General features: G+C 40.6%; 56 protein-coding genes and 1 pseudogene (1 of these 57 only partly in view). 22 read left to right on the plus strand and 35 right to left on the minus strand.

The window, feature by feature from the left end:
• Positions 1–955: autotransporter outer membrane beta-barrel domain-containing protein (locus DD649_RS13565; RefSeq protein WP_294107743.1), on the plus strand; the 955-nt coding region annotated here is incomplete at its 5' end.
• A 699-nt stretch (positions 956–1,654) separates the two neighbouring features.
• On the opposite strand, the gene fliE is transcribed toward DD649_RS13565, so the two are convergent.
• Positions 1,655–1,966, minus strand: coding sequence for a flagellar hook-basal body complex protein FliE (fliE, locus tag DD649_RS13570; RefSeq protein WP_336430847.1), 312 nt, complete (start codon positions 1,964–1,966; stop codon positions 1,655–1,657).
• 241 nt (positions 1,967–2,207) lie between these two features.
• Between fliE and fliF the strand changes: the two genes are divergently transcribed.
• The 14 genes and pseudogenes from fliF to DD649_RS13640 form a co-directional block, all read left to right on the plus strand.
• Positions 2,208–3,893: a flagellar basal-body MS-ring/collar protein FliF gene (gene fliF, locus DD649_RS13575; protein WP_336430848.1), complete on the plus strand. Its 1,686-nt coding sequence runs from the start codon at positions 2,208–2,210 to the stop codon at positions 3,891–3,893.
• Positions 3,890–4,882 carry a flagellar motor switch protein FliG gene (gene fliG / locus DD649_RS13580; protein WP_294107748.1) on the plus strand — a complete coding sequence of 331 codons (993 nt, stop codon included), beginning with the start codon at positions 3,890–3,892 and terminating at the stop codon, positions 4,880–4,882. Before fliF ends, fliG begins: the two co-directional genes overlap by 4 nt.
• Positions 4,875–5,606 carry a flagellar assembly protein FliH gene (gene fliH / locus DD649_RS13585; protein ID WP_336430849.1) on the plus strand — a complete coding sequence of 244 codons (732 nt, stop codon included), beginning with the start codon at positions 4,875–4,877 and terminating at the stop codon, positions 5,604–5,606. The genes fliG and fliH overlap by 8 nt, the downstream gene beginning before the upstream one ends.
• Entirely contained in the window at positions 5,603–6,967 is a 1,365-nt protein-coding gene (gene fliI, locus DD649_RS13590; RefSeq protein ID WP_294107752.1) for a flagellar protein export ATPase FliI, read from the plus strand. Before fliH ends, fliI begins: the two co-directional genes overlap by 4 nt.
• Before the next feature lie 11 nt (positions 6,968–6,978).
• Complete coding sequence (gene fliJ / locus DD649_RS13595; RefSeq protein WP_294107754.1) at positions 6,979–7,422, plus strand: flagellar export protein FliJ; 444 nt, start codon at positions 6,979–6,981, stop codon at positions 7,420–7,422.
• Positions 7,423–8,826: a flagellar hook-length control protein FliK gene (locus DD649_RS13600; protein ID WP_294107756.1), complete on the plus strand. Its 1,404-nt coding sequence runs from the start codon at positions 7,423–7,425 to the stop codon at positions 8,824–8,826.
• A gap of 163 nt (positions 8,827–8,989) precedes the next feature.
• Positions 8,990–9,472, plus strand: coding sequence for a flagellar basal body-associated protein FliL (fliL, locus tag DD649_RS13605; protein ID WP_294107757.1), 483 nt, complete (start codon positions 8,990–8,992; stop codon positions 9,470–9,472).
• A gap of 5 nt (positions 9,473–9,477) precedes the next feature.
• The gene (gene fliM, locus DD649_RS13610; protein WP_336430850.1) at positions 9,478–10,485 is read left to right on the plus strand and encodes a flagellar motor switch protein FliM; all 1,008 of its coding nucleotides are present in this window, start codon (positions 9,478–9,480) and stop codon (positions 10,483–10,485) included.
• A complete protein-coding gene (gene fliN, locus DD649_RS13615; RefSeq protein ID WP_294107759.1) occupies positions 10,478–10,894 on the plus strand; it encodes a flagellar motor switch protein FliN in 417 nt (138 codons plus the stop codon). Before fliM ends, fliN begins: the two co-directional genes overlap by 8 nt.
• A gap of 26 nt (positions 10,895–10,920) precedes the next feature.
• Entirely contained in the window at positions 10,921–11,379 is a 459-nt protein-coding gene (gene fliO / locus DD649_RS13620; protein WP_294107761.1) for a flagellar biosynthetic protein FliO, read from the plus strand.
• A gap of 12 nt (positions 11,380–11,391) precedes the next feature.
• The gene (gene fliP, locus DD649_RS13625; RefSeq protein ID WP_294107763.1) at positions 11,392–12,135 is read left to right on the plus strand and encodes a flagellar type III secretion system pore protein FliP; all 744 of its coding nucleotides are present in this window, start codon (positions 11,392–11,394) and stop codon (positions 12,133–12,135) included.
• 8 nt (positions 12,136–12,143) lie between these two features.
• Positions 12,144–12,413, plus strand: coding sequence for a flagellar biosynthesis protein FliQ (fliQ, locus tag DD649_RS13630; protein WP_294107765.1), 270 nt, complete (start codon positions 12,144–12,146; stop codon positions 12,411–12,413).
• A 2-nt stretch (positions 12,414–12,415) separates the two neighbouring features.
• On the plus strand, positions 12,416–13,195 hold the full coding sequence (gene fliR / locus DD649_RS13635; RefSeq protein WP_336430851.1) for a flagellar biosynthetic protein FliR: 780 nt from the start codon (positions 12,416–12,418) through the stop codon (positions 13,193–13,195).
• Positions 13,196–13,346: 151 nt separating this feature from the next.
• A pseudogene (locus DD649_RS13640) lies at positions 13,347–13,517 on the plus strand (colicin-like pore-forming protein); the annotation flags it as partial.
• Positions 13,518–13,537: 20 nt separating this feature from the next.
• On the opposite strand, the gene DD649_RS13645 reads toward DD649_RS13640, so the two are convergent.
• From DD649_RS13645 to flgB, 13 genes are all read right to left on the minus strand, one after another.
• The gene (locus DD649_RS13645) at positions 13,538–13,846 is read right to left on the minus strand and encodes a colicin E1 family microcin immunity protein (RefSeq protein ID WP_294107882.1); all 309 of its coding nucleotides are present in this window, start codon (positions 13,844–13,846) and stop codon (positions 13,538–13,540) included.
• 55 nt (positions 13,847–13,901) lie between these two features.
• Positions 13,902–14,321, minus strand: coding sequence for a hypothetical protein (locus tag DD649_RS13650; RefSeq protein ID WP_294107767.1), 420 nt, complete (start codon positions 14,319–14,321; stop codon positions 13,902–13,904).
• Positions 14,322–14,653: 332 nt separating this feature from the next.
• A complete protein-coding gene (gene flgL / locus DD649_RS13655) occupies positions 14,654–15,589 on the minus strand; it encodes a flagellar hook-associated protein FlgL (protein ID WP_294107770.1) in 936 nt (311 codons plus the stop codon).
• 126 nt (positions 15,590–15,715) lie between these two features.
• Positions 15,716–17,356 carry a flagellar hook-associated protein FlgK gene (gene flgK, locus DD649_RS13660; protein WP_294107772.1) on the minus strand — a complete coding sequence of 547 codons (1,641 nt, stop codon included), beginning with the start codon at positions 17,354–17,356 and terminating at the stop codon, positions 15,716–15,718.
• A gap of 172 nt (positions 17,357–17,528) precedes the next feature.
• Entirely contained in the window at positions 17,529–18,506 is a 978-nt protein-coding gene (gene flgJ, locus DD649_RS13665; protein WP_294107774.1) for a flagellar assembly peptidoglycan hydrolase FlgJ, read from the minus strand.
• Complete coding sequence (locus DD649_RS13670; RefSeq protein ID WP_294107777.1) at positions 18,506–19,609, minus strand: flagellar basal body P-ring protein FlgI; 1,104 nt, start codon at positions 19,607–19,609, stop codon at positions 18,506–18,508. Before DD649_RS13670 ends, flgJ begins: the two co-directional genes overlap by 1 nt.
• Before the next feature lie 29 nt (positions 19,610–19,638).
• Positions 19,639–20,421, minus strand: a complete 783-nt coding sequence (locus DD649_RS13675; protein WP_294107884.1) for a flagellar basal body L-ring protein FlgH — start codon at positions 20,419–20,421, stop codon at positions 19,639–19,641.
• 92 nt (positions 20,422–20,513) lie between these two features.
• A complete protein-coding gene (gene flgG / locus DD649_RS13680) occupies positions 20,514–21,296 on the minus strand; it encodes a flagellar basal-body rod protein FlgG (protein ID WP_294107779.1) in 783 nt (260 codons plus the stop codon).
• A 19-nt stretch (positions 21,297–21,315) separates the two neighbouring features.
• On the minus strand, positions 21,316–22,071 hold the full coding sequence (gene flgF / locus DD649_RS13685) for a flagellar basal body rod protein FlgF (RefSeq protein ID WP_294107781.1): 756 nt from the start codon (positions 22,069–22,071) through the stop codon (positions 21,316–21,318).
• A 15-nt stretch (positions 22,072–22,086) separates the two neighbouring features.
• The gene (gene flgE / locus DD649_RS13690; protein WP_294107783.1) at positions 22,087–23,307 is read right to left on the minus strand and encodes a flagellar hook protein FlgE; all 1,221 of its coding nucleotides are present in this window, start codon (positions 23,305–23,307) and stop codon (positions 22,087–22,089) included.
• An 83-nt stretch (positions 23,308–23,390) separates the two neighbouring features.
• The gene (locus tag DD649_RS13695; RefSeq protein ID WP_294107785.1) at positions 23,391–24,248 is read right to left on the minus strand and encodes a flagellar hook capping FlgD N-terminal domain-containing protein; all 858 of its coding nucleotides are present in this window, start codon (positions 24,246–24,248) and stop codon (positions 23,391–23,393) included.
• A 12-nt stretch (positions 24,249–24,260) separates the two neighbouring features.
• A complete protein-coding gene (gene flgC / locus DD649_RS13700) occupies positions 24,261–24,665 on the minus strand; it encodes a flagellar basal body rod protein FlgC (protein WP_294107787.1) in 405 nt (134 codons plus the stop codon).
• Between the two features lie 6 nt (positions 24,666–24,671).
• Positions 24,672–25,085: a flagellar basal body rod protein FlgB gene (gene flgB, locus DD649_RS13705; protein ID WP_294107789.1), complete on the minus strand. Its 414-nt coding sequence runs from the start codon at positions 25,083–25,085 to the stop codon at positions 24,672–24,674.
• A gap of 268 nt (positions 25,086–25,353) precedes the next feature.
• Between flgB and flgA the strand changes: the two genes are divergently transcribed.
• The 3 genes from flgA to flgN all read left to right on the plus strand — a co-directional run bounded on the left by flgA (position 25,354) and on the right by flgN (position 26,905).
• On the plus strand, positions 25,354–26,022 hold the full coding sequence (flgA, locus tag DD649_RS13710; protein WP_294107791.1) for a flagellar basal body P-ring formation chaperone FlgA: 669 nt from the start codon (positions 25,354–25,356) through the stop codon (positions 26,020–26,022).
• A 129-nt stretch (positions 26,023–26,151) separates the two neighbouring features.
• A complete protein-coding gene (flgM, locus tag DD649_RS13715) occupies positions 26,152–26,454 on the plus strand; it encodes a flagellar biosynthesis anti-sigma factor FlgM (RefSeq protein WP_294107793.1) in 303 nt (100 codons plus the stop codon).
• Positions 26,455–26,464: 10 nt separating this feature from the next.
• On the plus strand, positions 26,465–26,905 hold the full coding sequence (flgN, locus tag DD649_RS13720; protein ID WP_294107794.1) for a flagellar export chaperone FlgN: 441 nt from the start codon (positions 26,465–26,467) through the stop codon (positions 26,903–26,905).
• A gap of 140 nt (positions 26,906–27,045) precedes the next feature.
• On the opposite strand, the gene DD649_RS13725 is transcribed toward flgN, so the two are convergent.
• From DD649_RS13725 to flhB, 3 genes are all read right to left on the minus strand, one after another.
• Entirely contained in the window at positions 27,046–27,189 is a 144-nt protein-coding gene (locus DD649_RS13725; protein ID WP_294107796.1) for a hypothetical protein, read from the minus strand.
• Positions 27,190–27,400: 211 nt separating this feature from the next.
• Positions 27,401–29,497 (minus strand): flagellar biosynthesis protein FlhA, encoded by a 2,097-nt coding sequence (gene flhA / locus DD649_RS13730; protein ID WP_294107798.1) that lies wholly within the window; start codon positions 29,495–29,497, stop codon positions 27,401–27,403.
• Complete coding sequence (gene flhB / locus DD649_RS13735; protein WP_294107800.1) at positions 29,490–30,641, minus strand: flagellar biosynthesis protein FlhB; 1,152 nt, start codon at positions 30,639–30,641, stop codon at positions 29,490–29,492. The genes flhA and flhB overlap by 8 nt, the downstream gene beginning before the upstream one ends.
• Before the next feature lie 261 nt (positions 30,642–30,902).
• On the opposite strand from flhB, the gene DD649_RS13740 reads away from it, so the two are divergent.
• Together DD649_RS13740 and DD649_RS13745 are read left to right on the plus strand one after the other, a co-directional pair.
• Positions 30,903–31,460: a hypothetical protein gene (locus DD649_RS13740; RefSeq protein WP_294107802.1), complete on the plus strand. Its 558-nt coding sequence runs from the start codon at positions 30,903–30,905 to the stop codon at positions 31,458–31,460.
• A gap of 218 nt (positions 31,461–31,678) precedes the next feature.
• Entirely contained in the window at positions 31,679–32,926 is a 1,248-nt protein-coding gene (locus DD649_RS13745) for an SGNH/GDSL hydrolase family protein (protein WP_294107804.1), read from the plus strand.
• Between the two features lie 93 nt (positions 32,927–33,019).
• On the opposite strand, the gene DD649_RS13750 is transcribed toward DD649_RS13745, so the two are convergent.
• The 12 genes from DD649_RS13750 to flhD all read right to left on the minus strand — a co-directional run bounded on the left by DD649_RS13750 (position 33,020) and on the right by flhD (position 45,142).
• Positions 33,020–33,658: a protein phosphatase CheZ gene (locus tag DD649_RS13750; protein ID WP_294107806.1), complete on the minus strand. Its 639-nt coding sequence runs from the start codon at positions 33,656–33,658 to the stop codon at positions 33,020–33,022.
• Between the two features lie 24 nt (positions 33,659–33,682).
• A complete protein-coding gene (gene cheY, locus DD649_RS13755; protein ID WP_294107808.1) occupies positions 33,683–34,075 on the minus strand; it encodes a chemotaxis response regulator CheY in 393 nt (130 codons plus the stop codon).
• 40 nt (positions 34,076–34,115) lie between these two features.
• Complete coding sequence (locus DD649_RS13760; RefSeq protein ID WP_294107810.1) at positions 34,116–35,183, minus strand: chemotaxis response regulator protein-glutamate methylesterase; 1,068 nt, start codon at positions 35,181–35,183, stop codon at positions 34,116–34,118.
• Entirely contained in the window at positions 35,183–36,019 is an 837-nt protein-coding gene (locus DD649_RS13765) for a CheR family methyltransferase (RefSeq protein ID WP_294107812.1), read from the minus strand. The genes DD649_RS13760 and DD649_RS13765 overlap by 1 nt, the downstream gene beginning before the upstream one ends.
• A 90-nt stretch (positions 36,020–36,109) precedes the next feature.
• Positions 36,110–37,675, minus strand: coding sequence for a methyl-accepting chemotaxis protein (locus DD649_RS13770; protein WP_336430852.1), 1,566 nt, complete (start codon positions 37,673–37,675; stop codon positions 36,110–36,112).
• Between the two features lie 125 nt (positions 37,676–37,800).
• Complete coding sequence (locus DD649_RS13775; protein WP_294107816.1) at positions 37,801–39,486, minus strand: methyl-accepting chemotaxis protein; 1,686 nt, start codon at positions 39,484–39,486, stop codon at positions 37,801–37,803.
• 105 nt (positions 39,487–39,591) lie between these two features.
• A complete protein-coding gene (gene cheW / locus DD649_RS13780; protein ID WP_294107818.1) occupies positions 39,592–40,089 on the minus strand; it encodes a chemotaxis protein CheW in 498 nt (165 codons plus the stop codon).
• Positions 40,090–40,104: 15 nt separating this feature from the next.
• The gene (gene cheA, locus DD649_RS13785) at positions 40,105–42,183 is read right to left on the minus strand and encodes a chemotaxis protein CheA (protein ID WP_294107820.1); all 2,079 of its coding nucleotides are present in this window, start codon (positions 42,181–42,183) and stop codon (positions 40,105–40,107) included.
• Positions 42,184–42,291: 108 nt separating this feature from the next.
• Positions 42,292–43,212, minus strand: a complete 921-nt coding sequence (motB, locus tag DD649_RS13790) for a flagellar motor protein MotB (protein ID WP_294107822.1) — start codon at positions 43,210–43,212, stop codon at positions 42,292–42,294.
• A gap of 7 nt (positions 43,213–43,219) precedes the next feature.
• The gene (gene motA, locus DD649_RS13795; protein ID WP_294107824.1) at positions 43,220–44,107 is read right to left on the minus strand and encodes a flagellar motor stator protein MotA; all 888 of its coding nucleotides are present in this window, start codon (positions 44,105–44,107) and stop codon (positions 43,220–43,222) included.
• Positions 44,108–44,204: 97 nt separating this feature from the next.
• A complete protein-coding gene (flhC, locus tag DD649_RS13800) occupies positions 44,205–44,795 on the minus strand; it encodes a flagellar transcriptional regulator FlhC (RefSeq protein WP_294107825.1) in 591 nt (196 codons plus the stop codon).
• Positions 44,792–45,142: a flagellar transcriptional regulator FlhD gene (gene flhD, locus DD649_RS13805; protein ID WP_336430853.1), complete on the minus strand. Its 351-nt coding sequence runs from the start codon at positions 45,140–45,142 to the stop codon at positions 44,792–44,794. The genes flhC and flhD overlap by 4 nt, the downstream gene beginning before the upstream one ends.
• Before the next feature lie 1,657 nt (positions 45,143–46,799).
• Here flhD and DD649_RS13810 point away from each other — a divergent pair.
• Positions 46,800–47,240: a hypothetical protein gene (locus tag DD649_RS13810; RefSeq protein WP_294107829.1), complete on the plus strand. Its 441-nt coding sequence runs from the start codon at positions 46,800–46,802 to the stop codon at positions 47,238–47,240.
• Between the two features lie 1,377 nt (positions 47,241–48,617).
• A complete protein-coding gene (locus tag DD649_RS13815) occupies positions 48,618–49,739 on the plus strand; it encodes a cupin domain-containing protein (protein WP_294107830.1) in 1,122 nt (373 codons plus the stop codon).
• A 108-nt stretch (positions 49,740–49,847) separates the two neighbouring features.
• Here the strand turns inward: DD649_RS13815 and DD649_RS13820 are convergent, their stop codons facing one another.
• The 6 genes in view from DD649_RS13820 to DD649_RS13845 are tightly spaced (at most 14 nt apart) and all read right to left on the minus strand, a layout consistent with a single transcriptional unit that may run on beyond the window.
• A complete protein-coding gene (locus DD649_RS13820) occupies positions 49,848–51,089 on the minus strand; it encodes a hypothetical protein (RefSeq protein ID WP_294107832.1) in 1,242 nt (413 codons plus the stop codon).
• Between the two features lies 1 nt (position 51,090).
• On the minus strand, positions 51,091–52,509 hold the full coding sequence (gene amrS, locus DD649_RS13825) for an AmmeMemoRadiSam system radical SAM enzyme (protein WP_294107834.1): 1,419 nt from the start codon (positions 52,507–52,509) through the stop codon (positions 51,091–51,093).
• Positions 52,510–52,523: 14 nt separating this feature from the next.
• Positions 52,524–54,740 (minus strand): penicillin acylase family protein, encoded by a 2,217-nt coding sequence (locus DD649_RS13830; RefSeq protein ID WP_294107836.1) that lies wholly within the window; start codon positions 54,738–54,740, stop codon positions 52,524–52,526.
• Positions 54,737–55,768, minus strand: coding sequence for an NAD-dependent epimerase/dehydratase family protein (locus tag DD649_RS13835; RefSeq protein WP_336430854.1), 1,032 nt, complete (start codon positions 55,766–55,768; stop codon positions 54,737–54,739). The genes DD649_RS13830 and DD649_RS13835 overlap by 4 nt, the downstream gene beginning before the upstream one ends.
• A complete protein-coding gene (locus DD649_RS13840) occupies positions 55,755–56,846 on the minus strand; it encodes an acyl-CoA reductase (protein ID WP_294107839.1) in 1,092 nt (363 codons plus the stop codon). The genes DD649_RS13835 and DD649_RS13840 overlap by 14 nt, the downstream gene beginning before the upstream one ends.
• Positions 56,843–57,671: the 3' portion of a hypothetical protein gene (locus tag DD649_RS13845; protein ID WP_336430855.1), read on the minus strand. 209 nt of this gene lie beyond the right edge of the window; 829 of the gene's 1,038 nt are visible here — the last part of the coding sequence; the start codon falls outside the window, past its right edge; the stop codon is at positions 56,843–56,845. Before DD649_RS13845 ends, DD649_RS13840 begins: the two co-directional genes overlap by 4 nt.

A 57,671-nucleotide genomic window follows, 5' to 3' on the forward strand; every position in this document is an offset into this window, starting at 1 on the left:
GCCTGTTGACCCTACTAAGCCTGAAATTGTAGTTGTTGATGCGACCAATTCAAGTCGTGCAATGGCTCGTACCGCAGAGCGTGGCTTTAAAGTACTCGATTTTTATCAAAGCAAATTAAATAATCTTAGCTATAGCCGTTGCCAACTAGGTGATAGTAATTACTGTGTCGGTATATTTAGTGAATATAATAATGTAAGCGATAACCATCAAGTTGCTACAGGTCTATATAGCACATTACGCCTACCCGTAGAAAATTGGACAGTTGGGGCAGCCGTCAATTTCGCAAACAGTACAACATTAAGTGATAACTACGACACTCGTGGCTCAAATCAACCCGCAGTGGGCTTGTTTACGCGCTATCAACAAAATCGAAATAATAATGGCTTTTATGCCGATATATCCGCTTCTTATTTAAACCAAGATGTAAGCATCTCTCGTGATACACTAAAAAACACTGAAAATGGTAAAGGTGACGCAACAGTTAAAGGCTATCAAGCTCGTCTTAGCATTGGGTACGGAATACCTGTGACTAACCAAACCCAAATTCAACCTGAAATAGCATTAACTCACAAAAAAATCAGCCGTAGTGGCTATACTGAGCATCAAAATGCAGAGTTCGCTGCTAAATATGGTCGTATGGGCAATGAACGCACTGATTTGCAGTTGGGTATGAATTTTAAACATGAATTCAATGAGATGCTTAATTTAGATGGCAGTATTGGTAGTGATTTCAAATTAAATAGCGAACGTGATGCCTTTAATGGGTACATATCGCATATTGGAGCCTACTCTTATGACAAAGGTGACGAACGTAATGTTTCACCTTATGCATCCCTCGGTATTAATATGAATGTTACTAAAAATTCAACCATTCGCGCATCAACAAAGTGGCAACAAACCGCGTATGAACACGATGGTGTGCAAGGTGTTTTAAGTTACTCTTACTACTGGTAAGTTGTTAATCAAATGATTTAGGGGTCTGATGTTAAAATTTACATCTAAAATAGACCCCTTAATCTTATAAACCCTGTCAAATAACTCACTGTTATACTTGATAAAAATATGCCACAAACTATTGATATTCATAATGAAAAATCATAAATATCAATAGAACATTAATTTTATTTTCTTTTTAAGAAAAGATTTTATAAGTGAACGTATTTTCAATATCGCACCTTCTAAGTAAAAGCGATTCGTTAACGTGTAAGGTTAATAAAATATATATAACCCTTCCAGTTTAAGCGATTAAATTCAATAACCATAGGCTATTTATGACTTATCCTAATTGGGTCATTGTTTATAGCAAAGTTAATTTGAATATAAAAAGTTAATCCAAGACATCAAGACGAATAGTAAAAGATAGCTAATACAATACTACTTTTAGCTCATAGGCAATCGGCTGAAGGTTATAATCACGACCTTCGGTCTGCACTCAAAGTAAATAACTTTTTATTTTAAGCTCAAATAATTAATTATACTTTGTGAAAATTTTGGGTGAAATGTATTCTAAATCCAAAATTACAAAAGATCTTTGCTCCTAGACGACAAAAAATAACGATGACCTAATGACTATTTTGAATAAAAATGCCCTACCGCTACTCCAAGCAAAAAACGGTAAGGCAATTAATTCATAATATCCAATTAAATATAGTATCACACTGGCATTGACATAATTTCTTGATAAGCTGACACCAGCTTATTTCTTACCTGAATCCCCATTTGTAGACTCAAGCTCGCTTTTTGCATATCAACCATCACATCATTTAGGGAAATATCTTGTTTACCTAGCGTAAAGTCTTCGACTTTCTGTGCTGATTGATTACGTACCTGATTGATTTGATTAACGGATGCAACTAAGTGATCGGCAAAACCAACAGGCTCAATGATAGGCTTAGTTTGATTTGTCGCTTGTGTCGCCACAACATTTAGCTGTGATAAAACGCCTTCAATTGCTTGGATTGTCATCTTTTTCTCAACTTGTTATAGAGTAAATTCTTTCAAAAAATTATTTAGCTTGCCTACCCTACCACACCATTTTTAACTTGAAGCCGATAAATAACACCTAAATTAGGGGCTGATTCCGTCATTAGAACCCAACAAAGCATTAAATAATAGCAGCGTAAAAAAGTGACGTTACGAAGAGGGAAATAACATTGTTTCACCAAAAGTATTTTCATCCGTCTAGTCTGCAAAGCAGGGAATATTTATGAGTGCCGCATCTAAAGATACGGGAGAGGCCAAAACAGGTTTTGCCTCAATTGTTGAGAGTATAAAAGCCAATCCTAAAATACCGTTAATTATTGCCGGTGCTGCAGCGATATCGATTGTTGTCGCCCTTCTTCTCTGGTTACGCAGCCCTGACTATCGCGTACTGCTTAGCAATTTGAGTGCTAAAGACGGTGGCGAAATTGTAAGTCAGTTGACTCAGATGAATGTACCATATCAAATTGCTGATAATGGTAGTGCCATTTTGGTTCCCGCGGATAAAGTCCATGAATTACGCCTAAAATTGGCACAAACGGGTTTACCTAAAGGTGGTAATACCGGATTTGAGTTACTTGATAAAGAACAGTTTGGTATTAGTCAGTTTAGTGAACAAATTAACTACCAACGTGCTTTAGAAGGTGAATTATCTCGTACAATTGAATCACTTAGCCCAGTACAAAGTGCTCGGGTACATTTAGCTATTCCCAAACCGACTCTTTTTGTTCGTGAACAAAAATTACCAACAGCGTCAGTCACCGTCGGCTTATTACCTGGCAGAATGCTTGATGAAGGTCAAATCAACGCTATCGTACATATGGTGTCAAGCAGCGTAACGGGTCTGACAGCCGCTAACGTGATTATTGTTGATCAGACAGGTCGTTTGCTAACGAATAATGATAATAGCCAGCAATCTGCGAACAACGCGCAAATCAAAATGACAAAAGAGATGGAGTCACATCTCAAACAACGCATTGAAGATATTTTGTCACCATTAGTCGGTCGTGCAAATATTCATGCACAAGTTACCGCCCAAATGGATTTCTCTAAAGTTGAACAAACTTCCGAAGAATATAAGCCAAATCAAAAACCTGATGATGCCGCTATCCGTTCGCGCCAAAACAGCCAAAGTACGCAAAATAGCAACGGCGGTCCAGGCGGTGTTCCGGGTGCACTATCCAACCAACCTGCTAGTGCGCCTAATGCTCCAATAGAAACCAATAAAGATAATAAAGACACACAGCAAACCGCTAACACGCGTAATACGACAGTTAACTCGCAAAGCGATGAAACGACGAATTACGAAGTGGATCGCAAAATTAGTCACACCCAGCGACAAATCGGCGTGGTTGATAGGCTTTCTGTCGCCGTTATCGTTAATTATCATTCTCAGCAAGGTGAAAGTGGTCCAGAAATGAAACCATTGCCACCAGAAATGATGAAACAAATTGATGCATTAACCCGTGAAGCGATGGGCTACTCTGCTAACAGAGGCGATTCAATCAACATTACAAACTCATTATTTACCGATGAGTCACCGATTGAAGCTGAGCCATCGATGCTGGATAACCCGCAGTTGATCGCCCAAGCCTTGGATTATGGAAAAATTCTGCTGATTGCCATTATTGCTTGGTTTATGTGGCGCTTTGGTATTAAACCTCAATGGGTTAAATACCGTAAAACACAACAAGCACAAGCGGATGCCGATGTTTTTGTCGCGACACAGAAAATTGCACCATTCGTCGTAGAAGAAGAAATTGATGAAGAGATGGATGAGAAAACACGTCGTCGTCTGACTCGTCAACGTGTGAGTGCTGAAATTCAAAGTCAACGTATTCGTGAAATGGCCGAAAAAGACCCACAAGTGGTGGCTATGGTTATCCGTCAGTGGTTAGGAAAATCGCAATGAGTTTAAGTGGAACAGAAAAAAGCGCCGTAATGCTAATGACTCTCGGCGAAGATCAGGCTGCGGAAGTATTTAAGCATCTGAATCCAAAAGAAGTTCAACAATTGAGTATGGCGGTGTCTAACATGCGCCAAATCTCCAACAATGAACTGGCGGAAGTGTTAACCGAATTTGAAGAATCAGCCATTCAGTTTGCAGCATTGAATATCAACACTAACGATTACCTACGTTCAGTGTTGATCAAAGCACTTGGCGAAGAACGCGCATCAAGCTTGCTCGAGGATATTTTCGAAAAACAAGAAACCACTTCAGGTATCGAAAGCCTCAACTATATGGAACCGCAAACCGTTGCCGATATCATTCGTGATGAACATCCGCAAATCATCGCAACCATATTGGTTCACTTAAAACGTAACCTTGCAGCCGATGTTTTAGAGTTATTTGAAGAGCGTCAACGCAATGACATTATGCTACGTATCGCAACCTTTGGTGGCGTACAGCCAGCGGCATTAGCAGAGCTGACTGAAGTTCTTAATAACTTGCTTGATGGCCAAAATCTCAAACGCAGCAAAATGGGCGGCGTAAGAACCGCGGCAGAAATTATCAACTTGATGAAAAATCAGCAAGAAGAAAGCGTTATCGATGCAATGCGTGATTACGATGGTGAGCTGGCTCAGCGTATCATTGATGAAATGTTCCTATTCGAAAATCTTATCGAAGTGGACAACCGCAGCATTCAGCGTGTTCTACAAGATGTTTCTACCGATTCGTTGGTTATTGCCCTCAAAGGCAGCAATCAAGCGCTGCGCGACCATTTCCTCAACAATATGGCCGCACGTGCAGCCGAAATTGTTCGCGACGATTTGGAATCTCGTTCACCAGTGCGTATGTCACAAGTGGAAAGCGAGCAGAAAGCCATCCTACAAGTGGTTCGCCGTTTAGTCGAAAAAGGCGAAATTGCGATAGGTGGTGGAGACGATGTCTATGTCTAAGTCAACAAAATCAAACGAACAATGGCAGCCTTGGCAACTACGTGAGCTTAATCAATGGGAGCTTAATTCCTCAGGAATTCCTTCATTAAGTAATGTACCTGAGCCAGATGTGCCTAAGATCCCCTGCCTTGAGCCAAAAGAGGTGTTAGAGCAAATTAATTTGCTGGATAACATCAAAGCAGAGGCTCAGCGCACGGGCTTTCAGCAAGGTCATGAAAAAGGCCAGCAAGAGGGTTATCAAGCCGGTTTTGAGCAAGGCCTACGAGCAGGAGAAGAACAAGGTCGCGAGCAAGCGCTCGCCCTGCAACAGCCCGTTATCGAAACTTGGCAAAAATTGCTGTCTGAGTTTAATTATTCTCTAGATACCTTTGATACGGTAGTGACCACCAAGCTGCTGCAAATTGCATTAACTGCGGCTAAGCAAGTTTTGGGCCAATCTACCGTTTGTGATGGTACTGCATTACTTGAAGAAATCAGTAACCTATTACAACAAAAACCTGTCTTCAGTGGTCAGCCTGAATTGCATGTTAATCCAAATCATTTTGAGTTGATTGAACAGCACCTTGGCTCACTGCTGAATCTTAATAATTGGCGTCTAGTGGCTGATCCAAAATTGCATATTGGTGGTTGCCGTGTTGTCGCTGAAGATGGCGAAATTGACATGACCGTTGCCACTCGTTGGCAAGAACTGTGCCGGTTATATGCACCGGAGAGCTTATCATGACCGCTCGATTAGGGCGCTGGATTGCAGCACTCGATGGTTTTGAATCTCGAATGAAAGGTATTCCAATGGTGCGCCAATACGGCCGCCTGACTAAAATCACCGGATTGGTGATGGAAGCCGAGGGCATCAAGATGCCCTTGGGCGCCACCTGTTTTATCGAGCGTTCTATGAATGGCGGTACTGATGAGGTCATTTGTGAAGTTGTCGGCTTCAATGGCCCTCGCATGTTATTAATGCCATTAGCCGATTTAGAAGGTATTGCGCCCGGGGCACGTGTTTATGCACAATCTACTGGTGATGAAGGACAAACTAGCCGTTTATTACCTCTTGGCAATGAGCTGCTCGGCCGCGTGCTAGATGCACAGGGTAATCCCCTTGATGGTAAAGGCGTACTCGAAGTTAAAACACGCGCTCCGCTAATTACTCCACCTATCAACCCATTAGAACGATCGCCAATTAATAGCGTACTCGATGTTGGTGTCCGCGCCATTAATGCCTTACTCACCGTCGGTCGTGGCCAGCGCATGGGTTTATTTGCTGGTTCTGGCGTCGGTAAAAGTGTGCTTCTCGGTATGATGGCGCGCTTTACTCAAGCCGATATTATTGTGGTTGGATTAATTGGCGAACGTGGCCGAGAAGTTAAAGACTTTATTGAAAATATTCTAGGTGCCGAAGGCTTAAAGCGCGCCGTTGTCGTCGCGGCGCCTGCGGATGTTTCCCCACTATTGCGCATGCAGGGGGCATCCTATGCCACTCGTATTGCTGAATATTTTCGCGACCTCGGTATGAGTGTTCTATTAATTATGGACTCACTTACCCGCTACAGTATGGCGCAGCGTGAAATTGCATTAGCTGTCGGTGAACCGCCTGCCACCAAGGGATATCCACCTTCTGTTTTCGCCAAACTTCCGGCCTTAGTTGAACGAGCGGGTAATGGTAAAAATGGCGGCTCAATCACGGCATTTTATACCGTATTGACCGAAGGGGATGATCAGCAAGACCCTATAGCTGACTCTGCTCGCGCTATTCTTGATGGCCACATTGTGCTTTCTCGTTCTTTGGCTGAATCAGGACATTATCCTGCGATTGATGTTGAGGCTTCCATCAGTCGCGCAATGACTGAATTAATCACCAAAGACCATTATCGTAAAATTCAACGCTTTAAACAGCTGACATCAAGTTACCAACGCAACCGAGATTTAATTAACGTCGGTGCTTACGCAATGGGAACCGATCCTTTACTTGATTCAGCCATTCAGTATTACCCACGTATGTCTAAATTTTTACAGCAAGATATTGATGAACGTTGTGATTATCAAACAGCTTGTGAGCAACTTATACAGGTTGTTCCAAGTGAATAGCGAGGGGATAAATGTCAAATAACAATGCCTTAGCCACATTATTAAGCTTAGCTGAAAAAGCCTCCGAAGAGGCAGCAAAAGTATTGGCACAGGTACGTCAAACGCATACGCAAATGAGCCAACAACTCAATATGTTGGAAAATTATCAGTCAGAGTACCGACAAAAACTAAATCAAACTCTGCACGCTGGAATGGCGTCTGACAAATGGCAAAATTATCAACAATTTCTAGTGACTCTAGAGCTCACCATTGAACAGCAACAACAGCAACTGACTATGTGGGAGCAACGAGTTAACGACGCCAACCGCCATTGGCAAGAAAAACAACAACGAGTCAACGCGTTTGATACCTTAATTCAACGCGCGGAACATACCGAATGCCAACGTCAAAATCGTTTAGAGCAAAAACAGATGGATGAATTTGCCCAACGAGCGACTTTACGGAGAATCCAATAAATGGATGTCAACGCGAACTTACTACCCACAGCTTTACCGGCTAATACCGCTAAAAATGCCAATTCGCAAAAAAATGAAACACATACTGATGAAAATCAAGCTACTGCGTTGCCATTTCAAGCCGTATTAGAGAGCCAACAACCAGCGCCTAAAAATACACAAGCGGATGCTTCCACAAAAACGCCAAATGATGAAAATGGACTGAATAAGCAAATTGTCTCGGATAAGCTCGCTGAATCAAAAATTGAGGCAACTTCGCAACCGCCGATAACCAAAGAAAGTGCTGAAAATACCCTTGATCAGCTCAATTTCAGTCGTAATTTGCGCGCTGATAACGGGTTAGCAATAGACAGCACACAAACTGCGCTAAAAGCCGAGCTTCTGACAGGTAAGCAAGAGGGTGAACAAGCGTGGCAAGATAATTTAAAGTTATCTTTAACCGATCGCATGCAGACTACATCTACGACAACTATCACTACAGATAAGCAAACAACCCTCGGTGTATTCACCCAGAAGATGCAACCGTTGAATGATGATATACAAAATGCCTCACAAACTGATGGTAAGCATTTAATTGGCTCACAGTTGGAATTAGCAGACGAAGAAAAAGCGCCAACTTTGGGTGTATTTATCAAAAATGAAAAAGATGAACGCCGCGATCAGCCACTTTTTTCGCTAGATAATCATCGTGATATCACCACTAAAAAATTAACTGAAGACTTTGCGCCTCTGAATAAAAAAGTTGTCGATAAAGAACCATTATCGAACCTACAAACTATCGTATCAGACAGTATCAATAGTGGTGCAAAAGGCGCATTTACAATCCAAAGTGAAACTGGGGCTTTTGCTAGCTCACAAACTCACCAAGCAACAACACAAGCCATTAGCATGATGCCTACGCAGTCAACGGCACAAGCAGCGGCGATGAATGCGCCAATGGCTCCACCCACTTTGCATCTCAATAGCCAATTGGGAAGTGAAGCTTGGCAACAACAGCTAAGCCAACATATGCTATTTTTCTCACGCCAAGGTATTTCACAGGCTCAGATTCGTTTACACCCCGAAGAACTCGGTTCCCTGAATGTTCATTTGCGTATTGAAGACAACCAAGCTGTGATGCATTTCGTTTCACCTCATAGTCATGTGCGCGCCATTATGGAGTCTATGATGCCTGTTTTGCGCAGTGCATTGCAAGAAAGTGGCATTAACTTAGCACAAGGCTCGGTTGGGCAAGATAATTTCAATCAACAATCCGATTCCCAACAGCAAAACGCCACCCATCATGATGGAAAAATTACGGCGACGCATTCAACGGCTGGTGCCGTCGGGATCAGTGAGGCGAATACTATCAATTCCGTTAATAACAATACGGCTCGCCAAGGTGGCATCAACACTTTCGCATAATTAATAAACAAATGGCGGTGATTTTATAACTGAAGCCCAGAGTTACCGCCTTTTTGTTTCGTTTTTCACTCCTTTAACTCTACGCAAGCAAGCCATAATGCTAGAGATCATAAAGTAAAAACCCATTTGGGTTTGGCATCTAAGAAACAGGAATTCAGCTAACATGTCGTCTTCACGCAATGAATCTAAGAGTTCGAATAAAGGGTTGATCATACTGTTCGCCCTTCTCGCCCTAGCCGGTGCTGGTTTTGGTGGTTATAGCTGGTGGATGACACAACAAGAGGCTCATGTCACAAATGAAGACGAAAAACGTCCTAATATGCCTCAACCGATTTTTATGGAGCTGGAACCTTTTACCGTTAACCTGCCAGGGTTAAGCGACGCACCAGATCGCGTGCTCTATATCCATATCACCTTGCGTCTTGCGAATGAGAAATCACGTAAACAACTTCATGAATATATCCCTGAAGTACGTAGCCGTATATTGCTTCTGCTTTCAGAACAACAATCTAAAATAATGAGCACTCATGAAGGCAAGCTGAAATTGATGAAAGAAATTAAGGGTACGCTAACTCCTGCTTTGATCCCCGGAGATACCGATCAGGATATTTCCGATGTGCTATTTACTACTTTTATTCTGCGATAATTCTAATGAGCGATAATATTTTATCTCAGGCTCAAATTGATGCGCTACTGAATGATGATGCGCCATCAACCAATACGCCTGCTCCCGAGCATCAAGGAAAAGATAATATCCGACCATATGACCCGAATACTCAACGTCGAGTTATTCGGGAGCGGATGCAATCCCTTGAAATCATTAATGAACGCTTTGCCCGTCAATTCCGAATGGGTCTATTTAATATGCTGCGCCGTAGTCCAGACATTACGGTTGGCGGCATTAAAATCGAGCCTTATCATGAGTTTGCTCGAAATTTACCCGTACCAACAAACTTAAACTTGATTCACATGCCACCTTTACGTGGTACAGCGCTATTTACTTTCGAACCCGCACTAGTTTATATCGCTGTGGATAATTTATTTGGTGGCGATGGCCGTTTCCCTGTTCGTTCAGAAGGCAAAGAATTTACGAATACCGAGCAGCGTATTATCAATCGAATGCTCAAATTAGCTTTGAATGCCTATCGTGATGCTTGGAAACCAATTGCCGATATCGAAGTTGAATATGTTCGTTCTGAAATTCAAGTTAAGTTTACCAATATCACCACGTCGCCAAATGACATTGTCGTTACAACGCCGTTTTTAGTCGAAATTGGTAACACCGTGGGTGAATTCAGTATTTGTATTCCGATTGCCATGATTGAGCCACTGCGTGAGCGTTTAATTAATCCGCCAGTGGAGCAAGGACATCAAGAAAATGAAGCTTGGGTCACCAATTTAGTCACTCAAGTGAAACGTTCTGAACTTGAACTCGTCGCTAATTTTGTCGATATTCCGCTACGAATTTCCCGATTACTGCAACTCCAAAAAGGGGATGTTATCCCTATAGATAAGCCAGACCGCCTGATGGTGAATGTCGATGGCGTGCCGGTATTGACCAGTCAATACGGAACCCAAAATGGCCAATATGCGTTGCGCGTAGAACATTTGATTAACCCTGTTTTAAACACTCTAGATGAGGAAAGTACCAATGAGTGAGGCGAAGAATTCTTCTGATGCATCAACCAATCAAGACACTGAAGACCTGTGGGCTGAAGCACTAGAACTGCAAAAAAAAGCGGAATCCGCCGCCTCAGGTGCGCAAGCCTTTGATAGCTTTGATGGGCAAAATCCACTCAATCAGTTATCTGACATCAATCTGATTATGGATATTCCCGTTCGCCTTTCGGTGGAATTGGGTCGCACTAAAATGACTATCAAGAAATTACTGAGTCTATCTCAAGGCTCGGTCGTGTCTCTGGATGGTTTAGCTGGTGAGCCTTTGGATATTCTGATCAATGGTTACTTAATCGCTCAAGGTGAAGTGGTCGTGGTTTCGGATAATTATGGTATTCGAATTACTGACATTATCACACCATCTGAACGTATGCGCCGCTTAAGCCGCTAAGCTAATAAACAGGTGAATAACTGAATATGACATTACCGACTGAAACTCAACAGACACCGAACAACGCGCCATTTTTATCTAGCACTATCATGCCAAGTGAACCTGCTGCGCCGGCTATCAATCATAATGATAGTTTGATACAAATTTCGGGGTCTCTTGGCGGTATTATTTTATTGATACTTGTAGGCGCTTGGTTGGTCAAAAAATTAGGCTTTGCACCCAAAAAAATGGGTAAAAACCAAATTATTAATGTTAAAGGCAGTTGTTCACTGGGTAATAAAGAGCGCGTTGTCGTGATTGAAGTTAATCATGAATATTTAGTGCTCGGCGTTACGGCTCAGACCGTCAATTTGTTGCATCAATACCCTGCTCAATCAGAAAATGAATTTGATGCACAATTAGAGCCACTCACGTTTCAATCTTTATTAAATAAAAAACAAGATGCCGCCAAAAAAGCGGCTTCGGTTGTACCTATTTATAAGTAACCGGAAGCGCACATGTTATCTTTAAAACCGACCGCGGTTATTGCTGCGCTCTTGTTTATTCTGCCCAACAGCGCTTTCGCAGCGCTACCCGCAGTTATCAGCCATACGCTCGCTGATGGTGGCCAAACATGGTCATTGCCTGTACAAACACTGCTATTTTTAACACTACTTGGTTTTATCCCTGCATTACTATTAATGATGACCAGTTTCACCCGTATCATTATTGTGCTGGGATTATTGCGAAATGCGCTAGGTACCCCTTCTGCACCACCCAACCAAGTGCTGCTAGGATTAGCTCTGTTCCTCACCTTTTTTGTGATGTCCCCCGTGGCAGATCAGGTTTACCGTGAGGCATATCAACCTTTTAGTGAAGATAAAATCAGCCTTGAAATCGCCTTAGAGAAAGGAACTGCGCCGTTTAGAACCTTTATGTTAGGGCAAACTCGTGAGTCAGACTTAGCATTGTTCGCACGTATCGCCAAAATTGGTGATATTCAAGAAGCTAAAGATGTTCCGATGCGAATTTTAGTACCTGCGTTTATTACCAGTGAGCTAAAAACAGCATTTCAGATCGGTTTTACCATTTTTATTCCTTTTCTGATCATCGACCTCGTTGTCGCCAGTGTTCTTATGGCGTTAGGTATGATGATGGTGCCACCTGCAACTGTTTCGTTGCCATTTAAATTAATGCTATTTGTACTGGTTGATGGCTGGCAATTGTTGCTTGGTTCATTATCGCAAAGCTTTTTTAATTAGGAATTATTATGACACCTGAATCCGTTATGGCGATGGGCACTGAAGCAATGAAGATTGCGCTAATGCTAGCAGCACCTTTATTGCTAGCCGCCCTTGCTGCTGGTTTGATTATCAGTTTGCTACAAGCCGCGACTCAGGTGAATGAGATGACGTTGTCATTTATTCCTAAAATATTATCTGTAATTTCGGTATTAATTATCGCTGGCCCTTGGATGCTAAACTTGCTCACTGACTATATACGCGCCTTATTTACTAATCTGCCGTTTATAATTGGTTAGCAATGTTAACCATCACCAGTGAAACACTCACACTGTGGCTTAGCCAAGGTTTTTACCCTTTCATACGCCTTTTGGCGCTGTTTGGTACAGCGCCATTTTTTAATGAAAAACAATCAGTAACTAAAGTTCGCGTCATGCTAGCGTTCTTTATTGTTTTGATTGTATCGCCGCAACTTCCCGTGGTTAATATTCCACTGTTTTCTGCTATGGGTTTATGGGTGATTGTTCAGCAAATGGTGATTGGTGTCGCTATGGGATTAACGATGCAAATGGCTTTTGCTGCTGTACGCCATGCGGGTGAAGTGATTGGCTTGCAGATGGGATTATCTTTTGCGACCTTTTTTGACCCGACTGGCGGCCCTAACATGCCGATTCTGGGACGTATTTTAAATCTTATTACACTATTACTTTTTCTCGCCTTTGACGGCCATTTATGGCTTATTTACATTTTGGTGAGTTCTTTTGACCTACTACCGATTCAAACGGCTCCTCTAAATCGAGATGGTTTTTGGGTCTTTGTACAATTTGCTAATACCATATTTATCAATGGATTAATGCTGGCATTACCCTTTATTATTTTATTTTTAATCCTCAACCTTGCCCTCGGTATATTAAACCGCATGACCCCGCAACTCTCCGTATTTGTCGTCGGTTTCCCCCTCACCCTGACAATTGGCATCAGTATGTTAGGCGTGCTTATTTCCATTCTCCCCAGCTACACAGAACGTCTTATTAGCCAAGCCTTCGAACAGTTATCACTGATGTTTAATTTGTTTGTTTGATGGTTTTTGACAACTTTTATCAATTACGTATTTAAGATTTGCGCTCAAATACTGGATAAACCGTTTTAAATATAAAGGTATTGGGTGCTATTAATGTTAATGATCTCAGAAGAGAGTTAATTAAAGCCACCCAAACTGATTTTTTGTTAAGACTGAAACAATTTTGGCGGGGATGGCAGCTACCGCTGTAACTGGATTTGCATTCAGTTTCTTGCTGGGTGGTCCTTTAGGGCTTCTTAGTTACGGATTAATTATGTCTGGTGTCGGTACTTTGATTGATGATAAATTAATTGAAGATACAAATAAACTAATTGGCATTTAATTAATTGAATAAAAATCTGCTTATTTATTCAGCAGCTTTTTTACCAATAAACCTAACAATAAAAATAGTGTAATCGGAATGGAAAATAAAAACACGGTCCCATAATATATCGCTAATCCGCCCATTTTACCGGGAGTGTCCATAAATAATCCTCTGTTCCAAAACTCTCGAGTGGTGAATTTCAGGAATAGCCATTCAGCCGCCCATTTGGACAATGGATATAATCCTATGCCGGAAATACTAATTAATAAAATTAAATGCTTATATTTTAATTCACTATCCAGACATGAGTATAAAAATAAAGCACCAATAAACCAACTCCAGCACATATTTTGAATATAATATTGTTTACTCACTGAAGTTTATTTTGTTAAAAATTGAGTGTTAATTTACCTTAAATTTCCCTTGCTTCCATTGCTTTATAGTATTAGCTTTGGCGGCAGAACTCTGAACATAACCAATCCCCCACGAACCGACACCATACTGATAAATCTGATGTTTATAGGCACTTTCAGCTGTCGCTTCACCTGCATAAGGGGCGACCGTATCCTGAAATGCCATAATTCCATCATTTGTTCCGAAATCAGGCCAGTCAGCAATAAATCGTTTGATATCATCAGCTCCTTTTTTACAGGCTACTACTAATTCTTTATACGGTGTTTCAGCTCCCTCTTTAATTAATGCTTTAGCATTATAATCACAGTTATAACCAATATAAGCATTAACTGCTTGTTCATATTCAGTATCAGCCAACCCAAATGGGCTGAAGCTGAGAGTAATAACTAATAATATTTTTTTATTCATCAAACTTTATCCTGCTATCTCAGATGGTGGCTATAGAGCATGTTAAGATAAATCTTACATGAGAATGATACGTAATATCAAGAGTGTTTATATCTTCATGTGACAAAATTTCGTGATATAGAATTCACAAATTAATCGATTGACTCAGTCTTCATATAATGAATTATTTAATATAATACCTTTTTTTACATGCCCTGCGACTGTGATCTTTACTTTGCGAGAAAGGAGTGACATTTTAAACTTGCAATAACAAAAAAATCACACCTGAAAATAAAGATATTATTTCAAAGTGTGATTTATTTAAACGCGGTCTACTTAAACAAAAAAGCGAATTAACGGCCGCCGAATAACGACATGCTGTTCAAGTCCTTAAAGATATCTTGAGAAGCTTCAAACATCGCTTTTTCTTTATAGTAATCGGTCGTTGTGCCTGTCCAGTTAGTACTTAACAACTCGCTTTTACGCAGCTCATTTTGAATGGTGCGCGTGTCAGCCAAAAAATCTAATTTTTCGATTTCTTGTAGTTGTAAGCCTTGTTTTGCTTCAATATTAGAAACTTGGTCCAATGCTAACTTAATGCCTCTGTTAGCGGCATTTATGCCTTCTTGTGCTCTGTCTAAATCTGCTTGTGGTGCATCTTCTTGAGGAATTTTAAGCGCTTTAATCCCTTCATTCAGCGATTTAAACACATTCACCACATTGCTACCGTCTGTTTCAAAAACCTGCGCACCCGTGAAATAAGTGGTCATTTCCCGATCGCTAGACACGTTCTGCATAACAGGCTTGTCGCCACCATTGTATTTAACTTCACCATCGGCAGTGGTTTCAAATGGCGGCTTATCTGACTTAAAGCCAGCAAAAATATAACGGCCATTACCATCAGTGGTATTGCCCAGCGCCACCAACTGATCTTTAAGACCCGTTAATTGTTCTGCTAGTGAATTTCTATCTTTATCACTCAAGCCACCTTGGTTGGAAGCTTGAATAATAGTGGTATCGATTTGTGTTGTCACATCAGTCATTTGCGACAAAATACTCATTTGTAACGTCATGCCTGTTTTTGCAAAACCACGGCTCGTTACATACTGTTGATTACGGTTTTCAGATTGATTAATGCGTACCGCCTGGGATGATGCTTGCGGATCATCCGAAGGCTTACTCACTCGTTTACCCGATGCTAATTGGCTACCCGCATCCATCCAACGAGATTGTGCATTATTCATGTCTTGCAATCGTTGATGGTAAATCATATTGGTACTTAAACGCATAATATTTAAATCCTTATTTAACGCTCTCTTATCCCCAAAATAACCTTAACTTATTGTCAATAATTCAAGTTACACAGTAATGGCGATGTAATACATAGTCACTGGTAACTTGAAAAAACGAATAAATTAAAATGCGCGCATCAATGCATTAAACAAGTCATCGACGGTCTTCAATACCTGAGCATTAGCATTAAAAAACTGCTGAATCTTTTGCATCTGAATACTTTCTTCATTCATATTCACGCCAGAAATCGCTTGTTCTTGCTGATAAAAACTTTCTGTCATTTTATTTTGTGTTTCAGAGTCAATTTGAGCTTGTTTTGTTCTGCTACCAACGTCATTAACTAATGTTGCGTAGAAATCTGAGAACGTAGAACTATTATCAACCAGTTTTTGATCCTGTAATTTAACCAGTTCTTTGATGTTTTCGTTATCACCAGGACCACTATCTTTACTACCCGCTGCGGCAAAATCGGATGCATCAGTGACTTTGGTTTGCATCCCATTAATAACGCCGTTCACCGGCTTAACAACGAATGAATCCCCTTTCATGGCAGGACCATTACTGATGTTAAGTTCTATACCATCAAATTTAAGGACACCATTCGTTGCGCTATCTACAGTGACTTTACTGCCTTCTGGCAAACGAGTGACATTCCATTCAGTGCCATCAAAACGCATTTCATAGTTATTACCCGTCACCTTAGATACATCGCTGTATTTAAGATCGAAATCGACTTTACTTTGATTATAGGTATTGCTAACTACGCTACCTTTACCAATATCAAAGAAATCCCCCCCTTGTTCACCGTTAGCTTTGAAACCTTTACTATGCGCTTCATTAAATTTGGTGGTAAACACTAAGGCGAGCTTATTTAATTTTTGATAAGCAGGGTCAATCACTTCTTGGCGTGAGCGTAAAATGCCGCTTAATTCACCACCACGAAATGATTCATCCGGTATTTCACGTGCTTGACCATTTGCACCAACAAACCCAATACTAAAACGGCTGTCATCTTTAGACGATGGAACGGCTTCTAGACGATTCGCTTTTTCACCCGTGACTAATGGCAAACCATTCGCAAAGGTCACGTTATAGTTACCATTTTGTTCGATAACTTTAACGCCAATCAGTGAATTAACTTCATTCACGAGGCGATCGCGCACATCTAGCAGGTCATTAGGTTCTGAACCGCTAACTGAGCGAACTCGTGCTATTTGCTGGTTTAAACCCGCAATTTTTTCTGCGTAGATATTAATGTCTTTCACCTTGTTTTCAATTTGGTGATTAATATCGCGCTCCATTTCTTGTAGACGTCTATCGGCTTCTTTGAATTGCCCCACTAGGGCATTCGCTTTGCCTAAAAAGACATCAATCAGTGTTTTATCACTTGCATCACTGGAAGCTGAATCCAATGCAGTAAAGAAACTACCAATATTGCTTGAAATATCTTCAATATCGTTAGTCAGTAAATCATCAACCTTATTACAGTTTTTAACGTAAGCCTCATAATCACCGCTACGTGCGCGAGATTGGCTATATTGTGCGTTAACAAATTCATCAAACTCACGACGAACATGACTGAAATAAGTACCATTACCAAAATAACCGTTAGGTGTCATTGTGCCGGGATTCTCCCCGAAAACAGCACTTTGGCGGTGATAATAGCCCACACCGGCGTTCGCTAGGTTATTTGAAATAACACTTAGCCCACCTTGCGCGGCATTGACACCACTTAGCGCATTATTCATTACATTGTTCAGCATAAGCTTTTCCTGTTCTTGGCGTGTATCCCATAAGGATAGTCACCTGAATTTCTTCACTTAATCAGTTATCGGAAAATTGGCGTAAACATTTAGTCCTAACGCCCTTTAATACTTAAAATAATTCAGGTTTTGAGCTAAATGGTGCCTCACACAACCGAAAACATGTTCAGTATTAAAAAATATCATTTAAGTCGATGGTGTAAGCCTGTACAGCTCTAGATGCAGACGTATTTGCTGGTTGATGACCACGAATTTGGTTAATCAACGTAATTAATTTATCTGAGTACCCAGGATCTGTTGCATACCCTGCTTGATGCAATCGACGAGCAGCTATTTCAGGACTCGATGCTGTTTGTACATTCTTATAGCGTGGATTATCAGTCAGTAGGCTAATGTAATCGGCAATAGCTTCTTCGTATGAGCCATACACCCGAAAATCATCTCGCATTTTAAGGGTTTTACCGTCAATCACTTCTGTCGTCATGATATTTGTGACAGGGCCTTGCCAGCTTTTTCCTGCTTTAATACCAAACAGGTTATGACTGGTTTTACCGTCCATAGTGAGGATTTCTCTTTGTCCCCAACCACTTTCTAGCGCGGCTTGCGCTAAAATCAAGAAATGCGAAATACCACTTTTTTGGCTCGCCGCTTTCGCAGGCTCCATCAATCGACCAATAAAATTAGTGCTATTGAGTGATAATGATTTTATTTTTTGGAATGGTGCAGAAAGTGCATCTCCCGTAGGGGCAAAACGGCGCATCATTTGTGCCATCGAAAATGGCGGCAATGATTGCAAGGTTTTCTCATCTAACGAGGAAAAAGAAGCTTGAGTCGGTAAATCTTGTTGCTGCGAGTTGCGCGTTAACTGTTGGTACATCATATCGGCAAAACCAAGCCCTTTTTGCGATAAATCTTGAGCAATTTGCTGATCATACATACTGGTTAACATACGTGTTTGGTCGCTTGAAAACATACCATCTTGTGGAAGCGCCGAACGCATACTTTTTAGCATCATTTGAACAAAAGTGGCTTCAAGTTGCTGCGTAACATGACGCAGCCCTTGTTCAGGATCTTTATTCAATTCACCTTTCAAGCTGCTTAGGGACTGAACATCAAATGCAGCCCCTTGCAATAACTGCATATCACTCATTAAATAATCTCCAATTTCGCACGTAGGCAACCTGCACTTTCCATCGCCTGCAAAATTGACATCAAATCATTAGGTGTCGCCCCTAATGTATTGAGTGCTTGAATGACTTGATTAAGTTGCACACTCGCGTTGACTTTTTGCAGTGCCCCACCTTGATCACGCACACCCACACTGGTATTACGCGTGACAACGGTTTGACCGCCTGCAAAAGGCGTATCGGGCTGACTCACTTGAGTTTGTCTTTCCACCGTAACCGCCAAACTACCGTGGGCTACTGCGCAGCTTTCTAACGTCACACTGCGATTAATCACCACTGAGCCTGTTCGAGAATTTAATATCACTTTGGCTTCTGCGATTGGCGTGCGCACATTCAACTCTTGTACACGGGATAAAAAGAGCACTTGATCTCGATTGTTTGCAGGAACCAGCAATTGAACAGTACGTGAATCCAGCGCCGTTGCTGTGCCCATCCCACCCATACGGTTAATCGCGTCTGTAATATCTTGTGCTAAGGTAAAACTATCTTCATTCAATTGCAGGTTGATAGCACCACTTTGACCGAAGTTGCTCGGCAATTCGCGCTCAATCGTCGCTCCACCAGAAATTCGTCCGCCATTAAGTTGATTCACTTTAATGCTGCTGCCACCACCACTTGCTCCCGCACCGCCCACTAAAACATTGCCTTGTGCCATTGCATAAACTTGACCGTCAGCACCTTTTAACGGCGTCATCAATAACGTACCACCACGTAAACTTTTGGCATTACCCATTGATGAAACGACAATATCGACTTCCTGCCCTGCACGTGAAAAAGGAGGCAATTTTGCCGTGATCATCACCGCCGCCACATTTTTCAATTGCATATTAGTGCCAGCCGGAACAGTGATCCCCATTTGGGATAACATATTGTTCAAGCTTTGAGTGGTAAATGGCGTTTGCATGGTTTGGTCACCAGTTCCATCAAGGCCAACCACTAAACCATAACCAATTAATGCGTTATCTCGCACACCTTGTATGGAGGTGAGGTCTTTAATGCGCTCACTTTGCGCAGGTGCCACAACAAGGCAAAATAGTGATAGCAAAATGAATACTTTGTTTTTCATTGAATTCTCTCGGCTGTTCTATTCGCTAATTAATAAGGGGATACATTTAAGAAGAAGCGCTGTAACCAACCCATATTTTGCGATTCATTGATATAACCATCGCCGACATATTCAATACGAGCGTCTGCGACTTGCGTCGAGCTCACATTATTATCTGCACCAATTGTGCGTGGATTGACGACACCAGAGAAGCGGATGGATTCAGTACCTTGATTAATAGCTATCTGTTTTTCACCCACGACATGTAAATTCCCATTGGCTAATAACTGGTCAACGGTAACGGTAATAGTGCCTTTAAAGGTATTATTTGCATTCGCGCCACCTTTACCGGTGAAATCGCTATTTCCTTTGATATCCAGCTCAGTGTTATTACCGCCGATCCAACCTTGCATAAATCCAGGCAGGATAGCCGCCAGAAAGCCTGTTTTCCCACTCCGATTCGCGTTAGCTGATGAGTTTTTACTAGCACTGACATTTTCTTGTAAGTTGATAGTCAAAATATCACCGACATTGCGCGGTCGCCTATCTTCAAACAGAGGCTGATAACCATAATAAGCAGGCTGAGCACTTTGAAAAATAGCACCATTTGGCGAAGGCGCAGTAGGTGCTGTTGGCACCGCTGTCGTTGTCGTATTCACCAACGGACTTGGTTTGATATACGCACAACCGCTCATCGTGAACATCAAAACAGCCACCAGCCACATTGGCTTAGGCGTACAAAAACGCGAATGTAAAACTGTTGCCTGCGGTTGTGGAACCATGTCGCTTTCAATCATCATGCTACTCTTTTGCTGCTGTATACGTTTTGTCATCATGAAGAGTTCCTTCTCACTGACAATTCACAACGCTAGTCTTACAATACGATGTGAATTGTCGCTCACGCGAGTGTCTATCAGGGCATTAATTACAGTTGTGCTAGACGTTGTAACATCTGGTCAGACGCCGATACCGCTTTACTGTTAATTTCATATGCACGCTGAGTTTGAATCATATTAACCAGCTCCTCAGCCACATTGACGTTAGAGGTTTCTAACATGTTCTGATAAAGCAAACCGGCACCATTCGTTCCCGGTGCACTTTCATTTGGTGCGCCTGAACTGGCCGTTTCCATATAAAGATTTTCACCCATGCTCTCAAGGCCAGCATCATTGATGAAAGTCGTCAGAGTAATTTGTCCAATTTGCTGCGGCTGATTATCCCCAAAAACAGTGACCGACACAGTACCATCACGAGCAATACTGAGGCTATTCGCATTGTCAGGGATCATAATTGCAGGCACGATTTGAAAACCACTAGAGGTGACCAATTGTCCATCTTGGTTTGGCTGCAAAGCACCATCACGCGTATAAGCATCGGTCCCATCTGGCATTTGAACATGCAAAAAGCCTTGGCCTTTAATCGCGATATCCGTCGTGTTACCTGTTTTATTCAGGTTCCCTTGCTCATGAACACGCATTGTCGCAACCGGACGTACCCCTGTACCCATCTGTAAACCGGATGGTAACGAGGTTTGATCTGAGCTCATAGCACCCGGCTGGCGAATGTTTTGATACAATAAATCTTCAAACACAGCCCGTTGACGTTTAAAACCATTAGTACTGACGTTAGCCAAGTTATTCGAAATGACATCAAGGTTAGTTTGTTGAGCATCAAGCCCAGTTTTCGCAATCCATAGAGAACGGATCATAATAATTCCTTACTGAATATTAGCTGATGGCAAGCAATTGATTTGCCCGTTGTGCGTTTTCATCGGCACTACTGACAACTTTCATTTGCATTTCAAAATGCCTTGCATTGGCAATCATCGATACCATCGCCTCAGCAGCATTGACGTTACTTCCCTCAATCACACCTGATGTGACAATAGCGCGCTCACTTTGTGGTAAGACGTTGCCATTGGCCGCTTGTGCCTGAGGCGATAAATGGAATAAACCATCTTCACCACGAATTAAATCTTGAGGCTGCGCTTCGACAACTTTTAAACGCCCAATTTGTCCCAACATGGTTGGAGGATCAGTTGCAAGCAGTGCAGTAATGGTGCCATCAGTACCAATGGTAAGATCAGCATTAGGTGGCACGTTAATAGGACCGCCATCGCCTTGTAAACGACGCTCTCCAATCATCAACTCACCATCCGATGAAATTTGAAGATTACCGTTACGGGTATAAGCTTCTGTACCATCCGCTAATTCGACTGCAAGAAAATGCTTATCGTTTAGCGCTACATCTGTTTGCCTACCCGTATAGTTAAGCGGCCCTTGACTCATGTCAGCACCTGGAGTTGAAGCAACAACGAGTGTCCGCGTTGGTTCGCTATCCCCATTAATTGGCACAGCGCGCATCGCAGAAAGCTGCGCCTTAAAACCTGCCGTTGATACATTGGCAATGTTATTAGAGACAATCGCTTGGTTTTCAAGCGCATGACGCGCTCCACCCATAGCAGTATAAATGACGTGATCCATGGACAGCCTCTAGACTTATCGTAAGTTAACCAGTGTTTGTAACATCTGATCTTGCGTTTTAATGGTCTGTGCGTTTGATTGATAATTGCGTTGCATCACTATCATGCTGATGAGTTCTTGGCTCATATCCACGTTAGATGATTCAAGTGCACCACTGGTTAATTTACCAAACTGACCGACACCCGGTACGCCGTCCATTGGGTTACCTGATGCATTAGATGATGCCCAAACGTTACCGCCTTGAGAAACCAGTCCATTAGGATTAGCAAATGCAGATAGTGCAATTTGTCCCACAATACGTTTTTGTTGGTTTGAATAGTTAGCGACAAGCATGCCGTTATCTTCGATTTTGAACGTGGTGTATTCACCCGCTGGATAGCCATCGACGTCGATAGCACTGACAGAAGACTCACTGACTTTTTGTTGACGGGTTTTACTCAGATCTATCTGTAAAGTGTCATTATTCGCGCCATTAAGACCGGTATAAGCAAAATCAAATCTCGCATTTGCTGAGTCTTTTAATTTACCGTTACCATCAAACTCCAAATCACCGATTTTTTTAGCTTCTTTATCATTTGCATCTTTTGCATAAGCGGTCCATTTATTGTCAACAGTCTTAACAAAATAAACAGAGATCTCATGGGTATTACCTTGGCTGTCATAGGCAGTCATAGTAGTGCTAAAGTTATAGCTCGCGTTATCATCTGGGTTTTTAACATCAAACGGTTTGTCTTTGACTTTATCGTCTGAATTTAAGTTAATCGTTAATTTCGCTAATTTAGACGCTTGCGCATCCATCATATCCGTTGGAATATTCAAGCCTGCGGGCACGCCACCGCTTTGTATAGACACATTCCCTTTTTCATCAACACTTGCTGGATAGCCTGTCACAACCATGCCTTGGTTGTTCACCAAGTTACCGCTTTTATCTCGTTGAAATTGACCATCACGGCTATAAAAAATATCGCCATTTTTATCTTGTACACGGAAAAAACCACTGCCTGAAATCGCGACATCTGTTGCTCTATCAGTACGTGTAATTGGGCCATCTTTGAAGTTTTGTGTTACAGCCGCGACGTTAACACCAAGACCCACACCTGAACCTGCAAACATATCTGCAAATGAGGTAGTCGCGCCTTTAAAACCATTAGTTGCGGAGTTGGCAATATTGTTACCAATCGAATCAAGTCCCGCTGAAGCCGCATTTAAGCCACTGACTGCTTGTGAAAAAGACATATTTTCTCCATAAAAATTAGGGGGCTGCCGATCTTAGTTGCTTATTGTTACAGGGCAAAAAGATTGAAAAACAACCAATTAAATTAAGATGCGGGATACACTTTAAAGATGCTGCTTAGCGGCACGCTTTGCCCAATACCAACATCTAATAAAGGGGCATCTGATCCCGGCGTAACACCATTGACGCGGGCATAGCCCAATTTGGTGACATCAATTTCAGCCCCCGACTTCAATGCTTTCACATCAAAGTAATATTTACCTTTGGTGTCTGAAACTAAATTACCGTTGTTATCACGTCCATCCCATGCCATATCGTAAATATCAGGTTTAACTTCGGTGTCATAAGTGATGGTACGGACAACCATTCTATTTTTATCGCGAATGGTAATTTCAACGGTGTCTGCTAATTTAGGTAAAAAGAAGCCAAACGGTGATGAAATATAATCCGTTTGTGGTTCTTCAGTTGCCTCTTCGCCATCAATTGCACTTTTATCACTTAGTGCAAATATGGATGCGCTATTAGGACTAATACCTTCTTCCGGTAGTGGATTGGAGGGTTTGGAGATTGTGCTTTTCTCGCCATTACTTTCTTTTTTCAACGGCGCTAAAATAATTTCGTTGCGAGGAATCAAGACCCCTTTGCCAACGAGCTGGGTCGCTTGTAGTGATTGTCCAGAACCAATTTGTTGAGAAATACCACTAACGTTGTCACTGAGTTTATTCATGCTCTCAAGAGTGGCAATTTGCGCCAACTGACTCGTTAAATCGGTATTTTCCATTGGTTTGGTTGGATCTTGATTTTGCATTTGCGTCACAATCATTTTCAAGAAAGTGTCTCGCATGTCATCACTTTGACTTTTTTTGGGTACATTACTTGCCGCCGCTGCGGGGCCAGCAGTGCTGTTATCCAAAGAATCGTACATTGTGGCTGCAATCCCCATACCGTGCCTCCGTTATTGACCTAGAGTTAATGTCTTTTGTAACAATGACTTTGCAGTGTTCATCACTTCTAGGTTGGCTTGGTAGCTACGTGATGCAGAAATGGTATTGATCATCTCGCCAACAGTGTCTACGTTAGGCATTTTCACATAGCCTTTTTCATCAGCTAGAGGATGACCAGGTTTATATTCCATACGTGGTGGTGATGGGTCTTCAATCAATTGACTCACACGTACGCCGCCAACTTCATTACGCCCTTGTGGTGACATTTGAAATACCACTTGTTTAGCACGGTATGGCTGACCATCAGGGCCTGCCACACTTTCTGCGTTTGCCATATTGCTCGCACTCACGTTAAGGCGTTGAGATTGCGCGGTCAGCGCTGACGCAGAAATATCGAAAATACTCAGTAAGGCCATGAAAAATTACCCTTGCTGCAAAACAGCCAACATGCTTTTGATGCGGCTATTGATGAATGTAAGATCAGCCTGATATTTCAGGGTGTTATCGGCAAACTGGCTACGTTCAATATCCATATCGACCGTATTACCGTCCATTGACGTTTGATAAGGCACGCGATATTTCAGATCTAATTGAGGTGCTTTCATACCATGCCCTTCAATGTGTCCCTTAGATGTCACCGCGAGAGAAACGCCTTTTCCTTGTACTGCGCCTTTATCCATCGCTTGTTGTAATTGACGATTAAAGTCAATATCACGCGCCTGATAGCCCGGCGTATCGGCATTAGCAATGTTAGAAGCTAAAACCGTCTGTCTCGCTTCTCTTATTGACAAAGCCTGCTGCTGGAATGCAAACGTGGCATTTAATTTATCAATCATATTTACCTCAACGGGTTTAAAGCCAGCCCTGGATTTATACGCAAAATAGTTCAAGCTGAAAGATAACTAAGTGCACGTCAACGCACAGGCAACTTGAAGAATGACGAGTATTAAATGTTAAAATTCGACGCGCCTATATTAGCCGCCTAACAAAAAATCTAATGGCGAGATAAAGGCAAAATTATTGACCTATTTGAGTCATTCATTGTTTTTGAGGTGGGTAAACTGCAAGCGTGAAAAAGTTTGATTCTTGGGAGACGGCATAGGTATGCTTCGTATTCGTTCACTGATTTGGTTCCCAACTTTTGGTGTGTTGAGTTTATTTTCTAGCGTGGCACAAAGCGCACTGCCACAGGATATTAACCAATATTTTCGTCAAATTCATGGGGAGAAAAATAGTATTTCTATTGAAATTAAAACCCCTATTGACCGTTGGCCTAACTGTGAAAAACCCCAAATTAGTCCTGCTGTTGGGGGGCGAAATATGGGAAATGTCTCTTTACCTGTGCAGTGTGGTAAGAAAAAACAATTTATGCAGCTCACTGTTAATGTGATGGGGCAGTATTATGTAGCGACTCGAAATATCTCACGAGGCGAAATAGTTGAGTTTGTCGATATTGGTACTAAGAAAGGGTTATTGCATAAGCTTCCTGCGGGTGCTGCAACAGATAAAATAGCCGTGCGTGGAACCATTGCCCTACGAAATATATCCGCAGGACAAACATTGACGAATTCAATGCTTAGACGTCCTTGGGCCATTAAATCAGGACAAACAGTATTTGTATTTGCGACTGGTGATAATTTTTCGGTGAAATATGAAGGCCGCGCCATTAATAATGCAGTTACAGGTGGAAATCTACGTGTACGCTTAGTGAATGGACAAGTTGTCAACGGCGAAGCTTTAGAAAATGGCAGTGTAAAAGTTGCCTTAAAGTAAATGGAATTATTAATTATTTCATAACACTAGATAGCTATGCAATATTTTGTAACACTAGAGACACTAAAGATTCATACAGGATTGCCGATAACCTAAATATGAAAAATATCGGGAACAGGAAAACACATTATGGCTATTGAGCAGACATCTGCAATTTCTGCATTGACTCAGGTGACTAACCGCGATCCACAAGACGCGACTATCCCGGTGCGCGATAAAAAAGTTTTAATAAATGAAGTAGTTAAAGAAAGTGCATTTGCACCAAGTGAACTACAAAAAAAATTATTGCAGCCTCAAGCTAGTGATATTGATCTGGCTAAAGTTGAAAGAATTAAGCAAGCGATTCAAGACGGCACCTTAAAAATGGACGCTGGAAAAGTCGCCGATGGTATTTTACGCGATGCTCACGAATGCATGTTATCAATGAAATAATATAATTATCATGAATGACGAATTATTAATATTACTAGAGCAACAGCTCTCACATTTACAGTCACTGCAAATTGTGATGAAAAATGAAGAATTATTATTAGGTTATCATCAAGTTCCGCCTTCGCCTTTTCAAGAGACGACAGAGCAAAAACGTTTTTTAGTTGCGGCAATTAGCTATGGTGAAAACCATCGTTTACAGCTTGAAGCACAAGCGCAAATTGTCGCACCTTATGAAGACAATCTTGCGTTAAATGGCATCTGGGAAATGATCAAATCTTTAACGGGTGAATTAAAAGATCTAAATTACCGTAACCATCAAATGCTACAACTGCATATGGAACTTAATTCAGAGCGCCTGAATTTTGCAAAAAAACATAATAATCAATCAACTTATGGTGCAGACGGTCTAGAATCTAAACGCCCAGTTTTAGGTAAAAAGATATCAATTTAGGCGATTAAAGGCTTTATCTTCCATTATGATTAAAGATGGGAATTTTCGAATAACACGCCGAAAAACATGGGCTTATTCATAATTATTGATTTAGATAATCAGTGTTTAAATTAAAAAGTATTAGCACTGCACTATTTGCTTTAATTTCGCCTCGCACCCATTTTGATACGTTTTCTTTCATCATATTCAATATCAAGGAAAAATGATTGTGAGATATTATTTTGCTCACAAATTCGCTTGATATCTTTACCTGACATCAGTTTAGACTCACCAAATTTTGTCATTCCTTTGCTTTTATTCTAGCGTCTATGCGCCGAGCCACTACGTCATCGGTAATACCAACCGCTTACATCTCTTGAGAAAATTGAAATAGTTCATTCAGTTTATTCTTCATCATTAATCCTAATCAAAATATTGCTTAAATAATTCGAATCACAGGTAGGCAACAAATGAAGCCAACACCCCTGTGATTCAAAGTATGACAGAAAGAAAAAACTAAGCGCCGCTAATCATCGACGTCATCCTAATCTTCCGATGATCGCTCAACTCAAGATTAGACATCACGACCAACTGCGGCAAGCTACGACGTAAGAAACGAGACAAAATCAGACGTAACCCGTGATTAACCAACAATACGGTTGGTGCGCCCATTGCCTCTTGGTGGCCTATCGCCTCTTCTGCTTGAGCTTGAATAAACTGTGCTAAATTAGGTTCTAAACCACCGCCATTTTTCGCCGCTTGCAGTAAAATTTGTTCTAAATTTGCATCTAAACCAATGACTTGAATTTCTTCTGCATTACCAAACCACTGTTGAGTGATAGCACGCCCTAATGCAATTCTGATTTGCGATGTCAGGTAATCAGTATCTTTTTGCTCGCCGTTTTCACCTGCCATTTCAGCTAACGTTTCAATAATAGTGCGCATATCACGAATAACCACATCTTCCATCAACAAGTTTTGCAAAACTCGATGTAAAATCGTTAAAGAAATCGTATCTGGGATCAAATCATCAGCCAGTTTCGGCATCTCTTTTTTCACACGGTCATACAGCATTTGCGCTTCTTGACGACCAAAAAGCGAACTGGAATTTTGTAATAAAATTTGATTAAAATGCGTCGCTACTGCGGTACTGGCTGAAACAACCGTATAACCTTGAATTTGTGCTTGCTCACGCAGATCATCATCAATCCAAACCGCCGGTAGACCAAAGGCTGGCTCTTTCGTAATATCGCCTTCTAATGAACCCGCCGCATTGCCTGGGTCGATAGCTAGACTACGTCCCGGCTGTGCTTCGCCACGCCCAACTTCAGCACCTTTAATTAAAATGCGGTATTCACAAGGAGATAGCTCTAAGTTGTCGCAAATATGCACCACCGGCGGTAAATAGCCGATCTCTTGTGCAAATTTTTTACGTAATCCACGTAAACGCCCTAATAGCTCCCCCTGTTGCTCGTTATCAACCAACGGAATTAAGCGGTATCCCACTTCCATGGCCAATAAATCTTCCAGCTGCACATCATCCCACGTCGCTTCAACCACTTTATTTGCTTCATTAAAATGTTGCGCTTGGCTACTATCCGCTTTCCCTTCCGGATTTTTTGATTTACGAATCAGATACCAACCTAATCCAGCTAAAGCCGCGGTAAACAATAAAAATACAAAATTCGGCATGCCTGGAATAAGACCAATCAGCCCCAACACTCCAGCACTTAACCACATAACCCGTGGGTTATTGAACAGTTGGTTAACCATCTGTTCGCCCACATCTTCATCGGTCGCTACACGGGTAACAATTACCCCTGCGGCAGTTGAAATAATCAATGCAGGAATTTGAGCCACCAAACCATCACCAATAGTGAGCAATGTATAGGCACTCGTTGCATCCCCCAGTGACATATTGTGTTGCCCAACCCCGATGATAAGACCACCAATCACGTTAATTACCATGATCATGATCCCAGCGACGGCATCCCCTCGGACGAACTTACTTGCACCATCCATCGAGCCATAAAAATCAGCTTCTTGAGTCACTTCAGAACGGCGTTTTTTGGCTTCATCATCACTAATAATACCGGCGTTTAAATCGGCATCGATAGCCATCTGCTTACCGGGCATACCATCAAGGACAAAACGTGCGCCCACTTCGGCAATACGTCCAGCACCTTTAGTAATAACCATAAAGTTGATTAAAACTAAGATGATAAATACAACAATACCAATCGCAAAATTACCGCCAACCAAGAAGTGGCCAAATGCTTCAACCACTTTACCTGCTGCATCAGGGCCAGTATGACCATCCAATAAGATAATACGTGTCGAGGCGATATTGAGTGATAAACGCAATAACGTAGCAAATAGTAAAATAGTCGGAAAAGCGGCAAAATCAAGCGTGCGCTTAGTGAACATGGCCACTAATAGCACCATGATCGACAACGCGATATTAAAAGTAAATAATAAATCCAATAAAAAAGCCGGCAACGGTAAAACCATCATCGACAAGATAAGTAAGATAAGAATTGGCCCGGCAAGTATTTGCCACTGCGTTCCTTGTAGATTTTTCGGCAATTTTAAAAGAGCAGCCAAATTAGCCATCGCGATTGTTATCTCCAGCAAAGTCCAGTGTCGGTGGCACTGGTAAATTTTTCGGTTTTTTCGGTCTGAGTCCACCCTCACTACGCCAACGGCGTAATTGATAAACCCATGCTAAAACTTCTGCTACCGCTGCATACAGCGCAACAGGGATACTTTGTCCTATTTCCGCATGACGATATAACGCACGCGCCAGCGGGGGGGCTTCTAGCTGCAATATTCGATGCTCTTCCCCAAGTTGTTTGATGCGTTGAGCAATAACGCCAGCGCCTTTGGCCAACACTTTTGGGGCTCCCATTCTTTTATCGTCATATTTAAGCGCTACTGCATAGTGGGTCGGGTTAGTAACGATGACATCAGCACTCGGTACATCGGCCATCATACGATTACGCGCCATTGCCCGTTGCTGTTGGCGAATTTTCGCCTTGATATGTGGATCGCCTTCTTGTTGTTTAAACTCATCCTTAATTTCTTGACGGCTCATACGTAATTTTTTTAGATGAGAACGGAATTGATAAAACACATCGAACGCCACCATCGGGATCAGCAAAAAGACAATTAAATATCCCGCAAAAATGACCTTTTCTAGCCCATTAGCAAGCGCAGTAACAGGCGCTTCCATCGCAAGATGTAAGAGCGATGGCCAACTTTGCCATAAAAATATAAACGTACCGAGCCCCACAAAGAATGACTTCAAAATGGCTTTGAAAAGCTCAGAAAGCGCATTCATCGAAAAAATTCGCTTTAATCCTTTTATCAAATCAAGCTTTTTCAAATCAAACTTAATTAGCTTACTATTAAAAACTAATCCACCAACCAATGACGACGCTGAGATCCCAACTAAGGCCAATCCCCCTATCACCGGAAATAATGCAAAAAGAGCTTCACTAACAACACGCCCTAAATAACTGAGCATCAACCCCGTATTTTGTAAATAATGCCCATCAAAAATAAAACCTTGGCGTACGGTTTGACGTAGTTGATCCGCCAAATGCCCACCGCTAAGCCACAGCAAACTAATACCCGCTAACATCATCATTAATGAGTTTAATTCTTTCGAACGAACGATTTGCCCATCATCCCTAGCTTTTTCTTTTTTATGGGGGGTGGGCTCTTCTGTTTTTTCTACATCGCTTTCGTCGGACACTTTTGTTCCAAAATTTAAACACAATATGAGTTATCGCTATAGCATGACAGACTGTCAAAAAATCAATGGTGGAAAATAGATGTACTTCAAGGGGGTTATTTGGCAATTGAACAATATGACAACAGTTTTGTGAACCGCGGTGCAAGGATGAATATTTAATGAAAAATAAATGAGGAAAAATCAAATAAGCAATTGATTTATTAATTGACCAATTTTAATTAATATAGTTGAAAATCAATATGAAAATAAGGTCATTATGTTATGGATATTTGCCACCTAGTTGCTCCGGATATCAATTTAGAAGATGCCCCAAAAGAAGCGGAGCGAATGCTTAGCTGGCTTAAACAACAAGGTATTATTGATCCTATCTTTCAAGGCATTGAAGATGACGAAATCATTTATCGCCCGACCGCTGAATATAAAGAACCTGTTTTGTATGTGATTGATGACAATGTTGTACCAACACAACTGCCAGAAAACACATTGAAAAACTATCTCACAATCGTGACTGAACGTACTGTATTTCACGCTGGTGGCAATGGCCTTGGTCTTTATTGCCCGCAATGTACCAGTGAACAAAGTGAACGTAGCAATGATTGGAGTGATACGGTAACCGATTGGTATGAGGGTAAACCTGAAAGTCTCGCATGCATTAATTGCGGCTTTGATGCGCCACTGTCCGGCTGGAAATTCGACCCTCAATGGGCATTTGGTCATCTTGGCTTTAGCTTTCATGATTGGGATCTCAGCGATGCTTTTATTATGGAGTTTGAACAAACGCTTGGCAGTGAAATCATCGTTGTTTATCAACATGATTAGTTATTAATATCAATTCAACAGTAGGATTACTTGCACTTAAATAAATACAAGTATTCCTACTATAAAACACATCATATATTATTAATTTTTATAAACTTTTTTTATAAAACCCTTACCCACTTAGAAATAATCTATATTTGATATTTTATCAAATAAATACTTGGTATTTTACTCACACAAAACCCTTAGATTTAAGATTAATCAAAAAAGGTATTTTTATGTACGTACAGCAGTATTCAAATAATAGAAGAATACTTTCATGGAATAAACCTTCATTTAAAAAAGCATTTATTAATTTATTCACTAAAAATATAGTTAAAGTTAATTTATGCGATATACCAAAAACACCTAATACCCTAGTTGCAAATACTGCTATTGTAAATAATATTCCCTGCTTTGATGAGGTTGATTCTAGGCAAGAGATAAATAAACTAAATAAAGAGAATGATCACCCAAAATTTAAATTAGCTGCTTATATAGAAAAAAATAGAGAGCATTGTAATGGCATAGAAACACCAAATATCAGTGCCCTAAATCAATCTCACAAAAAAGACATTATCGATTGCCTTAAACGGGTTATTGTCATTGGTGATAGTTTATCTGACTCCAAGGGCCGTATGTTTGCTAAAACTTTTGGAATACTGCCCTCGGCACCACAGTACCATAAAGGGAAATTTACCAATGGTTTTACTTGGCCTGAATTCCTTACTTCGCCACATTTCATGAAACATAAAACTATTGATACTCAGAATAATCGAGTCACCTATTCCCCTGTGACTCTAATGAATAAAGCTGAAGGCGGTGCAGTCGCGGGAAATTATAATCAGTTGATTCCAAAGTTCAAATTTATTTCAAACATGAAAAAACAAATAAATAAAATCAAATTTGAGGCTACAGACTTGGCAATTGTTTCCCTCGGAGCTAATGATTATGTAACTTTTGCTAAAGAAGACATTAATAAAGTTATCGATGACCAAATTAATTTAATTAAAAAAATGACTCAGCAAGGAGCAAAAAATATTTTAGTAATGGGGGTACCTAACCTAGCATCAACACCTTTCGCCAAAATACAATCCAGTACCTATAAAAATAAGATGAAAATAATTACACTCATTCATAATATAAGGCTAAAATTGCGATTAAATAAAATTGCCTCTCAAGAAGATATAAATATTAAATTCTTTGACCTTTATAAGGCTATGGCCGAAATAACAAAAAAAGCTGAAGAACTAAATTTATTAAGCAGTTCTAATATTGAAGGCGATACCAAAAACCGACCTTATATTTTAGACAGGCCCTTTACGAAAGGTTATATTGGAGGAACAGGCTATATGGATACGGCTCCCAATTATCTATTTAATGATAGCGTCCACCCGACGCAAGAAGTTCACTCCATTATTTCAATGATATTAAACGATTTTATTGTGAAAGAGTATCAAACCAAAAATAATTCGAATTACAAGTAAGCAGTAATTGAAGCTATCCCAAGAAACATCCATAAGTATGTAACTTGGGTAGCTGAGAGCTGCTCTGTAGCCCGAAGTATGATAGGAATTGATTTAGAATCCTAACTCATCAAGTAAATCATCCACCTGCGATTGTGATGCCATCACATTCACACCTTCTTTATTAATTTGCGGACCATTCAGTAAACTATCAGTTTGCTGCTTCGCACGCATTTCTGGTGGTGTGTTTTCCACTAACAGCGCGAGAAGCTGTTTCTCTGCTTCTTCAACGACTTCCATCATTTTTTTAATAACTTGGCCGGTTAAATCCTGGAAATCTTGCGCCATCATAATTTCTAACAGTTCAGCTTTAGTTGTTTCACTGTCTTCAATCACTTGCGTTAAAAATGCTTGAGTTGCCCCTTGCAGTTCAACAGAAACACCTTCTGCCTCTGAATTTTGCCATTGTTGCTGCAATTCAATCGCATCTTTGTTCATTTTCACTTGTAATGGCTTAATCACATCAATGCCATTAAGTGTTTTTTCTGCTGCCTGAGCGGTCATTTGAGCAATATAGCGTAACCTGTCTTTCCCATCAGGAATACTGGCTACCGCTTGCTGAACACTTTTTTCAAGACCAAGCTCACGCATGCTCTCTCTAAGTGTTCTCATTAAAGTACCAATTCGAGTAATAACTTGTTTTAAGTCTTCGTTACCATTTCGATTGCTTTGTAAAAATGTTGATTCAGTCATCACAGTCTCCTTTAACAAGTGCGCTTATTGCAGTCCCATTTTTTCGAATACTTTATTAAGTTTTTCTTCTAAAATGGCAGCTGTAAATGGCTTCACAACATACCCACTTGCACCAGCTTGTGCTGCGGCAATGATATTTTCCTTTTTCGCTTCAGCGGTAACCATTAATACAGGAATATGCTTGAGCGCTTCATCACCACGAATAGTTTTGAGTAACTCTAAACCGTCCATATTTGGCATATTCCAATCTGCGACGACGAAATCAATATTTCCAGTACGAATTTTATCTAATGCATCAACGCCATCTTCAGCTTCTTCTATTTTATTAAATCCAAGCTCTTTTAATAAGTTACGTACGATACGACGCATTGTGGAAAAATCATCAACAACCAAAAAACTAAGATCTTTAGCGGCCATAACCACTCCTTCAAAATACAATAGTGAATATCTGTAACAGTTATGCCGTTACAGAAGAAAGTTTTGCTAAAATACTTGGTGCAATTTTAAGAATATCTTGCACTTCATCTACAGCATCCATTTCGATAGCAGCTCGCGGCATACCAAATACCACACAACTACTTTCGTTTTGAGCATAGGTAATTGCACCTTGCTTACGTAAATTTAAGAGTCCTTTTGCACCGTCCATACCCATTCCGGTTAATAAGACACCGACACATTTACGCCCGACACATTGAGCTACTGAATCAAAGAGGACATCAACAGAAGGCCGATGACGATTTACCGGTTCACTTTGCTGCAAAATAACTTGAAAACCTTTGCCTTTATCAGCAATCAACATATGCGAATCACCAGGTGCAATGTAGGCATAACCTTTTTGCAATAATTCATTGTGCTCAGCTTCTTTTACCGTTAGCACACACAGTTTATTAAGTCGTTCAGCGAACGAGCGCGTAAATCCGGCTGGCATATGTTGCGTAATGACCACAGGCGGACATTCACGAGGCAACATTTCTAAAAACTGACGTATCGCTTCAGTTCCCCCCGTTGATGCACCAACTGCAATAACGCGACTATGGCATACATGCGGGGAAAGCGGTTTCGCAAATGTTGTAGATTCTGACGCTTTATTTTCGACTCGTGCAAAACGAGTACGCTGCGTGATTTTCGACATCGCTGCCGCGCGAATTTTCTCTCCAATCAAGTCACGATAACTCATCATGGTTTCACGAATACCAATCTGTGGTTTAGTGACAAAATCGACCGCGCCTAGCTCTAAAGCTTTTAATGTAACTTCAGAACCTTTTGAGGTTAATGTTGATACCATCACAACAGGCATAGGATGAAGTCGCATCAATTTCTCAAGAAAATCAATACCATCCATGCGAGGCATTTCAACATCAAGCGTGATCACGTCAGGAACAAGTTGCTTAATCAAATCACGCGCGACATAAGGATCAGGCGCAGTATCAACCACCTCCATATCAGGATGGCTGTTGATAATTTCCCGCATTAATTGGCGCATCAGTGCGGAGTCATCAACGCAAAGCACTTTAATTTTTTTCACTACCCCCTCCTTCCAGCTTGTACGCTGTAGACGGTTTGTCCTTTAATCACGAAACTTTGCGACAATTGAGATAAATTTTCAGAATGACCGATAAACAACAAGCCATCTGGTTTAAGTAATGTGGCAAATCGTTCAAGCATTTTCATTTGCATTTCTTTATCAAAATAAATCATGACATTACGACAAAAAATAGCATCGAAGCGATGCTGTAATTGCCAGTCGTTGTCACTCAGATTTAAATAACGAAATTCAATCATTTGCCGCAATGCCGGTTTAACTCGAGCGTAGCCTTCAAACTCACCGACACCTTTCATAAAATTACGTTGCCTTTGCAAAGCACTTAAGGATTTGAGTTCTTCAACACGATAAACGCCTTGCTTGGCTTTATCTAAAACCTCGGTATCGATATCACTAGCTATCACTTTGGCATTAATTGCATGGGGCCCTAAAACATCGCTCAATGTCATCGCGATTGAGTAAGGCTCTTCCCCTGTCGAAGATGCCGCACACCAAATGTTAATATTGCTGTCTTTTCGTGTGCGAATAAAATCTGATAAGGTTACAAAATGATGTGGTTCACGAAAAAATGCCGTTAGGTTGGTCGTTAATGCGTTCACGAAAGCCTGCCATTCTGGATTCGATGGCTCCCGCTCTAACATACGTAGATAATCAGTAAAATTGTCGATATTACAGTCACGTAACCGTTTTAATAACCGATTATAGACCATACTTTTTTTATTCATGGTAAGGACAATGCCTGATTTTTTATGAATAAATCGACAAACCCGACCAAAGTCTTCATCGGTCAATGGTTCTATTTGTGGTACAAAAAGCATCGTACTTGTCGCCCTATTCAATAAAACCCCAGAGGTAGCCTTCAATTGGTGGCCAGACTCTGAGGTTAACAACGCTATTGTTGATTAAATTCACCGTTTAATGCGGCTTGTTTGGTTGTCTGGTAGTTCAAAGAATGCAACGGTATCCACTAAGTTATTAGCTTGATCTTCAAGCGCTGCCGTTGCGCTTGTTGACTGCTCAACTAAAGCCGCATTTTGTTGCGTTACTAAATCCATCTGACTCACTGCGGTAGCGACTTGCTCAATACCTCGGCTTTGCTCATTCGATGCAGATGCAATACTCCCCATTAATTCAGTTACTTGATTAACCGCAGCAACCAATTCATTCATGGTTTGCCCTGCTTCATTAACTAAGAGGGAACCTTGGCTAACCCGGCCAACAGATTCATCGATAAGTGCTTTAATTTCTTTTGCTGCTTCAGCGCTACGTTGTGCTAATGCGCGAACTTCACCAGCAACAACAGAGAATCCCCGACCTTGCTCACCAGCTCGAGCCGCTTCAACTGCTGCATTAAGGGCTAAAATGTTAGTTTGAAATGCAATACCATCAATCACACTAATAATTGCGCTGATTTTTTGCGAGCTATGAGAAATCGACGTCATCGTTGCAATAACATCAATCGTGATTTCACCACCTTTTGTTGCCGTTTTTGATGCACTGACTGCCAATTCACTAGCTTGACGTGCATTGTCTGCATTTTGTTTCACTGTCGCGGTGAGTTCTTCCATACTCGCAGCAGTTTCTTCTAATGAGGCAGCTTGCTGTTCAGTACGCGATGATAAGTTGTTATTGCCTAATGCTATCTCACGAATACCGGTATACATTTGATCGGTGTTAGAACGTAATGCCGTAATCGACGTCGCGAGTGAATTTTGCATTAATTTCAATTGTTCAAATACGTATCCAATTTCATCACGCGTGGTCACTTCAATCTTTTGATTTAATTTACCTTCGGCAACTTTAGTAAAATGTTCACTCATGCTACTTAATGGTTTGATAACTTTTCGTTTCATCCAATAATGCGCAAATGTTGTCACCAAAATAATAATGACGATAACTGAAAGGAATGAACTCCAAGCGAAAGTATTATAGAGCCTTGCCGCTTCTAAGGATTCTTGATCTTCAATTTTGATTAATGCTAAATAATCATTAATCATTCCTAATAACTGATCTTGATGAGCTTGTGCAGGCAGTGAAATATAAGAAGCGACATCATTGTTATCAAGGTGAGTATTTAATGCATTAAGTACGGTAATAAATGCTTGGTATTTGTCCTCAAGAGCTGCAAGATTTTCTTTTTCGGACAAAATAGGTTGAATTTTGAAAGATTCATAATCTTTCGCAGCTTCTGCCATAAACCGGTCAAACGTCGTTTTCGTTTCTTCGATAAGTGGCGCGTTATCACCTACTTTTAAAAGCAATGCAATTTGAGTAAGACTATTTCGAGCCTGCATTAAATCTTTATTTATTTCTTCTAATAATGCACTTTTTTTAGCGCCTAAATCGATACGCTCTAAAGAGTTTAATTCACTCGTGACTATTGCGACAGAAACCCCGCTCGATACAATTTGCATCCCGCAAAATAAAAAAAGCAATAGATATAAACTTACTGAAATTCGTATATTACCAAACATATAACCCCCACTTACGCCAACCAGGTTTCTGTAGATTTAAGCATCAATTTTGCGATATACAGAAACGCTGCAAAGTTGCTACCTAATAAGGTAATAACTTCACAGCGCTAAACTGTGCTTAACCTTTAGAACGTTTCCCAATTATCATCATTTTTATGATCCTTAGATGATAATTTAGCTAGATCCGGGGTTTTAACGATATTTGAAATCGTCCTTGCCGCCGGCTTTGTATTACGCACTTCCGTGTGTTTTAACGCCGGTAGACGGAAAATAGAAATGAGCTGTGACAGTTTTGCAACCTGTTCTTCCAACACATTTGCCGCTACCGCCGATTGCTCAACCAGTGACGCATTTTGCTGAGTCACTTTGTCCATTTCAGCGACTGCTATGCTGACTTGTGAAATACCTTTACTTTGCTCATCAGATGCAGTGGCAATATGAGACATAATGTCTGTGACCCGCGTGACCGACTCAACAATCTTGGTCATCGTTTCACCCGCATCTTCAGCTTGACGAGCGCCAGTGCCCGTTCTTGAAACAGAATCTTCGATGAGCGTTTTAATTTCTTTTGCTGCATCGGCACTGCGCTGAGCTAAGTTACGGACTTCATCGGCAACGACAGCAAAGCCACGACCATGTTCCCCAGCACGTGCTGCTTCAACGGCTGCATTTAGTGCTAAGATATTGGTTTGAAAAGCAATACTATCAATAACAGCGGTAATATCAGATATTTTTTGTGAGCTATCGGCAATATTAAGCATGGTGCTAACGACATTAGAGACAACTTTCCCGCCTTCTTTCGCAATCACCGACGCTTGATTCGCAAACTCACTCGCTTGATGAGCATATTCGGTATTTTGTTTTACCGTCGCTGTTAACTCACTCATACTCGCCGAAGTCTCTTCTAGACAAGCAACCTGCTGCTCTGTTCTAGATGAAAGATCATTATTTCCGGCGGCAATTTCAGTCGTTCCTTGATAAATAGTTTCGCTACCATCAAGTACACCACGCACCGTATTAATAAGCTCTTGCTGCATGTGTTGCACACCTCGAGCAAGTTCGCCTATTTCATTATTGGCGTTGGTATCAACCTTCGGTGTTAAATCTCCGGCTGCAAAGACTTTAATACGTTCAATCAATAAAGTTAGTGGCTCAATAATACCTTTACGTACATATCGGTAACTTAATAAGCCCACAAATGCTAACGTAATCGATAAAATCACTAGCATATAAAGTGATTGGCGGTAATTATTGTCTGCATTGACAACTTCAGCCTGAAAATCGGCAGAAATATCAGCGAAATAGGCATTGAACTGTTCTTCAAATTTAACTTGAAGACCTGAGGTTCGATGCGCATAAAACTTTTCTAAATCACCTTTTTCTGCATATTCACCTAAGGTAACTAATGCATTACGATAATCTTCATAGGTCGCAAATAATTTCTCGAACTTAGCTTTATCATAGGTCGAGCTTTGCATCAGTTTGTTGTAACGAACATACGCATCATCTGCAGATTTAAAATTACGTTTAGCTGCTTTAATTAAATCTTCTGTTGTTGAATCATCTTGAATTTTTCGACCTTCTAATAAATAGGCATTTACTGACCGATTTAAGTTGGCACGAGCTTGTAATAAGTTAACCCAGCTTTCAGTTAATACTTGTCTTTGGCGTTGGAGCGAATTTAAATAATTAATACTGTCACTGTTATCACCGAGCTTGTTAAACATCAAACCACTAGATACCAGTTGCAATAAAATAAAAATAAAAATGACGGACAAAAGTCCTGATACGATCTTAATTCGACTATACATGACGTTTTACTAACATTATTTTGTTGTATTTTGGATATCGGTCATTCAACTAAAAACTTTAGTTAATGAGATATTAATATTTGAGCAATGAATAAAGCTGAGTTGTTACTCAGCCATACTGTCAATCAATGCCATTTCATCGCTGGTCAGCAATTTTTCAATATCAACCAATATCAGCATGCGGTCATTAACCGTACCAAGACCGGTCAAATATTGGGTCGATAACGTGACTGCAAAGTCAGGTGGCGCAGCAATTTGATCTTCGTTGAGAACCAACACATCTGAAACACCATCAACAACGATGCCAACCACTCTGTCTTTTAAATTCACGACAATCACGACAGTATTATCGTTATAAACCACATTTTCATGGGAGAATTTCACACGTAAATCAATAATAGGAATGATCACACCGCGCAGATTTGTTACACCTTTAATAAAATCTGGTGTATTAGCAATCCGAGTCACTTGTTCATAGCCTCGGATTTCCTGCACTTTTAAGATTTCAATTCCGTACTCTTCTTCCCCAAGAGTAAAAATGAGGTAACCTTCACCATTTTTTTCTTCATCAAGCTTATTTAAATCATCATCGAACATAGACATATGCATGACCTCTATTTAGTGCACCACAGGTTGTGAAACCTGCTGTTTCTTTTTAATCAAAATGCTGTTATTCATTTTTTGTAATTCAGCGACATCTAAAATCAACGCAACTGAGCCGTCTCCCATAATTGTTGCAGCTGAAATACCCGGAATTTTGCGGTAATTACTTTCAACATTTTTCACAACGACTTGTTGCTGTCCTACTAGCTTATCGACCAATAAAGCAAAACGATGACCTGCATTTTGGATAATCAGCACAATACTGTTATCTAAATTACGCTCAGCATTTTCAATGCTAAATACTTGATGTAATTCAACTAATGGCAAATATTCACCACGTACTAATAACATTTTTTCTTCGCCCGCTAAGCGATAAATATCATCCTGACGCGGCTGTAATGTACTGATAATTGAACTTAGCGGAACGATAAACACATCTTCTGCAACTTTGACGGACATGCCATCTAAAATAGCTAATGTGAGTGGCAGAAGAATACGAATAATAGTGCCCTTGCCTTCCGTAAAACCAATCTGGACACGACCACCCATATCTTGAATATTTCGTTTCACCACATCCATGCCAACCCCACGGCCAGAAACATCCGTGATGACTTCAGCCGTTGAGAATCCTGGTGCCATAATGAGCATTGCCACTTCTTCATTGCTCATTGCATCGTGAACATTCATACCTTGGGAGCGAGCTTTAGCAAGAATGCGTGTTCGATTAAGCCCCGCACCATCATCACGCACTTCAATACAAATATTTCCGCTTTGATGTGATGCTGCAAGAGTCAAAGTACCCGATTCCCGCTTGCCATTAGCAAGACGAACCTCTGGTTTTTCAATCCCATGGTCAAGACTATTACGAACAAGGTGATTCAGTGGATCGACAATACGCTCTATCAAACTTTTATCTAATTCAGTTGCACTACCTTCCACTTTAAGTTCGATTTTTTTACCCAATTTCGAGGCAATATCACGAACCATGCGAGGAAAACGACTAAATACATAGTCCATTGGCATCATTCGAATTGACATAACAGACTCTTGTAGAGCTCTTGAATTGCGCTCTAACTGGACAATCGAGCCTAGCAAATCAGCATATTCATTTTGATCTACCTGCTGGCTATGTTGTGTCAACATGGATTGAATGATAACGAGCTCGCCAACAAGATTAATGAGTTGGTCAACTTTTTCGACAGCAACACGAATACTGCTCGAGTCACCTTTTGGTTTAGTCACTGATGCTTTGCGTGTTACTGGCGCAGCTTCTTTTTCGATAACCTCAGCTTTAACGGCTTCGGCCTCAGCTTGAACCTCTATTTGGTCTGCCTGTTCATTAGCCTCTTCTTCGACAGCTTGAATATATGGCTGGCAATCGTCGAAACTAATTACTTCATGGCTAATTTGAGATTCATCCACAACAAAGCACAGTACACCGCAAACATCATCAATTTCGGTATTACTGCCGAGCCAAACTTGTAAGCTATTTTCAGTTTTTTCGGTGTGATACACAGTGCCAAATAATTCCAATTCATCGGCAAGCAAATCAACTTCAGTGGTTTTTAATTGTTGAAGCGTGATCATAAAATAATACGTATGTTCACTTTTCATCCCACAGGTTTGAGGTGCGTTCACAGATACTGCGGAATGTTCACTGTCAGACAATTGAGTTTCAGTTGACGCCAATGACGATACGGTTATTTCTTCGGCACGCTGCTCAACGCTGCTTAACACATCACAAATACGTTTAAACATTTCATCATCAGGTAATGAACTGTTTTTATATGCATCTAATTGCGATGCCATCACATCTTTAGCATCTAAAAATATATCAATGATGTCAGGTGTTAATGTCAGCTGGTCGAGACGCGCCTTATCCAATAAATTTTCCAATGTATGAGTGGTATTTTGCAACTGAGTGAAACCAAAAGTTGCAGCTCCTCCTTTTATAGAATGAGCACTACGGAAAATGGCATTTAGCTGCTCGCTATCCGGGTCAAAAGGATCGAGCTCAAGTAAATGTTGTTCCATATCCCTGAGCAACTCATCGGCTTCATCGAAAAATGTTTGATAAAACTCGGTAATATCCATGGTTTTTATCCAGTTTCGCTTAGGTTTCACTTAACGCTGACTGCCGGAACATCCGGCAGTACAACTAAAATAGATTAATATTCAAATAGTCTTTGTAAATCAGTGCATTTATTGCTGAACTTTTACAGTGACTACTTCATTGGTTGCCGGTACTGGCTCGCGTTTTATCACTTTATTTAGCACATCATTTATGGGTGTTGCCCCATCGTATTCACGTAAAATTTGTTTCGTTTCTTCATCATTTAAAACAATAATACTTATCCTGCGATTTATTGGTGCAAGACCATGTTCTTTATCTAAATGAATAGACGCAGCCATCCCAACAACTCGCAATACTTTGTTTTCATTCATTCCACCACGTATTAATTCGCGACGTGATGCATTTGCCCTATCAGAGGAAAGCTCCCAGTTGCTATAATTTGCACCGTTAGCGTAAGGCAAATCATCGGTATGCCCTGAAATACTGATCCGATTTGGTACATCATCAAGCAACGGTGCAATTGCACGTAAGATATCTCGCATATAAGGCTCGACAGTGGCAGAACCCACTTTAAACATAGGTCGATTTTCACTATCAACAATTTGAATACGTAAACCGTCGTTAATCATGTCAATAAGTAAATGAGGCTTCAATTCATTAAGGCGAGGGTCATTTAAAATCGCTTGCTCGAGTGATTTTTTAAGTTTTTCAAAACGATAATTAGCATCACCATCAGTGAGAGAGTTCGGCTCAGGTAAAACATCACCATCACGATAAATAGGATCTTTGCCGCCCCCCGGAATTGGGTTTGTCGCATCACCACTTTTTTTACCCGGATTAATTGCGGTACTCAGTGGCGTTCTAAAATATTCAGCAATTTGTGTTAATTCTTGAGGACTTGAAATCGAAATAAGCCACATCACCAAAAAAAATGCCATCATTGCTGTCATAAAATCAGCATAAGCAATTTTCCATGAGCCGCCATGCCCACCTTGATGATGTGAAGCACGTTTTTTGACTCGAATTATTTGAGGGTTATTGGCTGCCATCGACCGATTACTCCTCGCTCGATTCTTGAGCGCGATTGCCTATTTTCACTTCACGAACTTTATCTTCAAGCTCCAAAAATGAAGGTCTATCGGCACTAAACAATACTTTACGTCCGAACTCTACGGCGATTTGTGGCGCATAACCTTGCAATGCAGACAGGAAAGTGACTTTAATGCACTCCATCATTTTTAACTGTTCGCCACTGCGCAAGCGGATCAATGAAGCTAACGGTAAAATAAAACCATAAGCCACTAAAATACCTAAGAATGTACCGACCATTGCATGAGCAATTAATGCACCAAGCTCACCTGCGGGCCTATCGGCTGAACCCAAAGCATTTACTACCCCCAAAACAGCCGCAACAATACCAAAAGCAGGCATAGAGTCGCCGACCATGTTTAAGCCGGATGCAGGGACTTCATTTTCTTGGCGAAAGGTTTCTAATTCTTCATCCATCAATGCTTCTATTTCATGACTTTGCAAATTACTTGTCACCATCAGACGCAAATAATCAACAATGAACATCAATGTAGATTCATCTTTTAAAATTCGAGGATATTGCGAAAAGATTTCGCTTTCTCTCGGATTCTCAATATCTTTTTCAAGCGCAAGTAGACCTTGCTGACGGGATTTATTGAGTAATTGAAATAACAATGCCATTAGATCCATCGACATTGCTTTGTTATAGGAGGAACGACGGAAAAGGCGCGGCAATACTTTACATAATGCAATAATCGATTTACCACTGTTACCGACTACAAAGGCACCTAAACCCGCACCTAAAATAATAACAAATTCAGCCGGTTGATATAGCGCGCCTAAATGGCCGCCAACCATTAAATAACCGCCAATTACGGCAACTGTAACAATGATATACCCGATGAGTATTAACACAATATTCCCTTTCACTCCGTTGGTTAACAGATGGCAGTCAAAGGGAATATTAGGAACGACAGGCAAATAATTTTGCCTGTAAACCAAATCAATCCAATTACATCACCGCTTTGGTAATGCCATCCTGTCGATATAGCGTAATATCGGCGAGATCTTCGGAAAGTTTACGTTTTTTTATTGCACGTGATGGTGGCTGGCACAAACTGCAAGTAAAACTATTTTCAGGGATATGCGCATAGGTGATAAATGACCCACTACAACAGCGACAATCGGAACGCTGCAACATACCACTTTCAACAAATCTAACTAACGTCCAAGCGCGGGTTAATGCTAATAATGGTTCTTCTCCTGGCGCTGGCGCACACTGTTCTAAATAAAGACGATATGCTTTCAATATTGCATCAACACCTTGGCAATAGCCACTTTTCAATAAAAATTGGTATGCATTATAAAACATAGATGAATGTATATTCTGTTCCCACGTCATAAACCAATCTGTTGAAAAAGGTAACATTCCCTTTGGTGGTGGGCATCCTCTTAGCTCTTTGTACAAACGAACTAATCGTCCGCGACTGATTTGGGTTTCACTTTCTAGCATCTGGAGGCGAGCACCTAACGAGATCAATTCCATCGCTAAGCGAATATCATTAGCCTCTTTAACAATACTTTTTTCAGCTATGGTGCTCATCTTTTTCTCGCTATATTAGTCTCGCCCTCATTATGCTTTTGCAGTAATCGAGTCGAAAGTAAGATACCCGTATGAATTTGTTGTAAATCATCAACCCTAGAATCACGTGTTAGTGTCTCTATCGTATCGCTGTTCTCAAATCTAAACTGACAGATTAGCTGGTTTGTTTCCGCTAATTTGACTAATTGAGAAAGAGAAAGATCTGCTAAAGTAGTTGCCATTGCATCAGAGATACCGAGACGAAACATGGCAGAGGCTTTTTCTTGAGAGATAAGTTTTTGAGCTAACAGCAAATATGAGAGGTTAATATCGTATATATGCTTCAGAAAATCTGTCGTCGTACTCATTTTTTTTCCTTTCCGAATATTTATCAACATCTGTGTGCAAAAAGAACAAATATGAAATTAAAAGTATTGTATGAACTGATTTTTTTAAATATTAAACGTTATTAAATTAGGTAATCGTATTCCATTACGTTCCCATGTTTTCCGTTAGTTAATACCCAATTTGGAGTATAAAAGTACAATATTTCAAATCTTAAATTAAATACATTTCCTGAATACCTACAAACAATAAATAGCGACTAAAAAATTAGCATTTCCACTAAAAGTGGGAATATACCGATATCATTATTAGTCGTTAATTATTATGCACCACTAAATTAACTATTCAAGATACTTATGTTTCTTTTTATCTGATTAGACTAATTACCCATCCATACATTAGAAAATCTTTATTAAACCTATATATTGCCCCACCTTATCCGAAATATTCGCGACATTTTGGATCGACTTAAACTAAATGGTAGGATTTTAATCAATACATTTACTCTTTTAAGGTGATTAAGAAGGTAAAAAGACCAATCACAACTTCAAGAACGGCATATTGATCTAGATCAATAGTTATTATTAAGAAACTGAACTGCCTTTATTCTGAATTCACTACTATCGGCAGGATTGGAATAAAATTTAGCCATTAATTTTCAATTTATTTGCTTAAACCTTTAACTATTCTTAAAAAGAATTCATAACTAGTTATTCTATTAAAAAAAATCAATTACTTTGATTCATAGTGAAACCTTACAAATTTGATAAGTAAGCCTTAACAGTTGTAATGAGCTGAAAATTTAATTGGATTAATTAAATTAATTAAAATTGTGATTTTTTAAATTTACTGAGTTTTAATTTAGCTTATAGTTGTTAATTGAATTTAATTATTTAACTCACTATTCCCACTTTTATTTTGTTAATATTTCATTACAACTTGACTATAAACAAATTAATTTTTTTATTTTTTCATCAAATGACCCAAAAAATATTTTTTTAATAAAAAGATCAACCTACGAAGACTGCAATCATTAACATTCAACTTAAAAAGTAAAAAACAAATGAGACGTACGTTCCTTTTTCTATATGTTTTCCATATGATTTTTAATTCATCGAAAGATGACTAAAATAAAAAACGCATATCTAGTGCAAGCCCGTAATTTTACTTAGCACCTATCATATTGACTGTTTCAATTTAATCAAAATAATAACAATAGTGATAATATCATTTGTTCACTATATACTTTTATTTTAACAAAATACTCAATAACGTTCTCAACCTTAAGTAAGATTGCGTAAATCAATTAAACTTAATGCTCCGATATTTTTATTTTTTTATAAAAACTCAAAAAATATAAAAATCGTATCAAAAGCATATTTAATATTTTTAATGAGGAATTTTTTTTGTTAAAACTGAGACTTATTTCACATTTAATCTCACTCTTTCCTAATAGTTTCCAAATAAAACTATTTCATAATGTATCTGTTTTAAGTGTTATAGCTCAGAAAATAGCCATATGATTTGCTATCATGGATTTAAGTTATATCGACTAAAGATTAACCAGATGCTTTAGACTAAATATATTATACTCATAGCCCCGTATGGCAGAATTCATACCATGTAACCATGTTACAGCTCTGTCATTTTCGCTTTAACGCACCAATAATAGGGACTAATATGTTTAGTTATTTAGCAACTGTAGAGTACATAGAAGAAGAAGGAACCTATGAAATTAGCTATTGTGATTTTCCTGAAATACAAGGCGTCACATTTAGCAAAGAAAACATTGAACTTGAAGCAGAGGAAACATTAACAGCAGCAATTGCGGAGTTGATTACATCACGACTACCAGTCCCAAGCCCTTCAGTCAGCACTGAAGATGCCTTTATCGTTTATTTACCAATCCTAAGTTGTTTAAAAATCGCACTAAGTAACGCTATTATAGAAACAAATACACGTAAAAGTGACCTAGCGCGCAAGCTTAATATCAATGCTCAGCAAATTGAAAGGCTACTTGATATCCATTACGCTTCAAAAATAGAAGCGTTAGAACAGGCACTTTATCTATTAGGCTATGATGCATCAGTAACCGTTACGAAAAGAGCTAGTTTAGAATAATAAAACATACTTTTTAGCCATAATTATTAGTTTTCATCAAAAAAATACCTAATAAGTAGTAATCTAAAATAGACTAATAAGAATCTAATATTTATATTAAGCGCGCACCCACTTTATTAATTAATCAAATTCTGCTGATTAAACAGGCTATTTTAATAGTCTGTTTAATTTTTGTTTGTTTTTAATATTATTATTGTTACTAATTTTGGTGTTTTAAATATAATTAATCGCCATTAATCCATTATCTTTAAAAAAACCAGACTACAAATTAAAACAAACGATTAACTTAAGTATTTTTTAAAGCGCTACTTATGACAAAAATGCTCAATTTGAAAAAACTCAAAGCAGAATTTTAATCCTAAAATATTACAAATTGCCCAATAACTCACCGAAATAACTAGTAATATCAATGCAGGAGCTTAGTTTAGATGGTTTGGTGTTGGTTGGTTTATCAGAAATGAGTTGGCTTATTCTATGAATGTAGTGCTTAACAAGACTTGATGTTAATAAATAAAACAAAGTATACCCATGAATCATTAACAGGATTAATAACATAAATCCCGTAACCAATTGAATTTTAAATATAATTAATTTTATACTTTGACGTAAAACTAAATAGATTCAATAGATAAATGAGAAGTAGATAGGTGTTATAACTCTCAATGCCACTATGATCGTTAAAAAGTGTCAAGGAGTTTAACAATTACAAAGAACTAACTCATGGTATACAAAACTATATGTGATTCACTCGAAAAAAGCGCCTCACAGGCAATTAATATCTATAATTAATACCGCTCAAAAACGCTATAATCCGGCCTCTCACCTCTCATAACAGCTCGTTGCTGTTCATGTACAGCTTCTCTATCAGCTCTTTTTTGTTCAGATGAGCGAGAATCTTTATGCTGCTTTGGCCATTTGGAATTATTTGGCCATTTTGAGTTATTTGGCTCAAATGTCGTCGACGATGAACACCCTGTGATTATAAACAGACAAACTAGTGAGTAGATTAATTTCATTATGATTATTGACATATCTTACGATTAACAAAAACGAAACTTATCAAATTTGAAATTTGATGACAACCACAAATATTTTATGGTGATAGTCATTATTAGATAAAAATAGAGCTTTAAGCGATAACCACCAATTTCTAACTCTCCATAAAAATTGAGTGCATTTTTAGATATCAGTCACGATACGTCAACCAAGGATAAGAGTAACAAAAAGTGAATAGGCATTAATGTGAAGTTTGACGTTAATGCCTGTCCTGCGGATATTCCCACAAAAGTTATTGACCGGTATTTGACGCCAAACAAAAATATGACGGTGCATTACTTCTATAATTACCAACTTATTTACTAATATAGATGTGCTCACATGGTTAACAAACTAAATCTTAACTGGCCTGAATTTTTAGAAAAATACTGGCAGAAAAAACCCGTTGTATTGAAAAATGCATTTCCTAATTTTGCCGACCCTATCACACCAGATGAACTGGCTGGCTTGGCCATGGAGCCGGAAGTTGACAGTCGACTTGTCAGCTTCATAGATAACAAATGGGAAGCGAGTCACGGTCCGTTTGAGGACTACAGCGAATTAGGCGAAAAAGGATGGTCATTACTGGTACAGGCCGTCAACCATTGGCATATGTCTGCCGCTGAACTGGTGAAACCGTTCCGAGTATTGCCTGAGTGGCGTCTTGATGACTTAATGATCTCCTATTCGGTGCCTGGAGGTGGTGTCGGGCCGCATATTGATAACTATGATGTTTTCATCATCCAAGGAATGGGACGCCGCCGCTGGCGTGTGGGCGATGCCCTCCCAATGCGTCAGTTCTGCTCACATCCTGCATTATTGCATGTCGATCCCTTTGAGCCAATTATTGACGTGGAAATGGCACCGGGAGATATTCTGTATATTCCACCAGGATTCCCTCACGATGGTTTCACTTTCGAAGATACCATGAACTATTCTGTCGGCTTTCGCGGACCGACTGGACGTGATCTGCTGAGCAGTTTTGCAGACTACGTACTGGAACAGGATCTGGGTGGGGTAAATTATGGAGATCCTGACCTGACAGTGCGCGAAAATGCGGGAACCATGGAAACTCATGAGGTTGAAAGCCTACGTGCCATGATGATTGAAATGATCAACAAGCCTGGTGATTTTGAACAGTGGTTAGGCCGTTTTGCAACCACCCCACGCCATGAGCTGGATATTGCACCTGCGGAACCACCGTATCAGCCGGAAGAAGTTCTGAGCGCCCTGAATGCCGGTGAAAAACTGATACGACTGAGCGGCCTGCGTGTCATGCGTGCCGGAGAACATTTCTTCGTTAATACAGAAGGCTGGATTACCACAGAAATGAAAGGTGCAGATATATTGTGCCAGCTTACGGAAGTCGGAATGAATGAACTCGGTGAAGCGCTAGAGAACCCAGTTTTTGTCGCAGAATTAACAGAATTTATCAATCAAGGATATTGGTACTTCGAAGAATAAGTCACACAGCCTGACAAGATAAAACACCTGCTGACGGGTGTTTTATTCGTCAATTTGGGATAAATAAATTACCACTTAGGCGATTATAACTTATATCTGAACCAACCTTTAACGATTACGTTGCTTGCGAATTGTGGCAATATCAAAAGCCAAACTACGTAAATTTGGTGTGTGGTTAATCAGTGCTCGATGGGTTGAAGCTTGGCTGATAAATACAAAACTTTCCCCCCAAGGTTGGAGATATTTATCCCGCACTAGGGGGCCACACCGCTGCTTTAATAAACCAGCAAGAGGGAGGTGATCGTCCCCTTTTGCCAGTACCTTCGGCGCTATATGCGGAAAATGTTTGGCGATGGGTTTAGCCTGTAAATACCAGCGATCCCTCGCAAAAATCGCCTGAGTAACCGCTAAATTATTATCACTGAGGTACCATGTTTGCGGTACCACTTGTTCTTTCAGGCATTCGCCAGCAATAGCTTCACGAAATGTTTTCGCATTCGCTAAATAGCGTGGGAGGTTATCTCGTACACGCTGATTTTGCGCCGTCACATTGCCCATTTTATAAGGGCCTATTCGCCATTGTTGCCAGCAATCGGCATTATATAAATCAAAATTCTCAATCTCTCCACCATGGCTATCTAGCGCTTTTGCATCACAAGGAAGGAGTTGGTAGGCACTAGGATACCCTGCAATATCATCAGGAGAGAAACCATTGAAATGCCGACTTCCTGCATAATACCCCGTTTCCATCATAGACCAAGCATGGTATGTCCCCTCCCACGGTGGACCAAACGCATACCATTTGGCAATTCTTTGCCGGTTCTCGTCACTGGTATGACGTAACCAATAGCGTACAGCTAAATTTGATGCTGATTGTGCAATAATAATAAATGGCTGTTGCTGACCAAATAAGGCCGTTAGCCTCGCGATTTCTTGGTCTAATTGCACCACGAGTTGACGATGATCGGCTCGCCAATCATGGGCGAGAAAGAATAAATCTTGCCCTTCCCTATAGCCTAACCCCACTTCCAAGACATCTTTCAGTTCTTGAGTGACCAAGGTGGTAAGTAATTTAGGGATGATGGTAAATTGGTGTAATTGCTCTGTCGCTAATACGTTAGGGATGTCATTCTCAGTGGTTTCACTATATTCATAATCACTATGTGTAAACACTCCGCGATAATCCCCCCAAATAAATCGTTGTTGAGTTCTATCAAATAGCTTACTGCCCAATATTCCCGGTAGATAAATAATGGGAATGTTGGGCACTTTTGCGGTAAGTTTATGTTGGCTCAACTGCGCCATTATCATTCGGGCTCGTAGGTAAGAGTAACCGCGATTTAACGGCATACTAGCGTCCTTTTAGTGGAATAAAAGTCACTGGTACATTCTCACTACCCTGATGTGTTTTTTCTACTTCAGTCACCGGAAAATGGGCTCGATCATACACTTCAAAAAGCTGGCAAGGCTCATTCTCTCTATGATATAAGCGGATACCTGTGGACTTAGCATCACTTTTCGATAGCATAAAACGGGTACAACTGTTGGTATTAATCGTTCCTACAGGAGAGCCATCTTTGGCGACAAACTGGTAGAAAATTTCAGATTCATTCACTTGTTCAATATGGCAGGCTTGCACTGGGCCACGAAACGTATGATGAATACAGATCAATCCGTCAGGAATTGTCACTGATTGCTTATCCGCATTGGATTTTTCCCATGGCATAATAATCGACGTTTTAAAATGACAACTCGGGCAGTGCCCATTATCAAGATGAGGCTCGGCAATTAACCCACTGCGTTTCACTAGTAAGGTCTGGCACTCAGGACAATAAGAGTTCGCGCTCGTAGTATCAAACACATTCCCCACATACACATAACGCATACCATCACTAATAGCCTGTAAACGTGCTTGTTCTAAGAATGGAATAGAGGTGCGCTCAACATGGGTATATTGATAATCGGGATGGAAACGAACATAGTGCAGTGGAATATCCGCGTCCAAATGTTTGAGCATCCAATCGGACACTTTACGCGTTTCGTCAAGGCTATCATTGCGCTCTGTCACGCACAGGTTAGAGACTTCTAAATGTGGGTAATTAGTGCCTTTGCGTGCATCATAAACCTGTTTGATCCCATCTAGCACAGGGCGTAATCGCCCTCCCGTATGCTTACGGTAAAAGCTATCTTGCATTGATTTCAACGAGATACTGAAAATATCCATCACAGTTAATAACTCATCAATGCCTTTTTCGCTAATATAGAATGCACTTTTATAAAGATTTTTTAACCCTTTTTCACGGGCAAGCTTAGCGGTATCCATCACAAACTCATGCCAAACAATCGGGTCATTATAAGTCCATGATAATACGCGAATATTATGCTTTAACGCGTAGTTAACCACCTCTTCAGGGCTGTAATAAGCCACATTATTGTCTTGGACATAACGAGCCTGACTGGTACTCCAGTTCTGGCAGAAATCACAACGTAGCATACAACCGATATTACCAAGGGAAAGAATGCGCTCCCCGGGGGCGTAGTGATATACCGCTTCAGTTTCAATGGATTCTTGGGTCATTGGCACTGATTTGCCGTAATTGAGAGTGACTAGTTTCCCCTCTTCATTACGTCGCATTTTGCAAGTCCCCACGCGGCCTAGCTTAATTTTGCAAGCACGGGGACACAATTCACACTGTATTGCACCATTGGCTATCGGGTGCCATAAACGCGCAGGATACCCCGTTTTTTGCCATTGCTTCATAATCGCCATTTTATCACTTCCTTTTAATTATTAGAGAGTTGAGTCTCTATTCTTATGCCATTTCTCCATGCATTAAGTACCGATTTTAATTGCCAAGAAAAAGGCGAACCTTTGGCGGGCGTATTAATAAGATACCAACATGCATTTTGATTATCTAAATCCGACAGAAGTTTAAAACCCGGCCCAAATGTGTAAGGTTTGGTTTTGATGGATTTATTTTCCCCCGCGTGGGATTGCGTTAGAAAATCAGCATTTTGCCGAGTCGCGTGAATAGTTTCACGATTGCCACCATGATAAGCATAATGCCCCGTTAATAGCTTATTGAGCCACAATGGCTTTTTGATACTGTGCTGAAATTCAACTTGTGGCAGCACCATTTTTTGACTCGCCATCAATGCCCGTGCGTAGGTTTCGCGTAATAACATTTCAATATCGTTACTGTTATATTGCCAATCCTCACTATGATGCTGAAGAATAGCTAACACATTCCAGCGGTAACTCGGCCAAAAATCGGTATATAACGTTCTGGCTCCACGTCGGAGGGTTTTTTTGAGTAGGTAATCGGTAATATATTGGAACCACACTTCAAACAATCGAGAAGCGGTAATATTTTCCGTATTCCCATCCCACGTTGATAAATAGATATCCTCAGGCACGTAAGCCAATAAATACGGCAATGCTTTCTGGGCAAAATAGTCCGTTTTATCATCTTGAATAACTTTTAATGAGCTTAGCGTGTGCTGATCACTTTGCTTGAGAAGCGTCTCAATTCGCAGTGCACGACTAGGAGAATGCCAACGATTGGATAATGGCACTTTATTATCGAATAACGACTGCTGATATTGATTTGCATAAATCACATAACCACATTCTGGATTATGCTCAAAAGGTAATTCATCAAAAGGAACATAACCTAACCACTGATGCTGAGGTTCACTAAGTTTCAGCAGTAGACTCCCGAGTTGTTGATGACGTTGGGGGATATAACCCATTGTTTGTAGACCGATATCGCCATGAACATCAGCATATCCCACCATCATGGGGGAGTTTCTTACGTAACGTAGCGAGTCACGAAATGAGTTCCAATCATGGCATTTTGCGAGGGAATAAAAAGTAATATCCCCAGATGGGTCATCCAGCGCTGGCCAACGTAAAAACATGCCATAGCCATTCTTTTCAGAGACTAACTGCCCTTGAGCAAAATCATACGTTGTCAATGTATGTGATTTACCTGATTTTAATTTAATCTCATGTACCCGCTGCGTTAGTGGTAACGTGCCCGCTGCGGTTTCCACTTGCCGCTTATCCACATCCATTTTGCCCCAGAAGAGATCTTGGTTATCGGCCATAATGCCAACCATTCCCCAAGCGGCTTGTGTGTTTCGCCCCACAATGACCCCCGGCGCACCGGGGAAGTGAGAGCCAAGCACATTTAGCCCCTCTTGGCTTTCTAAACGGCATAACAAATTAAAATTAGGATTAACTTGCCCCATATGTGGGTCAGAGGCGAGTAGTGGCTTGCCGGACGCAGTTAACGTTCCATTCACGGCAAACACATTCGACCCAGTATCAGGAGAAGATAACCCTAAATATTGCAATCCCTTTAGCCCATCTTTTAATGCTTGAAGCACTTCCTGATGGTAGTTACCTTGTTCATCCAAAGGTAGTGGAGCGATTTGTTCACCCTCTAGGCTAAATGTGGTCAGTAGCTGACGATGTTGTGTGGCAGAAAGTTTATTCGCAAGACGAGTATGAAACAGTTCATATTGCCAAGCAGAGTTAATAAAATATTTAAGTTGCCCTAATAAGTAGCTATCTTCTACCGTAAATTCTTCGGGGCGATAACGCAGTAATAAGCATTCAATAGGTAAGATTTTCATCTGTTTCAATGCATGGTTTATCCCCGCAATATAAGCTTGAATATGCAAATATTGTTGAGCTTGCCACGAGTCACTGACAGCTAGTTTATCTTGATTAGCCGCCCGTTTAGCCAGTTCCGGTAAACCTAATCGACGTTGAAAAATATCCGTACGTAAAGCCTCATTTCCCATGATCTCCGATAAGCGCCCACTGGCAACCCGGCGACTCAAATCTAACTGCCAAAGTCGTAGTTTTGCTGTGCCATAACCTTGGCCAAAAAATACCGCGCAATCTGTATCTGCTTTAATGGATAACAGTTGATTTGATTCAAGCGCAACAACAACAGTTCCCCATGGGCAAGTTAAATGCTGAGGTTTCATATGCCATCCTTGTTTATGATATCAAAAGCGTTTTTTTGTTGAATTATCACATCAATCAACTCATTTTTGCTCTCTCCTGCACACCAGCCCAGCTCCCGCTGCGCTTTCTCGCTCGAATAGGTATAAGAGCTGCCATCCATAATGCGTAAGGCCTCTTGTGAAAGCGGCATGGTTAACCCTAAACCTGCCAGTTTGTCCATTATCCAAGCTAATGGTTTTAAAGATGATGCCGATTTAGAGGACAATTCATCCTTGTAGGTTATCTGGCTTAATAACTGAAAAATCTCAGGCATTGAGAACGTTGCCCCCGTCAATAAATAGCTTTGACGTTGGATCTCCGGTGACAGAAGTTTAATTAACCCATCACAAATATGGTTCACATGACAGAGCTGGAAAGTACTAGTGGTAGCAATTTGGAATGGGATTTTTTGACGAAAATACGCCTCTATTGTTTGCGCCAGTACACTATTATCCCCTGGCCCAAATACCCCACTGCAAATCGCAATATTAATTGGCGAACCTAGCTGCTGACGTTTAACCACCAGCTCATGGGCAATATGCTTAGTTTCTTCATAATAACTACGAAATACTCCATTATGACGGTGGCTTTCATCCAATAGTTGCCCATGAGTCTCACCAAAAGCAGCGGTGGTACTCATGTACAGAATTTGCGGTATTTTTGCCCGTTCAGCAGCTTCAATAACTTGCGCAGTGCCAACAACGTTGGTTTGGTACATCCCTTGATGTGCTTGGCGGCTAGGTGGAAGTCCCACACGGTAATCTGCCGCTAGATGGATAACCGTATCATGCCCCATCATGGCATCTTGATAACTTTCTGGATGCAAAATATCGCCAACGACTGTTTTAATCGTTGTCGGTAATGTTGGGCGACCTATAACGGCTCGTGAGGTTGACGTTCTTTGCAATACCGTGATTTGATATCCCAATGCGCTGAGTTTATTGACTAAATGGGAGCCAATAAAACCAGTTCCCCCCGTCATAAAAATGGATTGATTAAGCAAAACCATCACCCTCTTGATTGATAAAATATACCAATGCAGAGAGCATGAAAAAGCCATCATGCGCAGCATTCATTGGGCGGAGTAACATACTGCCAATTGGGCAGTAGCGCGTAAAACTATAGCTATTTAAGGATAAGTGGCGTAATTCCCCTTGGTAACCCAATGTTTGTAGCTGCCCTGCCCATTGTTGCTTAATCTTCCCTAAACTTTCGGCTATAGGAGCAACAACCAGTTGAAAGCCCACAGGTAACCATTGGGTCAGGTTAAACTCCGTTTGATAAGTCAGCCCCCAACCAGTAGTACCACTGTAGCAAGCAGGAAAAGCTGTTTTATTAAGAAATTGAGTAAACTTGAAGTTTTGATACTGCACCATCTGTTGCAAACGCAAAGTATCAGGCAGCACACTGAGTGTATCGAGCTTGGCTTTAAGTTGTTGATAAAGCTCATCTGCGCATTCAGGCTTATCAAGTAAAATAAACCGTGGGGAGCTACACACCTGCTGCTGAAATAAGCAAAAATCTTGTAGTAAAAAATCTATTGGAGGAAGCACATCACCAATAATTGCCATCCCACTGATTTTAGGCCCTAGCTCAACCAGTTTGATATTTGCCGGTGCCACTTGGCGATAGTGTCGAATGAGTGTTTCTCCCCCTGCTAGCAAAATAGTATCGACGCCTAACAAGATTTGCGAGTCATCTTGGGATTGGCTATCCCACTCCCTAATTTGACATTCATCATCACTCAGCCCAAGACGTTGGCGAAGCACTTGTAACCACAGAGTGGAAATTCGTGATTTAATGCGAATTTTGCAGCCAATCAAATACGCCGCTAACAAGGCTTCAAGCGTACCCAAAGGATCGTTTTCTGAAACCACAATCAGCAGACGGTGAGGAGGACGCCAATTTCGCCCCCCAAGCTCCTGCTCAAATTTGTCTTTAATGCTGTCAGATTGGCTAAGATGAGCTAACCGTGAGAGACAAAAAGCCTGTGTGGCGCTATCTTTAGAAAATTGCCACTGCTCACTCACACAATCCACTAAACATTTCTGAATATTCGCAATTCTAGTGACTACTTGCTCCATCATTTAACTTGCGCCGCACATGTTCCTTCAGGAGAAGTCGCTCGCCCAATATAGCGTAAGAACGGTAACGGATGACCACAGACGCACTGTTGTCCCCAAGAACCGAGGTCTTGAGTTAGCAAGCGTTGAGACGGCAACGAAGCAAATAATGGGCTTTCTAAAGCAATAACACCGACTTGGTTTTCAGGAGCTTGTTCACCCTGTTCATCAATAATCGCAAAGTGAGAAAACATCGGAATATGGAAATGGCCTTCAGGACAGCTGATATAGTGCAATGGATGTTCTGTCATCCCATAAATATCACGAATATCCACTAAGGGGGCTTGTAAGGTTTGTTGTAATCCTTGAACAATCTGTTCGCGGTCTAACTGCTTTGTCATTCCTTTCCATCCACCACCACTTAACCCTCTGACCGAGCCTTTTAATGTGAAAGCTTCTGGGCGGCTAAGACAAAGGTACTCAAAATAGAGCGTTAAACCAAAAATATAGATAGGCGCATCATCTTGTGCCCAACGTTTTAAGGTTGACCAAGCCTGCTCATGGTCAAATTCACCATCTGGCGACACGGTAAATACTAATTCTTCAATAGGCGCACATTGGGTGAACTTTAAAAACGCGGTGGCAAACCCCGCATGATCGCCCTTAGCAGGATCTGGAGATAAAAGTAGAAAACGAGCTGGTGAGGGAGATATTAGCTTGTTATGTAAGAAAATCTGAACCATGCCAGTTTCAATGCGTTTTAAGCTAAGGTTATCGAAGAAAACTGCCGTTTTACCCTGCTTACCGGTGCCTGAGCTACTTAACCATATTCCATCACTATTCGTTTGC

This window comes from Providencia sp., assembly GCF_003533305.1.
Taxonomy (GTDB): Bacteria; Pseudomonadota; Gammaproteobacteria; order Enterobacterales; family Enterobacteriaceae; genus Providencia.

Coding starts and splice junctions, on each gene's coding strand:
- flhA (WP_294107798.1), bottom strand. CDS start 29,497: ATGGCTAATTTGGCTGCTCTTTTAAAATTGCCGAAAAATCTACAAGGA.
- fliI (WP_294107752.1), top strand. CDS start 5,603: ATGACCGCTCGATTAGGGCGCTGGATTGCAGCACTCGATGGTTTTGAA.
- cheA (WP_294107820.1), bottom strand. CDS start 42,183: ATGGATATTACCGAGTTTTATCAAACATTTTTCGATGAAGCCGATGAG.
- DD649_RS13600 (WP_294107756.1), top strand. CDS start 7,423: ATGGATGTCAACGCGAACTTACTACCCACAGCTTTACCGGCTAATACC.
- flgA (WP_294107791.1), top strand. CDS start 25,354: ATGCTTCGTATTCGTTCACTGATTTGGTTCCCAACTTTTGGTGTGTTG.
- DD649_RS13775 (WP_294107816.1), bottom strand. CDS start 39,486: ATGTATAGTCGAATTAAGATCGTATCAGGACTTTTGTCCGTCATTTTT.
- fliH (WP_336430849.1), top strand. CDS start 4,875: ATGTCTAAGTCAACAAAATCAAACGAACAATGGCAGCCTTGGCAACTA.
- DD649_RS13645 (WP_294107882.1), bottom strand. CDS start 13,846: ATGTGCTGGAGTTGGTTTATTGGTGCTTTATTTTTATACTCATGTCTG.
- fliJ (WP_294107754.1), top strand. CDS start 6,979: ATGTCAAATAACAATGCCTTAGCCACATTATTAAGCTTAGCTGAAAAA.
- flgE (WP_294107783.1), bottom strand. CDS start 23,307: ATGTCTTTTTCACAAGCAGTCAGTGGCTTAAATGCGGCTTCAGCGGGA.
- DD649_RS13830 (WP_294107836.1), bottom strand. CDS start 54,740: ATGAAACCTCAGCATTTAACTTGCCCATGGGGAACTGTTGTTGTTGCG.
- DD649_RS13810 (WP_294107829.1), top strand. CDS start 46,800: ATGTTTAGTTATTTAGCAACTGTAGAGTACATAGAAGAAGAAGGAACC.
- DD649_RS13770 (WP_336430852.1), bottom strand. CDS start 37,675: ATGTTTGGTAATATACGAATTTCAGTAAGTTTATATCTATTGCTTTTT.
- fliE (WP_336430847.1), bottom strand. CDS start 1,966: ATGACAATCCAAGCAATTGAAGGCGTTTTATCACAGCTAAATGTTGTG.
- fliL (WP_294107757.1), top strand. CDS start 8,990: ATGTCGTCTTCACGCAATGAATCTAAGAGTTCGAATAAAGGGTTGATC.
- flgB (WP_294107789.1), bottom strand. CDS start 25,085: ATGATTGATAAATTAAATGCCACGTTTGCATTCCAGCAGCAGGCTTTG.
- flhD (WP_336430853.1), bottom strand. CDS start 45,142: ATGAGTACGACGACAGATTTTCTGAAGCATATATACGATATTAACCTC.
- flgK (WP_294107772.1), bottom strand. CDS start 17,356: ATGCTGAACAATGTAATGAATAATGCGCTAAGTGGTGTCAATGCCGCG.
- flgJ (WP_294107774.1), bottom strand. CDS start 18,506: ATGAGTGATATGCAGTTATTGCAAGGGGCTGCATTTGATGTTCAGTCC.
- DD649_RS13815 (WP_294107830.1), top strand. CDS start 48,618: ATGGTTAACAAACTAAATCTTAACTGGCCTGAATTTTTAGAAAAATAC.
- flgG (WP_294107779.1), bottom strand. CDS start 21,296: ATGATCCGTTCTCTATGGATTGCGAAAACTGGGCTTGATGCTCAACAA.
- fliM (WP_336430850.1), top strand. CDS start 9,478: ATGAGCGATAATATTTTATCTCAGGCTCAAATTGATGCGCTACTGAAT.
- cheY (WP_294107808.1), bottom strand. CDS start 34,075: ATGGCCGCTAAAGATCTTAGTTTTTTGGTTGTTGATGATTTTTCCACA.
- flgL (WP_294107770.1), bottom strand. CDS start 15,589: ATGCGTTTAAGTACCAATATGATTTACCATCAACGATTGCAAGACATG.
- DD649_RS13840 (WP_294107839.1), bottom strand. CDS start 56,846: ATGATGGAGCAAGTAGTCACTAGAATTGCGAATATTCAGAAATGTTTA.
- DD649_RS13820 (WP_294107832.1), bottom strand. CDS start 51,089: ATGCCGTTAAATCGCGGTTACTCTTACCTACGAGCCCGAATGATAATG.
- fliP (WP_294107763.1), top strand. CDS start 11,392: ATGTTATCTTTAAAACCGACCGCGGTTATTGCTGCGCTCTTGTTTATT.
- fliR (WP_336430851.1), top strand. CDS start 12,416: ATGTTAACCATCACCAGTGAAACACTCACACTGTGGCTTAGCCAAGGT.
- flhC (WP_294107825.1), bottom strand. CDS start 44,795: ATGAGCACCATAGCTGAAAAAAGTATTGTTAAAGAGGCTAATGATATT.
- DD649_RS13740 (WP_294107802.1), top strand. CDS start 30,903: ATGGATATTTGCCACCTAGTTGCTCCGGATATCAATTTAGAAGATGCC.
- fliG (WP_294107748.1), top strand. CDS start 3,890: ATGAGTTTAAGTGGAACAGAAAAAAGCGCCGTAATGCTAATGACTCTC.
- DD649_RS13670 (WP_294107777.1), bottom strand. CDS start 19,609: ATGAAAAACAAAGTATTCATTTTGCTATCACTATTTTGCCTTGTTGTG.
- DD649_RS13765 (WP_294107812.1), bottom strand. CDS start 36,019: ATGCTTTTTGTACCACAAATAGAACCATTGACCGATGAAGACTTTGGT.
- DD649_RS13650 (WP_294107767.1), bottom strand. CDS start 14,321: ATGAATAAAAAAATATTATTAGTTATTACTCTCAGCTTCAGCCCATTT.
- DD649_RS13675 (WP_294107884.1), bottom strand. CDS start 20,421: ATGACAAAACGTATACAGCAGCAAAAGAGTAGCATGATGATTGAAAGC.
- DD649_RS13750 (WP_294107806.1), bottom strand. CDS start 33,658: ATGACTGAATCAACATTTTTACAAAGCAATCGAAATGGTAACGAAGAC.
- fliF (WP_336430848.1), top strand. CDS start 2,208: ATGAGTGCCGCATCTAAAGATACGGGAGAGGCCAAAACAGGTTTTGCC.
- DD649_RS13835 (WP_336430854.1), bottom strand. CDS start 55,768: ATGGTTTTGCTTAATCAATCCATTTTTATGACGGGGGGAACTGGTTTT.
- fliN (WP_294107759.1), top strand. CDS start 10,478: ATGAGTGAGGCGAAGAATTCTTCTGATGCATCAACCAATCAAGACACT.
- flgN (WP_294107794.1), top strand. CDS start 26,465: ATGAATGACGAATTATTAATATTACTAGAGCAACAGCTCTCACATTTA.
- flgF (WP_294107781.1), bottom strand. CDS start 22,071: ATGGATCACGTCATTTATACTGCTATGGGTGGAGCGCGTCATGCGCTT.
- fliQ (WP_294107765.1), top strand. CDS start 12,144: ATGACACCTGAATCCGTTATGGCGATGGGCACTGAAGCAATGAAGATT.
- fliO (WP_294107761.1), top strand. CDS start 10,921: ATGACATTACCGACTGAAACTCAACAGACACCGAACAACGCGCCATTT.
- DD649_RS13745 (WP_294107804.1), top strand. CDS start 31,679: ATGTACGTACAGCAGTATTCAAATAATAGAAGAATACTTTCATGGAAT.
- flgC (WP_294107787.1), bottom strand. CDS start 24,665: ATGGCCTTACTGAGTATTTTCGATATTTCTGCGTCAGCGCTGACCGCG.
- motB (WP_294107822.1), bottom strand. CDS start 43,212: ATGGCAGCCAATAACCCTCAAATAATTCGAGTCAAAAAACGTGCTTCA.
- DD649_RS13725 (WP_294107796.1), bottom strand. CDS start 27,189: ATGACAAAATTTGGTGAGTCTAAACTGATGTCAGGTAAAGATATCAAG.
- DD649_RS13695 (WP_294107785.1), bottom strand. CDS start 24,248: ATGGGGATTGCAGCCACAATGTACGATTCTTTGGATAACAGCACTGCT.
- flgM (WP_294107793.1), top strand. CDS start 26,152: ATGGCTATTGAGCAGACATCTGCAATTTCTGCATTGACTCAGGTGACT.
- cheW (WP_294107818.1), bottom strand. CDS start 40,089: ATGTCTATGTTCGATGATGATTTAAATAAGCTTGATGAAGAAAAAAAT.
- amrS (WP_294107834.1), bottom strand. CDS start 52,509: ATGGCGATTATGAAGCAATGGCAAAAAACGGGGTATCCTGCGCGTTTA.